Raw genomic sequence first — 44829 nt, 5'->3', positions numbered from 1 at the left:
ATCCGAACTGAGAACGGTTTTATCGGATTAGCTCCCCCTCGCGGGTTGGCAACCGTTTGTACCGTCCATTGTAGCACGTGTGTAGCCCAGGTCATAAGGGGCATGATGATTTGACGTCATCCCCACCTTCCTCCGGTTTGTCACCGGCAGTCTCCTTAGAGTGCCCAACTAAATGATGGCAACTAAGAATAAGGGTTGCGCTCGTTGCGGGACTTAACCCAACATCTCACGACACGAGCTGACGACAACCATGCACCACCTGTCACCGTTGTCCCCGAAGGGAAAACTGTATCTCTACAGTGGTCAATGGGATGTCAAGACCTGGTAAGGTTCTTCGCGTTGCTTCGAATTAAACCACATGCTCCACCGCTTGTGCGGGCCCCCGTCAATTCCTTTGAGTTTCAGTCTTGCGACCGTACTCCCCAGGCGGAGTGCTTAATGCGTTAGCTGCAGCACTGAGGGGCGGAAACCCCCCAACACTTAGCACTCATCGTTTACGGCGTGGACTACCAGGGTATCTAATCCTGTTTGCTCCCCACGCTTTCGCGCCTCAGTGTCAGTTACAGACCAGATAGTCGCCTTCGCCACTGGTGTTCCTCCAAATCTCTACGCATTTCACCGCTACACTTGGAATTCCACTATCCTCTTCTGCACTCAAGTTTCCCAGTTTCCAATGACCCTCCACGGTTGAGCCGTGGGCTTTCACATCAGACTTAAGAAACCACCTGCGCGCGCTTTACGCCCAATAATTCCGGACAACGCTTGCCACCTACGTATTACCGCGGCTGCTGGCACGTAGTTAGCCGTGGCTTTCTAACAAGGTACCGTCAAGGTAGCGCCAGTTACTACGCTACTTGTTCTTCCCTTGCAACAGAGTTTTACGAACCGAAATCCTTCTTCACTCACGCGGCGTTGCTCCATCAGACTTTCGTCCATTGTGGAAGATTCCCTACTGCTGCCTCCCGTAGGAGTCTGGGCCGTGTCTCAGTCCCAGTGTGGCCGATCACCCTCTCAGGTCGGCTACGCATCGTTGCCTTGGTGAGCCGTTACCTCACCAACTAGCTAATGCGCCGCGGGCCCATCCTGTAGTGATAGCCGAAACCATCTTTTAACTTTCGAACATGAGCTCAAAAGTGTTATTCGGTATTAGCCCCGGTTTCCCGGAGTTATCCCAATCTACAGGGTAGGTTACCCACGTGTTACTCACCCGTCCGCCGCTAACTTTCAAAGGATGCAAGCATCCAATGAAAGTCCGCTCGACTTGCATGTATTAGGCACGCCGCCAGCGTTCGTCCTGAGCCAGGATCAAACTCTCCATAAAAGTTAGTTTGAAAGCTCATTTGCTTTGCTAGCGTATCAACATAAAGTTGATATCTATGTTTTGTTTAAGTTCATCACTTAAACGTTTAAATCATTAACGTTTGCTTGTTCAGTTTTCAAGGTTCATTTCGTTATCTCTTTCAAAGTGACAACTTTTATATTTTAACATAACCTCTTATGTTATGTCAACAACTTTTTAAAAGTTGTTTTCACTGTTTTTCAACATCAACTTTTATATCTTACCATCTTCATTTTCAAATGTCAATTCTTTTTTGAAAGGTTTTTCATCTTACTTACCAGATGTTTGTCCGCCTTGTTTTGGCGACGTCTAATAATTTAACATGTAACAAATTTAAAAGCAATAGATTTTATGAGATTAAATTTAATTTTACAAGATATATATTTAAGTGAGTATATTGATGTATTTTCGAGTTCGATATTATTCCAATCTCCTTAAAGAATTATTATAACACGATAACTCTTACTTATTACATTAAAGCAAAGCCGCAATACCACTTTAGGTATTACGGCTTGTTCATTATTATAACTCTTGGCGAAGTGCTTGAATAACCTCTATTTTAGTTGCCTTACGTGCAGGGCGCCATCCAGATAAGATTGCAACAGCTAAGCTAATACTCCCTGCCATGAGCACTAGACTAATAGGAATCGCTGAAAACACAATATCCATTTCTGATAGATCCTCTTGCGACATCGCAAAGGCTAATATATGAGGTAACAATGCATTTGCTGTAAGACTGATAATATAGGATAGCGCAATTGCTAATACGGTACCAATCAACCCAATGAATGCACTTTCCATTAGAAATAAGCGTTGAATAATATTAGGTGAAGCACCAATTGCTTTTAAAACGCCAATTTCTCTCGTACGTTCTGTTACCGCCATCGTCATTGTATTAAAAATTCCAATCGAGGCGATTAACACGGCAATGGTTCCGACGAAAATTAAACCTAACTTTAAAACGGTAAAGAACATATTCATTTGTTCTAATTGCTCGACCACTGAAAAAACAGGATAATTCTTTTCCTTTAATTGTTCTAATACCGGAATTACATACTCTAATGAGTCTACATAAATCGTTGAATTGGGGTATACTAGCAATTCTTCATATAATGTCTTTACTTTTTCATTAAAATAGATGGTCGTATCTTGATACCATTCATAGGAAGGTTCTTTCCAAATACCCACAATTTTAAATGTGCGCTGTTCTGCTACTGTCCCATTTTCATCAATTGGCAATGTAAGCGAGATTTCTTTTCCAATAAGATCACCTTTATAACCTTCATCTGAACCATCATACCAAGAGTCATTTGCGGCCGCCTCTTGCGACTTTTCCTGGATGGCTTGCTTATCATCTTCATTTAGTAGATTTTGAGCGAAATGATATCCGACAACAATTTCTTCACCAGTTTTCGGCAACTTCCCCGCGCTTAATGTGTTTGGTAACTTTTGTTGTGCCTCCATATCGATTAACAATCCAGTTGAAATACTTTCACGCTCTTCAAATACCCCCTCTACAGAACCGGGTAGATCAGCTTTACTTAAAATTACATTTACATGATCTAAGCTTTGAATCCATTGCTCGTCCTCTTTTGTTAGCTCTTCTTCTCCCCATAGCTGGATTTCAGTAATTTCTTCACGATTTAATATTTCATTTTGCATTGTCGATTGAATTCCAAAACCAATAGAAGCAAGTACGATTAAAAAGGCACAGCCAATCATCGTTGCCAAAATTGTTGTGGTTACGCGTAATTTGTTTTTCTTCATATGTTGGAACACAAATTGGAGTTGGTCTTTAAATAGCATTCGCGTTAGCCTCCTTTAATACACCGTCGGACATACGTAAGGTGCGATTAGCAATAGAAGCGACTTCCTCATCATGTGTGATAATTATAAACGTAATCATATTCTCTGAATTGAGTTGCTGGATAAGTGACAAAATTTCCTGCTCCGTTTGCATATCTAAGCTTCCGGTTGGCTCGTCCGCTAAAATAACGGGTGGATCAGTTACCATCGCTCGCGCAATCGATACACGCTGTTGCTGTCCACCTGATAGTTCGTTCGGATAATGATCAGCTACTTCTGATAAACCGACACGCTCTAGCAATTGCTGGACTTTTTGCTTTCGAATACTAGGATTGATCCCTTTTAACTTTAAAGGCAATTCAACGTTTTCAAATACATTTTGCCCTGGAAGTAACTGAAAGTTTTGAAAAATAAACCCGAAATGTTTTAAGCGAAATGCCGCACTTTCTTTTTCCGAGAACTGCGCCATTTCTGTTCCTCGTATTAAAACAGAGCCACTATTAGGTTTTAAAAACCCTGCTAACACTTGCAGCAATGTTGATTTCCCTGAGCCACTTTTCCCTACAATTGAAACGATTTCGCCTTCCTCAACAGAAAACTCGATCCCTTTTAATACATATACCTTTTTCTCTTTATCCTTTTTTCCAATCGTAAAGGCATGAGTTAGGTTTTTGACTGTAATCATTTATACCATCCTTTATTTCAGTTTCTATTTATAAGTGTAACAAGTAATTCTGAAGATTAAGTGTAGGGAAATATGAAGATATTCTTAAGGAAGATTCGCTGGCAATTGAAGTAAGTACCGCTCACTTTATTTTGGTTACACCCTCCATGAATAAGTACATACAAAAAAACACACAAAACAAGTCTGTGTGTTTCACCAAAAAATTTTATAAAATTAATGAACTTCTTCGATAATGACACCATCACTCATTTTGACGATATTATCTGTATACATCAGCATCTCCTCATCATGTGTCACCATTAATGTCGTGATGTTCAGTTTTTTTGTCAGCTCTTGAATTAAACACATCACTTCTGCTGAGCGTTTTGAATCAAGGCTCGCTGTCGGTTCATCAGCAAATAGAATTTTTGGTTGATGAATGATTGCACGGGCAATCGCGACACGCTGCTTTTCCCCACCGGATAATGATGCCGGATAGGCTGATTTTCGATGATTCATTCCAACTAACTCTAGTACACGTGCTATCTCTTGTTGTTGCTCACGCTTTTTAAGCTTTGTTTCCGCTACCTCTAACATTAATCCCAATTGCTCTTCTACCGTTAAAAAAGGAACTAAATGTGCAAATTGAAATACAAACCCGAATTGCTTAGCTCGTAAAACACGTATTTGTTCTGCACTCATATCGGTTACAACCTGCCCGTTAAAAGCAATTTTTCCCTCTGTCGTTGGCTGTAGACCAGCGGCAATCGTTAACAACGTACTTTTTCCTGAACCCGATGCGCCGACAAGTGCCGTAATTTCTCCTTCTTGTAGTGTTAAATTAACACCCTTTAATATTTCTTCCTGCACTTCACCCGTTTTAAATGATTTACGAATTCCTTCTAATTGAAAAATCGTCATATTAAGCCTCTCCTTGTTGAATTGCTTGTAGTGGTTCAATATTTTTGATTTGTACACCTGATAATGTCGAGCCGATAAAGCCAATGACTAAAAATACACCTGAAAGTTGAAGTGTTGTCGCAAAAGTTAAAGTAAATGGCATACCGCTTGGAGCAAAGCTATTGAATAATTGGCTGAGCGTGATCGAAATAATTAATGCAATACTTGTAATCACAATCATTTGCGTCCAAATAAGCACGAACAGATTGCTCGTCTTCAAGCCGATTGCCTTTAAAATACCGTAAAGGCCGATTTTTTGTACATTCATCATATAGAAGAAAATGGCAAATAACATTCCGCTAATGACAACTAAAAACCACACAATCATATTTAATGAAAGTTGTTCTGCTTTATAGCTTGAAATCGTATTTAAAAATTGCTTGTTTGAAAATCCTTCTAAACCTGCATATTGCGCAGTATCGTCACCATTCGGAACATACAGTAATTGCAATTCATTAACGCGATAGATTTCTTTGAAGTTTTCTATATTAATATATGCCACTGGAGAATGGCTGAATTTTTTTAAATCAACAAAGCCAACCACTTTTAGTTCACCTGAAAATTGATTATTCGTTAAAACATCACCTAATTGAATCCCTTTATCTTGTAATGATTTGTCTAATACAACTTCTCCTGCTTTTACATTTTCAAAATAAGGGGACTCTGTCGAAGTGACGAATGCTACACCGTGCTGTTTGTCTGCTGCGTCATTGACAAAACCCATTTGAATCGAAAGCGCCACTGCATCCTCTTGCTCGTCGAGTACTTGCTGTTGGGACTTTTCATTAATTCGTGACATATTAAGCGTTTGGTCCGCGTCATCACTCATATAAAACTGTCCTTCTGGTAAATCTATAACTAAAGCCGCATTGTCTTGTGATAGACCATTTGCTAGTCCTGATATCATAAACGTTAATAAACTAACTAAAAAAACGATTGATCCTAAAATTACAAATTTAGCTTTATTTTTTTTAATTTCTTTTAATGCTAATTTCATTATTTTACCCCCCATTTATTTTCTACCCCCATCTTATAATAGCTATCTGAACTGAATATGAACTTACTTCATAATTAATCAGATAAAATGCCGGAACTTTTCCGTTCGCTATTACGTACAGAAAGATAATTACCATTTTGTTGTATAAATAGGAGGTTTTTTCATTGTCATTTTCTTTTATTAATCCTGAACAGTTTGGTCAGATATTTCAAAGTGAAGGTTTCGAGGAAATTTACCGTTGCACGTCGTCTGATTTCCAACAATTACTATCATTAGAACAATTCATTACAGTAGCTTCATCTTTTAATGAAGGCGTTCGACATTATCAAATTGAATTTACATCCTCATTGCAAAATTTAGATCGCTATATTTGGTTAGATGATCAAAAAGAAAGAGGAATTGCTGTTTCTTTTGATCAATTCAATCAAATTCAAAGTTTATTAATAAAGCCGTACATAACTTATCCTGACACCGACAATCGCTTGACTCAAAATGCGTATAGCATGCCAATATCGGGTGAATGGTTTGTTTTTTGGGGCGGTGCCAATGAATTCATCAACTACCATTATGCCTATGAACATATGCGCTATGCATACGACCTTGTGAAAGTTCATGAAGGCGTATCTTTTCAAAATACGCCCACTCGAAACGAAAACTTCTACGCATTTAATGAGGAAATTTTAGCCCCTGCAGATGGTAAGGTGATTAAATTGATGGATGGCTTTGTGGATTGTATTCCTGGTGAAATGGATGCTGAAAACGCTGCAGGAAACTATGTTGTCCTGGAACATGCTAATAAAGAATATAGTTTGTTAGCGCATTTAAAGAAAGACTCCATCCAAGTTGTAATAGGAGAGCTTGTAAAAGAAGGGCAATGCATTGGAAAGTGCGGGAATTCCGGAAACTCTTCCGAACCGCATTTACATTTTCACATTATGGATTCGCCTGATTTACAAAATGCAAATTCATTGAGGATTCAATTTAAAGACGGGATTGAACCAATTCAAGGGGACACGATTTCAAATACTTCACAACAGCAAGGTACGTTCAAGGAAAAATTTCAATAAGATGGAAACACCTTGACGCTTAGTGAGTTTCTTTTGTTAGTTCCAAGAGCGATCGCCCAATTTTTTAAGTAAAAAAACAGGAAAACCCGCGCGTCTCTCGCACAGGTTTTCCTGTTTTACTTTTTCTATAATTATTTCGCTGTATGACGCATTGTTGGGAATAATAGTACGTCACGGATTGATGGTGAGTTTGTTAATAGCATGATTAGGCGGTCAATTCCGATACCTAATCCACCAGTTGGCGGCATACCGTATTCTAATGCTTCGATGAAATCATTGTCCATTTCATGTGCTTCATCGTTACCCGCTGCTTTTTCAGCCATTTGAGCTTCAAAGCGTTCGCGTTGATCGATTGGGTCATTTAATTCTGTGAAGGCATTTGCATGCTCACGACGAACGATAAATAACTCAAAGCGGTCTGTGAAGCGCTCGTCTGCAGGGTTTTTCTTCGCAAGTGGTGAAATTTCCACTGGATGACCTGTAATGAATGTTGGCTGCACTAATGTTTCTTCTACTTTTTGCTCGAAGAATTCATTAATAATGTGACCTACTTCATGCGCGTCTTTAATTTCAACACCGTGTTCTTTTGCATGTGCACGCGCTTCTTCTACTGTCATTGGTGTCCAGAAATCTACACCTGTTGCTTCCTTAACTGCATCGACCATATGTTGACGTTTCCAACCTACCGCTAAATCGATTGTGTCTTCTCCGTACTGTACAGAAGTTGTACCTAATACTTCTTGTGCAACATGGGCAACTAAATTTTCAGTTAAATCCATAATGTCATTGTAATCCGCGTACGCTTCATATAATTCAATCATCGTGAATTCTGGATTATGACGAGTTGAAACACCTTCATTACGGAATACACGACCGATTTCGTATACTTTTTCTAAGCCACCAACGATTAAACGTTTTAAATGTAGCTCAATTGCGATACGCATGTATAATTCCATATCTAATGCGTTGTGATGTGTAATAAACGGACGTGCCGCTGCACCACCAGCAATTGTGTGAAGCATAGGTGTTTCCACTTCTAAAAAGCCTTGATTATCTAAGTAGTTACGAATCGCACGAATAATTTTTGAACGTGCAATGAATGTTTCCTTGCTGTCTGCGTTTGTCATTAAATCTAAATAACGTTGACGGTAGCGTTGTTCAATGTCTTGTAAACCATGGAACTTCTCCGGCATCGGACGCAATGCTTTTGTTAAGAAAATGAATTCTGTTGCTTTTACTGATAATTCGCCTACTTGTGTACGGAATACATTCCCTTTTACACCGACGATATCGCCAAGATCCGCTTTATTGAAAAGCTCGTATGCATCATCGCCCACAGCATCTTTACGCACGTAAATTTGAATTTGACCCGCTAAATCTTGAAGATGCGCAAATCCAGCTTTTCCTTTACCGCGCTTTGTCATAATACGTCCTGCGATTACAACTTCTTTTGGTTCTGCTTCTAATTGCTCTTTATCGAACTGATCGAACTCCACTGTTACCTCTGTTGATAAATGCGTACGTTCGAAACGTCCACCAAATGGATCTAAGCCGTTTTCACGAATATCTGTCATCTTTTGGCGACGAACCAAAAGTTGGTCGTTTAATTCTTCTATGTTTGACACGTTTGTCACTCCTTAATTAGTTGTTCGCAGTCCGCGCGACACTTTTACAATATTTCTATTGTACCGTATTTCTGTCGTGCGTTCACCCATTTCGAATTAATTCACATCGTTTTCGAAATATTGTATTTTTCTGAAAAAAGAAAAACACCACAATTGTGATGTTTTTGTCTTTCCATTATGCATTGGGCCAATAGGTTATTGGTCACTCAGGCGTTGCCGTAGGACGCGGTATTTTTAGCCTCTGTTCCACGATTTCAGACGATTTCTGTTTTTGCCACTTCCGCTACCATAGCTTCGAGTTCTTCTATTTCTGATACAACATTATTAATTAACGTCACTAATTCTAGCTTTGTTTCTGCTTGGTTAATGGCATTGCGGATTTTACCATTGCCACGAATTCCTTTTAAATACCACGATGCATGTTTACGCATTTCGCGCACTGCCACTGTTTCACCTTTTAATTGCATTAAGCGTTCAAAATGAAGTAAGCATACATCCATTTTTTCGCGTACACTTGGCTCTGGTTTTAACTCACCCGTCTCAAGATAGTGTACCGTTTGATAAATCATCCATGGGTTTCCCAGTGCTGCGCGACCGATCATAACACCATCTGCCCCTGTATGCTCTAAAATACGTTTCGCATCTTGCGGCGTTTCTACATCGCCATTTGCCATAAACGGGATATTAATATTTTCATTTACTTCTTTTAAAATATCCCAGTTTGCTTTTCCTTCATACATTTGAACACGTGTACGACCATGCATCGCAATAGCTGAAGCACCAGCACGTTCTGCAGCTTGCGCATTTTCTACTGCAAATACACGCTCGTCATCCCATCCGATTCGCATCTTCACTGAAACTGGTTTATCTACAGCATCTACTACCGCCGCTACCATTTCGTAAATTTTATTTGGATCTAATAAAAGCTTCGCACCCGCTTCGCATTTAATAATTTTATTAACAGGGCAACCCATATTAATATCAATAATGTCTGCAGGTGTGTTTTTATCTACATACTTGGCAGCTTGTACTAAATTTTCCTTATCGCCACCGAAAATTTGAAGAGAGAGTGGGTTTTCACGCTCGTCAATATACAGCATGCCCATTGTTTTTTCATTGCGGAAGTTAATCGCTTTGTCACTAATCATTTCCGCATAGACTAAACCTGCGCCAAATTCTTTTACTGTTAAGCGGAATGCCGAGTTACAAATACCTGCCATTGGGGCAAGTACAACACGGTTATCCATGACATGTTTACCAATTTGGAATGGCTTTTCTTGTACGCTTGGTACGCTTGTCATTGTTATTTCCTCCTGTATTGGTATTAACCTTTAATACACTACCTATTTAAATTCGTTTAAACTTTCGAAACGCATGAATTCATCGACCGAATCTACCTTTTTCCAAAGCTTTACGCCTTCTTGTTCTATATTGAATGCTTGCAAAGTGCGCGTAGATTTTTCATGAATCATCTCATCACTAGGCGCAATTTCCTGCAAGGGTACTAAAACAAATGCACGTTCATACATTCTTGGATGCGGAATAATTAAGCTTTCTGTTTCAATATTTTCGTGATTATAGAGCAAGATGTCAAGGTCAATGATTCGAGGACCCCAACGCATTTCTCGAACTCGCCCTAATTCATTTTCGATTGACTGACAAACCTCAAGTAATTCCTGGGCCATTAACGGTGATTCAACCGCTACTGCAATGTTCAAAAAATCCGCTTGTTCTGTATAGCCAACTGCTGCCGTTTCATAAATGGACGAGACACGCTTCACTTGAACAGCGGATTGTTCCATTAAAGCCTGAACTGCCTGCTGCAAGTTTTTTTCACGTTCTCCAATATTTGTTCCAATTGATAAATACACTTCATTCATGAAAATGTACCTCGCACAATTTCCACCGCAACTTCCTTATAATGTCCTGGAATTGGTGGATCTGGCTTAATCACTTCCACACGGCAACCGAAAATTTGCCCTTCATATTGTGTCAAAATGCGCGTAGCAATCGTTTCTGCTACCGCCTCAATTAGCTTGAATGGCTTTCCCTCCATGATCTCTTTGCATATATCATATACACCTACATAGCTAACTGTATCGGTTAACTCATCGGTTTCACCAGCTTGCTTCATGTTTACTGCTAACGATACATTGGCACGGAACCGTTGGCCTAGCACATTCTCTTCTGGTAGTACTCCATGATAGCCGAAAAATTGCATTTCTCTTAAATGAATATAATCCATGTTGTCACTCCTTAATGTCTTGGTTCCAATTCACCTTGGACAATATATTTCCCAACTAACGCATCCATCATTTTTACTGTACGTGCGACTTCCTTCACATCATGAACACGCATCATATGACAGCCCTTTTGTACACCAAATGCACAAGTAGCGGCTGTTCCTTCCACACGTTCCTCAACAGGCAAATCTAACACCGTTCCAATCATCCGCTTACGTGATGTTGCAAGAAGCACTGGATAACCAAGTGCTACTAATTCATCAAGACGTTGCATCGTTTCAATACTTTGGCTCAAATTTTTCACAAAACCGATACCCGGATCAAGTAAAATATGTTTATCTGGAACGCCTGCATTTTTAACGATCGCAATGCTTTCCTCCATATCAGCCATAAATTCTGACCAATAGTTTGTATACGTCGCTGTATTTCTATTGTGCATTAAAATAATTGGAACATTTAGCTCGGCAGCGACATTCGCCATTTGTGGATCTGCCTTTGCCCCCCAAATATCATTGATCATATGTGCCCCAGCTTCAATCGCCGCACGCGCCACTGTGGATTTATACGTATCCACTGAAATAATCGCGGATACTTCCTTCACAAGAGCTCGGATGACCGGTACAATGCGCGCAATTTCTTCTTCGTCTGAAATACGTGTGTAGCCTGGACGTGTTGATTCACCACCAACATCGATTATTTTTGCCCCATCCGCTACCATTTTCTTTGCCTGCTTTAAAGCAGTCTCAACGGAATCATAATGTCCCCCATCTGAAAATGAATCGGGTGTCACATTTAAAATACCCATCACAAATGTTTCCTTCGAATAATCCAGCGCAACGTTATTGATAAGTAAGGGTGTTTTATATTTTTCTAACATTTATTTTCTCCCTAATCGATCGACAATATTTTGTAAGTAGACGTTGTGTAATTTTCCATAAATTCGACCCTCATTGCCCGCAAAACAGATTTGGTCTATATTCGAAATCGGTACAAGCTCTTGTACCGCCGTCGTAATAAAGCATTCATCTGCCTGTTCAAGCTCCTGCTTAATAAAAGACCCTTCACGAACAGGGATTTTCATCTGCTGTGCTAATTCGAGTACGACTTTTCTCGTAATTCCCGGTAAGATACCCGTTTCTATAGATGGCGTAAACAGTATACCACCTTTCACCCAAAAAACATTTGATGTGATTCCCTCGGCTACAATACCTTGATTCGTTGTAAAAAAACCTTCAAATTCCGCCAAGCTCGGCAACTCCAGTCGAGCTCTCACGTTATTTCCATAATGGTGGCTTTTATAGCGGATTTCTTGCTCGGGGCTATTGCGCGGCGTTTTTAGCCATACCGCTTGTTTTTCCGTACCACGCTTTGCTACTTGCAATGGCTTACGGAAAACAATGACTGTCGGTGCCACATATTCCGTTGGTGCTAACCCGATACTATGTGGACCTGCCGAAACATTCAACCTAAAATAGCCATCCTGCCCATCTTGCGCATTTAATTGACGTATGATTTCTTCTAGCTCAGTTAGCGTATAAGGAAACGCAATTCGGTATTCTTTCAATGCCTCTAATAATCGATTCAAATGCTCTTGTAACAAAACAGCCTGTCCCTCGTACGTGCGAAACGTTTCGAAAAAACCAAGTCCATATAAAAAACCATGATCAAATGGTGAAATTCTCATCTCTTGCTCTTCAATATAGTGTCCATTCATCCAACAAAGCACAGTCGACTCCCCCTTAGCAGTACAGTTCGATAAACGTGCGCAACAATTGTTTGCCATCCTCCGTCATGATCGATTCTGGATGATATTGCACCCCTTCAATCGGCCATTCTTTATGACGGAGTCCCATTATTTCACCTTCTGCTGTCCACGCAGTTACCTCTAAACAAGATGGCAATGATTCACGCTCTACGATTAATGAATGATAACGTGTCGCCTGAAACGGATTGGCATTGTTTTTATGTAATCCAATACCGCTATGCATGACTGGTGACGTTTTGCCGTGCATTAAGCGTTCTGCTCGGATAACATTCCCCCCAAATACTTGCGCAATCGCTTGATGACCTAAACAAACGCCTAATATCGGGAGTTTGCCAGCAAACTGTTCAATAATGTTTAAGCTTTCTCCTGCTTCATTTGGTGTGCATGGTCCTGGTGAAATGACAATCATTTTTGGTGAAAGCGCGTTGATATCGTCCACTGTAATTTCATCATTACGTTTGACAACGATATCATAGCCAAACTCTCCTAAATATTGCACGATGTTATACGTAAACGAATCATAATTATCAATCATTAAAATCATTGTACTGCTCCTTCCGCCATCGCTTTTGCTTGCCACATTGCCTTCGCTTTATTCATCGACTCCAAGTATTCATTTCCCGGAATGGAATCAATTACAATTCCTGCACCCGCTTGAATATAAGCCATGCCATCTTGAATAAATGCTGTACGAATAACAATATTGAGCTCTAAATCTCCGTTATAGCCAAGCCAGCCAATCGAACCTGTATAAAGTCCTCGACGAACAGGCTCCAATTCTTCAATAATTTCCATCGTGCGAATTTTTGGCGCACCTGTAATCGTGCCTCCTGGGAACATTGCACGAATAACATCCGCATTGGATTTCCCTTGTGCCATCTGTCCGCGTACATTGGAAACGATGTGCATGACATGTGAATAACGTTCAATGACCATAAATTCATTTACTTCTACCGTTCCATATTGGCAGACGCGTCCTAAATCATTGCGCTCTAAATCAACAAGCATAACATGTTCTGCCCGTTCTTTTTCGTTGTCGATTAATTCATTTGCTAGTGCTACATCTTGCTCCTCTGAATTGCCGCGCGGACGTGTGCCAGCAATTGGTCTTGTCGATAATTCCGTGCCATCTCGTTTAATGAGTAATTCTGGAGAACCACTTACAACGGCAAAATCTGCACTTTCAATATACGCCATGTAAGGAGATGGGTTGAATGAACGTACCGCTTCATACATCACAATTGGTGCTGCATTTAATTGCTTCCCTTGTCGTACGGATAAATTCACTTGGAACACATCACCTTGTCCGATATAACCCTGAATCTTTTCAATTGCTCGTTCAAAATCCTGTGCATGGAATGATACTTTAAGCTCGCTTACATCCTCATTAATTTCAGTTGCATTTTCTTGTCCAAATAAGCGCGTAGCCAATCCTTGCTGTGCTCCTACTTGCCATTTTTGTTGCCATTGCTGTAAATTGACTTTGCTTTCTAATCGCTTCATAAGTGTCACTTCATTTGTTTTCACATTATGTACGGCCCAGTGATCAAATAAATAAAAGTACACATCTGGAATTTGTAAATCATCCTCTGCTAGCTCGGGTAAAACCTCAATTGTACGCGCATAATCATAGGAAATAAAACCGATAGCACCACCTTGGAAATCTGGCAAGTGCGGAATGCGTTCTAATTTGTAGTTATGCATCAATTGCTCAAGTTGTGCTAATGGCTCGCCTTGTAGTACTTCGACCGTCCCATCAAGCCATGCAATTTGCAAGCCATCCTCTACTGATTTTGCTGTTGCGGTTGGATGCCAGGCTGCTATGGAATATTGTCCTCCGCGTCCACTTTCTAAAAAAGCCTTTTCTTTGAGGGTCTTTGTTTGCTGTTGAAAGCTATAGAAAAATTCATCCTTTGTCATGGAAAATACTTGATACTCTAGCTGTTGCATCTACCCGTTCGCCTCTTTTCTTGTTGTTTTCTTTATTAAACTTGATAATACTGTGAAAATCCAATTATACGCGAAAATTTTTATATGGCATCTTTTTAAATAATACAATATTTGCTGATATCCCCTTAAACCGCTCCATTTTATTCATACAAAAAAGCACAGCGTCATTTCCGCCATGCTTTTGAATTGCATTTAATTAATCTTCAAATTGATATAAAGGAGTTGATAAGTAGCGCTCACCGTTTGATGGAATGACTGCTAATACATTTTTCCCTTTACCTAAACGTTTCGCCGTTTCAATCGCTGCATAAATCGCTGCACCTGAAGAAATCCCTGCTAAAATTCCTTCTTCACGCGCTACTTTACGTGCGTATTCAAATGCTACTTCATTTTCCACTGTGAATACTGACGTATAAACGTTTGTATCTAGTACATCTGGAATAAATCCGGCGCCAATGCCTTGAATTTTATGTGGACCTGGATTACCACCAGATAGTATTGGAGAATCTTTTGGCTCCACTGCAATAATTTCAATTTGTGGGAATTTCGATTTTAATACTTCACCTGCACCCGTGATTGTACCACCCGTACCGATACCTGCTACAAATGCATCTAATTGTAAACCGTCCGCTTCAAATGCTTCTGTAATTTCGGGGCCTGTTGTTAATCGATGGATTTCAGCATTGGCCGCATTTTTAAATTGCTGAGGTAAGAAATAGCCTTCTGATGCTGATAATTCTTCCGCCTTTGCAATGGCACCTTTCATTCCTTCTGGGCCCGGTGTTAAGACTAAATCTGCACCATATGCGCGTAATAAATTGCGTCGTTCAAGTGACATTGTTTCTGGCATTACTAAAATTGCCTTATAGCCTTTTGCTGCTGCAATCATCGCAAGACCGATCCCTGTATTACCTGATGTTGGCTCAATAATTGTGCCACCTGGTTTTAATGTACCATCCTTTTCAGCCGCTTCAATCATCGCTAGTGCAAGACGATCTTTAACTGAAGAACCTGGGTTAAAATATTCTAATTTCACATAAACCGTACCTTCATCTTCACCCGTAGCGTTATTTAATTTGACAATCGGTGTACGACCTACTAAATCCGCCACTGAATTTGCTAATTTGCCCATACTATCCATCCCCCTCTTAATCCCTACAAACTCTATAGGTTTTCCTTACTTCGTATTTTATCAATTTTTACTAGACATTGTCAATTACCTTTACCTATGTTTTTATAAAATTTTCAGATTATTTATTTTACCCACATTTTAACTTTGCGCAAAAAAAAAAACCGATTTACAATATAAAATATATCGTAAATCGCATTTTTTATTTATTTTTTGTTTCTCCATAAAACCAAGTTGCGTCAAATGCCCCCCAAAATGCTTCAGGTGTAATAGACGGTGATAATTGCTCCAATGCAATTTGGCGTTTTACATGATGTTCTACATCTTCATAAGAGAACGATTTCCCTTCTAGTACTTCTGCGACATACGCAATCGCATAGCGACCATCACTTAATACGAAGGGCTTTGACGTTTCTTTTGCTTTTAATTTTTGAACGGCTGAGGAAATCGCCTTCTCCGTTGTGGATTGACCTTCTGTAATAAAGCCTATATCCCCACCAAGACTGGCAGATGCTGCATCAATTGAATGCTCCCGCGCTAAAACAGAAAAATCTGACCCATTTTTTAATTCCTTTTCTACGCGCTCAGCATCTTCCTTTGCATTGACAATAATAATGCTCGTTCGATACGTCGTTGAAATATTATAAAGAGATTTATTATCCTCATAATATTTTTGTCCTGCTTGATCTTCTACAACAAGATCATGCGTTAAAACTTTTTCTAAAATAAGCTGTGCCCGTATTCTTTGACGTAGTTGCTCTGTCGACAAACTATGTATTGATGAATCATTTGCATCCTGTGCAGATCGTAGCAAAGCGATCTCTAAATCAATCTCTTGATCCGTTACATCAATTTTATACTTTTTAGCGGCCTTCTCCATAACAGCCTCATTTACTAAGTCCTGCAATGTCTCTTTTCCATATCGGCTTTCCATTGCTGCAAGCCACTGTTGGCGCGTAATGACCTCTCCATCAACAGTAGCCACTTGCTCGCTACCGCCTTTTGATGTTGAATCCTCAGATGGGAGTAACCATAACACAAACCAAAATAAATTCCCTATTAACAAAAATAATAATAAAAATAACGTTGGTTTCGTTTTTAAGCGTCGTTGTGTAAACGGTATATTTTGCGGTGTTTGTGGTGTAGTTTGGTGTAAATTACGATTGGATTTCATTCACGAATCCTTCAAGTTCTTCTCGGCTGAAGTGATACTTTTCTAAACAGAAATGACATTGCGCCTCTGCTTGACCATCTTCAACAATCATGTCTTCAATTTCTTGCACACCCAAACCAATTATAGCCGAACCAAAACGCTCTTTTGAACACTGACACTGGAACTGAACAGGCATTGACGATAAAATTTGAACATTTTCTTTCCCTAATACTGCTTCTAAAATTTGCTCTGGCGTATAACCTTTTTCAATCATTTTTGACACAGGCTCAATCGATGATAAACGCTTTTCAATCTCATCAATCGTTTCGCCTTCACAGCCTGGCATTAATTGAATGATAAAGCCACCTGATGCTAAAATCGTATTGTCTGGGTTCACTAATACACCTAAACCAACAGATGAAGGGACTTGCTCTGATTTTGCGAAATAGTAAGTAAAGTCCTCAGCAATTTCCCCTGAAACGATCGGTGTTTGACCTGAAAACATATCGCGTAAACCTAAATCCTTCACGATTGTTAATGTTCCCTCTGTCCCAACACCAGCACGCACATCTAATTTACCTTGCTCATTTAAATCAAAATGCACTTGTGGATTTGTTACGAAGCCACGAACATCCCCTTTTGCATCTGCATCGATAACGATTGGACCAATTGGACCGTTCCCCTCGATTTTTACGGTAATTTTATCTTCACCTTTTAACATAGCTCCCATCATAACAGCAGCTGTCATTGATCGACCTAGTGCTGCAGATACAATCGGCCATGTATTATGACGCTTTTGTGCCTCGTTCACCGTTTCTGTTGTCTTTGTTGCAAATGCCCGTACTTGTCCGTCAAATGCAATGGCTCTTACTAAGTAGTCCTTCATGTTGAAATTTCCTCTTTTCTATTGATTTCTTTTATAAATTATATGCAAACCTTTTAATGTTAAAAAAGTGTCAACTACATCAATCATTTGGCTTTCACTTGCAATTAATTTCGCTAATCCACCTGTTGCAATGACTAACGGCTCTTCCTTGCTTTGCATTTTCATCCGATTGACAATCCCCTCAACTTGCCCTATAAAACCATAATACACACCGGCTTGCATCGCAGCAATTGTATTTTTACCTACAATTTGCGGTGTTCGCGCAATTTCTATACGTGGAAGCTTGGATGCACGTGTATATAAAGCTTCTGTTGAAATGGCAATACCCGGTGCAATGGCGCCTCCCATATAATCACCGCGTTCATTTAAATAGCAATACGTAATGGCCGTACCAAAATCAACAATAATTAAAGATTTCCCTCCATATTCGGCTAATGCCGCGACCGCATTTACTATGCGATCTGCACCGACTTCACGTGGGTTTTCATATTTAATATTAAGTCCTGTTTTCACACCCGGTCCTACCACTAATGGTTGAATCGAAAAATATTTTTGGCACATTGCCTCCAGAGCAAACATAATAGGTGGTACAACTGAGGATATAATAATTCCATTAATTTGTTCAAACATAATGCCTTCATGCGAAAAAAAAGCTTTAATTTGCATCGCATACTCATCTTCTGTTTTCCTTGTGTCTGTTTCCATTCGCCAATGATAAATCAGTTTATCATTTTTATATACCCCTAAAATGATATTGGAATTGCCAGCATCCATTACTAAATGCACAACTGTCACCTACTTTTTTTCAACGTATTCTGTTTCAAAAATTCCTATAAGGCAGAAATTGAACCATTTTTTAGTTTCCTTTTCAATTAAAAATCACCATTTTGACAAAGGTCAAAATGATGATTTTTTGAATGTATCAATAAATTATTTTGGTTGGTCTTCATCGATGCCTTGTTTACGTTCTGTTGGGACATCTTTCTTTAAATCTGCGACCGTTGGATTTGTTGCTTGACCCACAACCTCTTCATTAATAGTAGCTGAACCCGCCGTTTCTACTGTTGGCATTGACTCTACTTTTATTACTTGAGGTGTTGATTCTTCCTCTACGATAACTTCCTCTGGTGGAAGTGTACCGTTGTCACGTAAATGCTCGATTTCTTGCGCGTTCAATGTTTCTTTTGTCATTAAAGTGTTCGCAATTAAATCCAGTAATTCACGTTTTTCTGTAAGGATTTGTTTTGTACGTTTATATTGTTTATCAACAATGTTTTGTACTTCTTTATCAATTTCATATGCAATTGAATCTGAATAGTTTTGATCTGAGTTAAAGTCGCGTCCTAAGAATGGGTTCGCTCCTTGGCTCGAGCCGTATTGAACAGCACCAAGATTATCACTCATACCATATTCCGTAACCATTGCACGTGCAATACTCGTTACTTTTTGGAAGTCGTTATGCGCACCTGTTGAAACTTCGCCAAGTACGATTTCTTCTGCTACGCGTCCACCAAGTAAACCCGCAATACGATCAAGTAATTCTTGCTTCGTCGTGAAGAAACGCTCTTCCTTTGGTAACATAATCGCATAACCACCAGCTTGACCACGTGGCACGATTGTTACTTTATGAACAGTATCTGCTTCGTCTAATTCTAAACCAACAACAACGTGACCTGCTTCGTGGAACGCCACCAGTTTTTTCTCTTTTTGAGAGTAAACGCGACTTGCCTTTGCAGGACCCGCAATGACACGGTCTGACGCTTCATCGATATCTGCCATGTTAATTGTTTTCTTATTTTTACGAGCAGCAACAAGTGCACCTTCGTTTAATAAGTTTTCTAAATCCGCACCTGAGAATCCTGGTGTACGTTGTGCTACCGCAGCAAGGTCAACCGAATCAGCAAGTGGTTTATTACGTGCGTGAACTTTAAGGATTGCTTCACGGCCTTTTACATCTGGATGTCCAACCGTAATTTGACGGTCAAAACGACCTGGGCGTAATAATGCTTTATCTAGGATGTCTGGACGGTTTGTCGCAGCGATAATAATAATCCCTTCGTTTGCACCGAAGCCATCCATTTCAACTAGTAACTGGTTTAATGTTTGTTCACGCTCATCGTGACCACCACCAAGACCGGCACCACGTTGACGACCAACTGCATCAATCTCATCAATGAAAATGATACATGGCGCATTTTTCTTCGCATTTTCGAATAAATCACGTACACGAGATGCACCGACACCGACGAACATTTCAACGAAGTCAGAACCTGAAATCGAGAAGAATGGAACGCCTGCTTCACCAGCTACTGCTCGTGCAAGTAATGTTTTACCCGTACCTGGAGGACCTACAAGTAGGATACCTTTAGGGATACGCGCACCAATTTCTGTGAATTTTCGATGATCCTTTAAGAAATCAACCACTTCTACTAGCTCAGCCTTTTCTTCATCAGCACCCGCTACGTCAGTGAAGCGCACTTTTTTCTTTTGGTCATCATACAGCTTGGCTTTTGATTTACCAAAGTTCATTACTTTATTACCGCCACCTTGAGATTGACTCAAGAGGAAGAAGAATAAAATAATAATGATTACAAATGGAATCATGCTCGTAATAAATGTTACAAAGCCGCTCGTTTGTGGTGCTTCTTTAACAATTACTTCTGGATAATCCTTTTCAATTTGCATGATGCTATCAATGGACTCTTTGTCATTTTCAAGGATGTTTACAGTGAATGTTTCACCCTCTTTAGCACCTTTTAATTGTCCGACTACTTTATATACTTTATTGTCCGGTTGCACCGTTATTGATTCAACCTTTTTACTATCTAAAGCCTCAAAGAATTCGTAAAAACTCATTTCTTCAGTTGTCTTTTTACCACCATTAAATGTGCCAAAAATCCCGATAATCACGAGAAATATTAGTAAATAAAATATGGTGTATCGAAATATTCGATTCATCCCCAGCCTCCTCACAACATTACAGAAAAACTATAAGTAAAATCTTAACATACGTTGAAAATTTCATACAATGAAAAGCATCGATTATTTTTAATGTTCGAACGAATTATGACGAATTTTGCTCAAATTCAAAATTAGAACGAGTACACTTCATGTTTTAAAATACCAATATACGGTAAGTTACGGTATTTTTCCGCGTAATCTAAACCATAGCCAACAACAAAGCCGTCTGGTACTTCAAAGCCAACAACATCCGCATTTAAAGGCACTTTACGACCTGAAGGCTTATCAAGTAATGTAATAATTTTAATTGATTTTGCTTTACGGTACTTAAATAGGTCCACTAAATAACTTAATGTTAAACCACTGTCGATAATGTCTTCAATAATTAGGACATCGCGACCTTCTACGCTCGTATTTAAGTCCTTCACAATTTTGACTTCACCAGAAGAAACTGTTGCATTTCCATAGCTCGTTACATCCATGAAATCTAATTCTACATAAGAATCAAAGCGCTTCATTAAATCGGTCATAAAAGGCATCGCCCCTTTTAAAACACCAACAGCAAGTGGGAATTTGTTTGCATATTCTTCTGTAAGTTGCGCACCAAGCTCCTTAATACGCTCTTGAATTTGTTCTTCTGTAATTACAATTTTCTCAATATCATTTTGAATCATAAGTAGATTCCTCCTTTAATTGTTTAAAGCTTTTAAATGTGAGCGACAAGTAACACTGAATCATGTGCTGCCAATCTCACATCTGAAAATTGATTGTTTACGCGTACTGCCATTACTGCTAAGAGTTCATTATTAGCATCCACTAACAATGGCCAATGAGCTCTTTTTACTAAAGGAATCTTCCCATCAATAAAAATACGTGCTACTTTTTTCTTCTGTTGCATGCCACTTAATGCAATGCGATCCCCATCCTCACGAATCCTCACAAAAAGCGGAAATTGAATCGCAGACGCCGTAAAATAATATGGCTGATACATCGCTAGTAAGGAGTCCTCACACTGCGTAAGCGCTCCAATATAAACGCGTAATTCCCCGACTGAATTCCACTCATTTAACGCGAGTTTTTGCTTCGTCAATTGACGCGGTTGCTGATTTTTTTCAAAGACAATTTCACCGTATTGCTGCCGTGCAATATAGTCCTCAGGTAAATTCACAGAGCTACTACCAACAGACGTGTCAAATAGCTTTAAAATCGATGTACATAGTGCATAGCTTTGAATCATTTTTGAATCATGATACAGATACTTTAATAGTATTAAAATGAATCTTCTTTGTAAAGCAAGTGGTTCTCTTTGGAAGTCGGATATTACAACTTTATAACAATTTTCCCTCATTTCTTTAAAAATCGTTGAAAAGCGGGTTTCAGCAAGTTGCATTAAATAACGATCATCTTCTGCTATTTGATCAGCTAGTTGCACGACATGGTGTGAAATTGAAGGGTTTTCTCGCTTTAAAAGGGGTACGACATGATGACGAAAACGATTTCGAGTATACGTGTCTTTCTCATTGCTGGCATCCTCACGATAAGTTTGCCCTTCTGTATGTAAATATTCCCCTATCTCGCTTTTTGTAACAGCTAAAAATGGTCGAATGACAAAATAATTTAAAAATGGTCGTTTTGGCACAATTCCTTTCAATCCATTTAAAGAACTTGCCTTTGTTATTGCCATTAACATGGATTCTAGCTGATCATCTGCATGGTGAGCAGTCACTAATTTATCGATTTTTTGCTCGGTCATTATTTTTTCAAAAAAACGATACCGCTCACGTCGGCAAATTGCTTGGGAATTTCCACCTTCTTTTTCTAAATACTCAGCAATTGGAATTGCACAGCTAAACACAGGAATTTCCCACTTAGCACATATTTGTTCGACAAAATTTCTGTCACCTTCTGAAGCTTCCCCACGCAACATATGGTCCACATGCGCTACAAATAATTTTATTTTGAAATAATGTTGAAATTTATACAAAAAAGAAAGAAGCGCCATTGAATCAACGCCTCCAGAACAAGCGACAAGCAATTTGTCCCCACTTGTAATTAATTGATGTTGTTTAATATAAGCCGAAACTTGATGCTCTAATAGGTGCATCCTCTCACCTCATTCTATATAGTACAAATCAATTACGCCTAGGCGTAATTGATTTGTACTTAATTAACTATACGCTGGACGGAAAACAGACCACGGTGCTGCAATATGGTGTAGTTGGAATAACATGACCGTGCAATCATCATTTGTTGGGTAACGTTGTTTAAACTGGGCCATTACATCATAGAGTACCACTTGAATCGATACGCCCTTTTTGATACCTTGACGGATTAGTTGTAAAAACAACTCTTCTTGCTTAATCCAGTTTTCTTGGCTTGCAAATAAGCCATCCGAAACCATAATAATGATATCTTCTGAAAGGACTGAAATCATTTCCGTATCTACAGAAAAGTCCGGTAAGAAACCAATAGGTGCCGCTTTACTTTCAATTTTAAATAAATCAGCCCCACGGAGTACATACGTTGTCATTCCGCCCGCTTTCCAACACCAAAGTGAACCTAATTGTAAATCAACTAACGCAAAGTCGATTGTTGCATACATATCTGAATCATTTTTGAGCGACAATACATAGTGCATCGTATGCATAGCTGTTTCAGGATCCATATTATAGGACAAGCATTCTTGCATCATTTGAATTAAACGACTACTTTCACGCTGTGCAGCATTGCTCGTCCCCATCCCATCTGACAGCATTATTGCCATTAAGCCTGTATGGATCGGGAAAACACTATAAGAATCACCTGAGACTTTTTGATGTCCTTTAGAATGTTTATATATATCATACTCCAATTGATAACGAATTGCTGAGCGAAACCTTATTTGCCGATAAAAAAGTGGTTTCTCCTCGACATGAATTTGTTGACCTTGTAAGGGCTCATGTAATAATTCGTATAATAATTGCTCCGCTTGCCGAATGACAGTATGTTCATCACGGTCATCTGCAATCGAGCAAATAAATTCTCTTGCGCCCACTTCAGTTTTTATCCACTCAATATGAATGCATTGCACTTGATGTTGCTTTAAAAATAGCTGTACATAATCATCCATTTCATCCGTACCTACCTCACTATGACGATCATCTAATAATTCTTCTAAATGATGACTTAAATCACGTAATTGTAGGGCAATCATTTTCTTGCCATGATAAAACTGCCTCTCCATGTGCTCTTTATGTGTAGCTGTTTCGAGTTCCTCTAATAATTTTGCCGATTTAATGCATTTTATCTTTAATTGTTCTTCCGCGCGAATTAATTCTATTGGTTTTGAGCCCCTTCTTGCCATTCGCCAATTTTCAATGGTGTTCTCCATTTCTCGCTGTGCTCCCCAGCATTGCTCGTAGCGGAAGCAACTCGAACAAATCATATAAGAGTCTTGGGGAATCGCGGTTGGATGCTCCTTTGTAAAGCGCTCAAACACAAGGCTTTTCATAAAAGAAACAAATTGCTGAAACTGTTTTAAATGTTCATTTGCCAAATTTGTACTTTTCACCTGTATCGGGTCAGTGCCTAATGTTTGCTGCTCATAGTATTGTTGAAGATTTCCCAAAGTCGCTTGAGGAAGCAACATAAAAAGAATCACTCCCACTAAGATTGAGAGGAAATAAACACTATCAACCGGTAAGGTCGCATCATAAAAAAAGAAAAACACACTTGGTATCATACTGAAAATGGCAATTCCGAAACGACCTGTGTCTTGCATTAATGCGGTAAATAAGCCTGTGCATGCATACAGAACAATCATGCCTGTAAACGACAAATTCCCTACCCCTAATAGCAAACCCATCGACAATGCAAAAATAACGGTCGTCCCAACTGTCGAAACAGCAGCGACAACACAAAGAATTAAGTGGAATGCTATAATCGGCAATGAAAAATAATAGACAGTAATACTTTGCATACCTATTAGAACAGCGGCAAGTACAACGAGCAGCGCGATAACCTTTTCCTTTGCCCACTGGTAATTTTTCATTTCACTTAGCGGCACAAATAATTGTGTCATTAATAACAGCATTACAAGGGCAAATAACCATTCATACAATACATACACTTGCGTTAATAAAGGTGGGATTCCCGCATACGTAACCACTTGCCAAACAGTTTGGATTACACCAATCGATAGTGTCACTGCTATATAAGGCGAAATACGGGTATATTTAAAACGCATAATGCCCTCAATTAGCAAAATTTCAAGTAATAAAATGACCACTTGTCCAACACCTAAAAATAATGTACCCGCAAGGCCCCCTATGAATGTTGAAATTTGAAATGATTTGTATTGTGTGCGAACAATAATCCAAAAGGGTAGAAAAAATGGGACCACCGCCTCAAAGAACGTGGCTTGTGCTAAACAAAAAGCGATGAATACAAAAGTGACATCTACTATTTTTCTAGTCTTTTTTGTATACGGTGGTGTAGAAAATGTAGGAAGGGGGAGATACTCCGAATATTCATTGACAACTGCCATAACAATCACCTTTTCCCTTTTTTCCAATTATTATACAAATGATAGAGTAGGAATTTTGTCTGTTTATAGAATAAGGTTCAATAAATCGTTCGACGGCTTTTATTGTGATTTTACGCTTTTATATGCCTTCATTCGTCATAAGCAGAAAATAATTTTTTGATTTACAATCAATTATGCCTTAGTTAATTATGTCCGGAATCAGCATTGTAATTAGTCTGCACGATGCAGATCAGTTAGCCGTAGTCACATAGCCTTTCCGGTTACGTTACATCCTCTGGAGGCTTAGGCCAACACGATGTTGGTCAAGAAGCGGCGTGCTTAGCCAGAGTTTCACTAGTTCAGCTGACGTCCCAACATCTACTGAAATAAATTAAAAAACTTGTTGACACTTTACATAAATCCTTGTATTATTAATTTTGTTGTTAATTTTGGCGGTGTAGCTCAGTTGGCTAGAGCACTCGGTTCATACCCGAAAGGTCGTGGGTTCGACTCCCTCTGCCGCCACCATTTTACGGCCCGTTGGTCAAGCGGTTAAGACACCGCCCTTTCACGGCGGTAACACGGGTTCGAATCCCGTACGGGTCATACTGGAAAGAGCTACCTTTTTATAAAAGGTGGCTCTTTTTTATCGTTAATTGGCAATCATAGTGCATTACCCTCTATAATAAGAGGTGTGAAAAGGAGGTATTTTATATGATTCAAAACTTTACATATCTTGCATTCCTTTGTGGTATTAGTATGCTGTTGATCGTCGGTGGCGTGTTGCTAACTAATTTGCCACTTCCATTTCAAATTATGATGATTATTTTTGGACTTATTGGAGGCATCATTTGCTTTATTACACTCATCCGCTTACTTGTTAAGCATAATCAAGACCCCAATGAAAAATAAAAAAGGACATCCTCTTGTACAAAGTAGCGGGCAAGGGGATGTCTTTTTTATACAAATTTTTAACTGCACTCTTTGTTAACCAAAAAAAGACAGTCTACTAAGTAGCCTGTCTACGTCTATTTAACACTTTTTCTACGTTTCAAACAGTCAGCAAATTACCCTCTACGAGCTCCTCGGCCACCGCGCTTTGATTCCGTTGCACGTTTTAGCGTAGATAATCGTTCATCACTATCTTTTAAGAAACGCGCCATTTTTTGCTCAAAATTTTCTTTTGGTTGACGATCATTACGATCGTTTGAACGATTATTATCGCGGCGAGGACGTTGTGAACGCTCTGGGCGATCTGGGCGATCCGGACGTTCTGGGCGTTCTGGACGCTCTGCTTGAGGTTTTGCCTTACGAATTGAAAGACCAATCTTCCCATCCGCTTCAACATTCATCACTTTTACTTCGACTTCATCGCCAACTTTAAGATGTTCATTGATATCTTTTACATAGTTGTCCGCCACTTCACTAATATGAACTAACCCCGTCTTACCATCTGGTAGCTCAACGAACGCGCCGAAATTTGTGATCCCTGTTACCTTACCTTGTACTTTGCTGCCTACTTCAATTGACATAAAAAAAATGCTCCTCCTTAAAATTTAAGCGACCTTTACATGAAAAGTCAGTTATCAATTGTTCTGAAACTTATATTGAATAGTTTCTTCTCTAATTATAGCTAACATAAAAAGAGTGTCAACAAGACACTCTATATAAAGGGAAATAATACCAACTTTTTTTGTGGCATTACGCTAGTATAACATCCGTTCACTGAAATGAATCGAGCGAATTTCAGTCAAAACTAATCCTGTTTGTCTGAGTCTTCTTCGTTATTTTTTTCTGTTGCTTTTGGAATTGTAAAGATGTATTCGCCTTCTTCAGAAAGGAAAAATTCTTTTCTGGCTAGCTTTGCAATATATTCATCATCTTCTAGCTTCATGATTTGTAAATTCAGCATCTCCTGCTGGGCGGTCACCTCATTAAGCGCTTCCGTTACAACATCTTTTTGCTCAATTTTTGCTAGTAGCTTTTCGTTTTGAGCCATATTCACATTCACTAAAAAACCGATAACCGCAACAGCTAAAACAAAAAAGACAGCCATTCTTCTTCGACGTAAAACTGCTTGCTTTGCTTTTGCCTTTACTTTAGCTTGTGGATTTGAGCGGACATAGTCATTGTTCAACGATTGAACATTCTGCTTATGTAATTGTTCTTTTGTTTTCCTCCCTAACATTCCGTCTCCCCCTCACGATAAAATTAATTATACTCATTATACGAGTTCATTTCTTCTTTTGAAAGGATTTCGCTAAATATTTCTTATAAAATTTATAAAATGGTCTAGCTAGTAGAGCAATTCCATTCAATAAAAGACGAATGAGACTACGAATAATCCGAACAATTAGATGCCCTATAAAGAAAATTGGTTTAATTAGTATATTTACAATAACCCGTCCTAAAAAACGTGCTATTTTTTGAAAGATAAATTCATAAGCAAAGATACCAGCAATTTGGGCAAGTGGATCCACGACACGCCATTGCCCACCCTTTACTAAAAACAAAAAGTAAAATGTACATATACCGAGGGAAATCCATATTATCCATTCCACTAAATATGTGAAGCGTCTCATTATTTTACTCGGTATTTCGTTTAATACTGTACGTGTACAATCAATCACTGCACCAACAGCGATTCCACTTATAAACATCACAAGGACGCTTACAAGCTGCGCACTCATCATCATCCAAACAATTTATGGAGGAAGCTTTTTGATAGTCCATTTTCGGAATCGTCATATGATAATTGCTTTACTTCACCCTCTAAAGTTAGTAAGCCTTTATCTACATCTAAATGGACAATACGTAGCTCCTCGCCACGAATTAATAGATGCCCTTGTGAGGTATTAACAAAAAATTCTTCTTGATCAAATCGTTCAATTGACTTTACAGATGTCATATCCATTCGTTTGCGATTGCGAACAGTAACTAAGTGATCGCCAGAAGAAATTGTATAACGGTTGCTTTCTTGATGGATTGTCATTTTAGTCCTCCTTTAGCTCATTGTTTTACACTATATGCTCGTACTTATTAAGACATGCCTCATGTAAAATATTTGATTGCTTGTCCGCTAGTAGAAGTTTCCCTTAAAAAGGATTACTCTTTAAACCAAAAAAAAGCATGACAACTTATTCGTTATCATGCTTAGAAGCTTATCAATTACGACTTGGCGTAATTACTTCAGGATTTGGAACGACCACTAGAAGAAACTTACTTGCATTCAATCCGCCACCTATAGAGGAAGGAGTCTTCTGCTGAATGAAGATAAATAGATGTTCTCTACGATGATTATATGTACTATACATACCATCAATTCAGGTCATCTACTATTCTTCATCATCAATAAATTCAGGTTCTACTTTTTCTAATCGCTCTTCTTTTAAAATGGTAAACATCTTTAAGGCATCTTCTTTTTTTACCATCTCACGTAACTCTTCTACGCGAGCCGTCACAATCTTTTGGCCAAATCGAATTGCTAGTTCATCGCCAACTTTCACTGCACTGCTTGCCTTTGCAATTTTTCCATTAATCGCAATACGGCCTTGTACCGCTACTTCTTTTGCCAATGTACGGCGCTTGATTAAACGAGACACTTTTAAAAATTTATCTAAACGCATGGAATTATTCCCCTCTTTCTATTCGTTTTGCCTCATCCCAAAAGGCATCTAATTGATCTAATGTAAAGCTTTCGAAAGTTTTCCCAATTTCTTTGACACGTTGTTCTACATAATTAAAACGGCGCGCAAATTTTTCGTTTGCATGAATCATCGCCTCTTCTGGTGAGATTTTATAAAAACGTGCGAGATTCACAAGTGTAAATAAAACATCACCAAATTCATCTAAACGTGTTGTCTGTGAACCGTTAGCAATCTCTTCACGGAACTCTTGCCATTCCTCAGCAAACTTCTCCCATGCATCTTCTACATTTGGCCAATCAAAACCAACTGTTGCTGCCTTTTTTTGATAATTATACGAGGTTTGTAGAGTGGAAGTCGGACGATATTCATTTTTTAATAATAGGACGTCGGCTTCAGGTCCCTTTTCTGCCTTTTTGATTGCTTCCCAATTCGCCACAACTGCTTCTGCATCTTCCACAGAAACATCTCCAAAGACATGTGGATGGCGGCGAATCATCTTTTCATTAATAGAAGCTAGAACTTCTTCTAATGTGAAATAGCCATTATCTTCTCCGATTTGAGCATGTAAAAATACTTGTAGTAGCACATCCCCAAGTTCTTCTACCATAGCGAAATCATCTTCAGCATCCACCGCAGCTAAAAATTCATGCGCTTCTTCTAATAAATACTTTTTTAATGATTCATGCGTCTGCTTTTGATCCCACGGACAGCCCTTTGGCCCGCGTAACGTGGCAATAATTTGACGGAATGTCACCCAATCACGTAACGCATCTTCATCATTTTGAACAGGTGGTACATAAACAGTCGTTAAATTATTGATTTCTGCTGCCTGGTCGAGCTCATATAATGGCACTGTTCTAAGTTGTTCTTGAGAGGATCCTGCTGCTGTCACAATCGTTATCGGATAATCATCTCGGTATTTTTCCATTAGTGTCAACTTCACTTCTGAAGCGCTAAAAGCATCGTATACTTGCGCAATTAAAATGTGCTGACGCATATTCACATCATGCATTGACATACTTGTACCATCTAATAATTGAAAGCCTTCAATTGGGTCAATTTTTAGCGCTCCGAAAATTGGATCTAAGAAACTTTGTCCACCTTCAATTACAAGCTGGATTTGTCCTTTTTTATGTGCCTCAATTAAATGTTGCACGGTTTGCTCTGCTACAAGGGGATGCCCTGGTACAGCATACATAATATCCTCATGTGCCACTGCTTCAATTAAACGCTGGGCAATTTCCTCATAAACAGGGCCAAATGAGCCGTGTTTCACATAAATTTCATCGAAGCTCGTAAAGTCAATCCCCTGTTCACGTAAGTCTTGTAACACTGGATGATCGTCTGTACGAACAAATAAATTTTTTGCTGCTTTAATTTTTTTATAAACGCCCATTTGCATTTGATCAAAATCTGCTGCACCTAGACCTATCACTGTTAATTGATTCAAAACTGCCACCTACTTCTTTCGATTTAACCATAATTGATATGCGGCCATGCGTCTACCAAGGGGTATTAAAAACCACTCTTTTTCTGCTAGCACACGTAGTCTCCCCACAACGGTCATAAATGTAAACGCGCCAACTCCTACAAGTAATAAACTATATAAAACGGCTGTTATGCGGCTGAATGACATGCCCTCTACAAGCTCATTCAACAGCCAAATCGTTCCTTCAACAGCGACAATCATCGCCACACTCGCCAACAATAAATGCCAATAAAATTGCCACTTTGCAAACGCTGCCTTCGTCCATTTTTTCAAATAAATAATGAGTGCAATCGCTGTAAGATAGAGCCCTATATTACTTGCAAGAGCAGCACCAACAATACCGAATTGTGCTATAAAAAGGGTATTCCCCAAGTATTTTACCGCAATACTCGTCACAAGAAAAATAGCCGGTAATTTTAATTTGCTATAGCCTTGTAAAATCGCTGTAAACGTTAAAATAATCGATAAAGGGATAATTTGCATGACATAAATGATTAACACATTCGATAGTGCATCCGTTGTAAACAGCATCTCATTCACATAGGGCATCACAACAATCAACCCAAGTGCCGCAGCTACACCAAATAACAGCGAACTGCGATACGTCAGCTGAATAAATGGCAATGCCCCGCGCCCACTCGTCTTTTTCGCTTTAAATGCTACAAGTGGAACAATCGCGAGCGAAAGTGATGAGGCAATGACAAGTCCAAGCTGGACAAGTGGTTGTCCTCTATCATAGATACCCTTTAACTCCATTGCCTGCTCTTTCCCCATACCCGATTCAATTAATAAAGGGTAAATCGTGAATGAGTCGACTAACTGGAAACATAATAATAAAAGGCCGCTCATACTAATGCTAATGCTATAAATTGTGACCTCTTTTATAATTGGCCACACCTTCATTTTTGTTTTCACATGCTCTTTCGGGGAGGGATTCCTCTTCACAAAAAATAACAATAATGAAATACCTGCAACTTCTCCGATCACCGTACCGAAAATCGCCATTTTCCCCGCTTCATAAACGGATTGCGTAAAGGACAGTAAAATAACCGTACCCATTAAAATAACCGCTACTCGAATCATTTGCTCAAAAACCTGTGCATACGCGACTGGTTTCATCATGCTATTTGCTTGAAAACATCCTTTTAAAACTGCCAATATCGGCATACATAGCGTCACAAAGGAACCGACTTGAAGGAGCGGCGCCAATTGTGGATCTTTCATTAATGCGGCTAAACTGTCTGCACCAAAAAATAAAAAACAAAAAAATATAATGGATAACACTAGTAAATAGTTGAAAATAACACGAGTCACCGCTCGTTTCTCGATTGGAGTGCCTCCTTGTGCCTCCAAATCCGCTAGTATCTTTGAAATGGCCACAGCAAATCCACTTGACGTCCATACAACAAAAAACGCGATAAATGGATACACTTGCTGGTACACATAAAAGCCTTGGTCACCAACTAAATTTTGATACGGTACACGATAAATGGCGCTAAGTATTTTTACGATGAGTGCAGCCACCGTAAGTAATAGTGCGCCTTTCATATAATTCTTCATTCCATAACTTTGAGAAGACATTCTAATTCCTTCCCCTTCTACATACAATAAGTTAAGTATAACACGAAAAGAGTGTCCGTCTTTTTTTAGAAATACGTTCCTATCCACAAAAAAACGCCCAACGAGTTGGACGTTCTTTTGCGTATTTAACTTTCCATTTGCTTTGCTAAAAAGTTAGCAGCCGTCTCAGCAGCTTTTTGTTCCACTTCTCCAATGAAATGCGCCTTTGATAATAAGTAAACAGCACCAATTGGATCACCATTTGAAATGATTGGCACCGCACAATAGGACTTCACTTGCTCATATTGTCCAGCGACTAGCTCTATCGTCATTTCAAGTTTTTCAACAACACTCGTCCTTGCTTTTATAATATCTTCGGCAAATGGTGTTAATCGTCTCGACAAATATTCTTTTTTAGATGCACCCGCGACCGCAATCATTTCATCACGATCACTTATAAAACTTGGTGTCCCTAATATTTCAAATAGTGACTGCACATATTCTTGCGCAAATTCACCTAAGTCGTTAATTGGAGAGTATTTTTTTAAAATAACTTCTCCTTCGCGGTCGGTATAGATCTCAAGTGGATCACCTTCACGAATCCGAAGCGTTCTACGTATTTCTTTCGGTATGACAACACGACCTAAATCATCAATACGACGTACTATTCCTGTTGCTTTCATCGTCTTCATTACCTCACCTTCACATCATTCAATAGCATGATGGTACTAGTATGGATTGAATTCGGGAATTATATGCAATTTCTTCATGAACTTTACGATAATTTCCACACATAAATTAGAGACTAAACACGATTTTTATGCAAGGCGTTTTCTGGTGGTCAAAAAGAAAAAGGACTATACAGCATAATTAAACACACGTATCACCAAACAGTTTCAACTCAATTAGAATAGGAGGCGTTTTTATGAAAGTAGACAGCACTTACGCTCGTTTCGATGCAAACCGGCAACAACAATATTATGCAGGTACCCATTTAGCCTACTATCCTAATGTGTTAAAAGAGCGTGCAATTGTTATTAATAAATTTGAAAACGGTATTTTTAAACGTTATTTAGAAAAAGCAAATGGACAGCGTGATTTAATTTCGACATCCACTACGCGTGAAAAACAGTTTTTAGCGCTTCGGCAAGAACATCGAAATCGCGAAGAATTATTGCAGCAATTAAATTATAAGAATGGAGTACATTATAGTGTGTCCAATGCACTTCATTTTTTACTTTAAAATCAAATAAAAAACGGATGAACATCTTTATTGATTTCATCCGTTTATTTTTTATGCCTTTTTTGCGTTCGAAATAATTTCCATCATCTTTTCAAGTACTTCCAACGGTGAATATTTTCCACATTTTTTATAATTCACTGTTACAATCAATTGAGTGCCTTCCATTCCGAAGCCAACTGCTTGCCCAAATTCCATCGACTGCTCCACAATTTTTGCACCATCTGACAGTGCTGTCCCTTGCTCAGATAATGTAATTGAAGCAACCTGTTGTTTTTCTTTAATGGATAAGACATCAGCCTGAGCTGCCCAAACCTTCATTCGAGCAATTCGCATTAAGCGCTCCGTTTCAGGCGGAATATCGCCAAAACGGTCTTGCATTTCATCGATAATTTCCAAGTAATCTTCCACACGTTCCATTGCTTTTATTCTCTTATACATTTGAATTTTTTGATATCCATCCGGAATATATGCATCTGGAATATACGCATCGACCTGGAGAATGATTTCAATATCAACTTTTTCTTCACGCTTCACACCACTACGACGTTCTTCCACAGCTTCTTCAAGCATTTGCGAATATAAATCAAAGCCGACCGAATCAATAAAGCCATGCTGTTGGGCACCGAGTAAATTTCCTGCTCCACGTATTGATAAGTCACGCATCGCAATTTTAAAGCCCGAACCAAGCTCCGTAAATTCTTTCACCGCCTGCAAACGCTGCTCTGCAACATCTGACAACACTTTATCACGCTCGTACATAAAATAGGCATACGCAATCCGACTTGAACGACCAACACGGCCGCGCAATTGGTATAGCTGTGATAATCCCATGCGATCGGCATCATGCACAATTAATGTATTTACATTTGGAATATCGACACCCGTTTCAATAATCGTCGTCGTCACAAGCACGTCATACTCCCCGTCAATAAAGGATAAAATAACAGACTCTAACTGTGCCTCTGTCATTCGACCATGCGCAAAAGCAACACGCGCATCCGGTACGAGCATTTGAATTTCCTCTACCCGTCTAGCCATATCTTCTACCCGATTGTATAAATAAAACGTTTGTCCGCCGCGCGCCATTTCACGTTCAATGGCTTCGCGGACAAGGGCCCCACTATGCTCCATCACATAGGTTTGTACAGGGAAACGGTTTTGAGGTGGCGTTTCAATGACCGATAAATCACGCACACCAACCATCGACATATGAAGTGTACGTGGAATTGGCGTTGCTGTCAGTGTCAGTACATCAATATTCGTTTTCAGCTGCTTAATTTTTTCCTTGTGCGTGACACCAAAACGTTGCTCTTCATCAACAATTAGTAAACCTAAATTTTGATACACAACGTCCTTGGACAAAACACGATGCGTGCCAATTACAATATCAACCGTTCCTTCACGTAACCCTTTTAATGTTTCTGTTTGCTGCTTTTTCGTACGGAAGCGACTTAACAAGCCAACATTCATCGCAAATTCCTCAAAACGCTTATGAATCGTTTCGTAATGTTGTTGCGCTAATATGGTTGTCGGTACTAAGAATGCTACTTGCTTACCATCAAGTATCGCTTTAAATGCTGCACGAATGGCCACTTCAGTTTTACCATACCCAACATCTCCACAAACAAGTCGGTCCATTGGTCGTTCACGTTCCATATCATGTTTCACTTCGATAATTGTACGTAACTGATCCTCTGTCTCTTCATATGGAAAAGCATCCTCAAAATTACGCTGCTCATCTGTATCCGGAGCAAAGGCAAAGCCTACTTCTGCCTCACGCTGGGCATAAAGCTTAATTAAATCATCCGCAATATCTTGTACCGCAGACGATACTTTTGCCTTTGTCTTTTTCCATTCCGGTCCGCCTAGCTTATGAAGTTTCGTTTCTTTATCTTCAGCTCCAACATAACGCTGAATTAAATCAATTTGATCAACGGGCACAAATAGTTTATCATCTGCACGATAGCGCACATGTAAATAATCTTGATGTATACCATCAATGACAAGCGTTTCAATTCCAATATACTTCCCGATACCATGATGCACATGGACAACATAGTCGCCTGGTTTAATTTCGGTATATGATTTAATACGCTCGGCATTCGTCATTTTTTGTGGACGTGCTTTTTTCTTTTGCTGTTGCTTGAACAATTCATCCTCTGTAATGACCGCAATTTTTTGTAAAGGTAGTTCAAAACCAGCTACCAACGTTGCATGAATAATATAAATGCCCGGTTCCTTATGAAATCCAATTGCTGTAGAAATTTGATAATCATCGAGCATCTTCTGCATGGATTTTAAGCGTTCATCACTTGTGACTGTAATAAGAACCGTATAATTTTCCTGCTGCCAGCGCGCAATTTCATTTTGTAATAAGGCAATTTGCCCGTGAAATTGTTGCATCGGCTTACATGAAAAATTCGTAGTTTTCTTAAATTTAATACCTGAAAAAGTACGTGTAAACAGAGCAAAATAAAGCGTTGGCTGCTCTAGCATCGCCAATACTTCCTTTAACGAATATGAAGGTTTTACCTCATGGAGCATTTTTCCCTCTTCAATTAAGGATAAAAACCATTCATTTTCCTCTCGTTCCCATGCATCCATCACTTCTTGAATACGACCCAATTCATCAAATAAAATGAGCCCATCTTTCGCGAAATAATCCCCTAAAAAAGCAGGGCGCTCAAATAATAAGGAGCCATATTTAGCAATATGGTCCGGTAATTGTCCTTGGCGTAATAATTCAATATCCTGCCCGATACTTTGTAAAAGGAGCTCTTGAGTTTCCTTCTTTTTCACCTTTTTTAAGCTATTCGCAAGTGCTGACTCTAGGCGCTCTGCAATCGTCAGTCGCTCACTTGCTGCCAGTAAAATTTCAGTTGCTGGTAAAATTTCAATGTGCTCTCGCTTTTCAATAGAACGCTGGTCATCTGCAGAAAAGGTACGAATTGAATCGACTTCTGTATCAAATAGTTCAATTCGGATTGGGGATTCTAAATAAGGTGGATAAATGTCCATTATGCCCCCACGCATCGCAAATTCCCCGGGTGTTGTCACCATTTGACTGCGTGTATATCCCATTTCAACAAGTTGGTGAAGCCATTGTTCAATGTCCAGTTCTTGACCAATGGCCGTTTGTAAATCATTGTTGACCCAATCCATTGGCCTATTTAATAATTTTCGCATCCCTGCTACTGGAATGACGTAAATTCCCAGTTCACCCTTCACCAGTCGACCAATCGTCGCGATACGCTGTGCTCGCAACTCTGGTGATGATGTCGTCATATTTGCTGCTATAAATTCCTCAGCAGGATAATAATGAATCCATTCCTCACCGATTAAAGAGCCTAGATCATCTACGAGTTTTTGTGCCTGCAATAAATTCGGTGAAATGATATAAATGGATTTCTTTGTTTCTTTAAAAATCGATTGAATAAGTGCTGGCCTTGCACTACCTGTTAGTCCAGTAATCAATTGCTCATTTGCTGAACCATCTTTTATTTGCTGGAGTAAATTATGAATCTGTTTATCTTGTAAAAATAACTGATGAAAAGTATCCACACAAAATCTCCTTTCTTATCTAAATGTAACTATATTCGAAACGGAAAAAGCCTTGGCGCAATATCTGCGACCAAAGCAACTCCTTTACTGTAACCATTTTTTCAATGCGTAGTAATCTGGAAATTGTCGTAAAGATTCTTCACAATGCTCACAAATACTGTGAACAGTTGTTTCTCCACGCTCATTCTTTTCAATGTAATCATCGACTTCTCCAATTTCAAACTGATGAAGCTTGCGAATGGTTTCATCTGCATCAAAAGGTAGCGTGCCCATCTCTACTTCACAATGCCTGCAACGGTAACGTACAGCCATTTTAAAGCCCCCTTTAAATACTTAATCTATTTAAAGTATAGCCTTCCAATTCCTTAATTATGCACCGTTAAATTGATTCATCACATCTAAAAATGGTTTTGTTAAGGCTACTTCTACCGCATCGCAGCACTTGCCAATGGCATCTTGTACGACGGGTTGATCTTCTTTAGAAAATTTTGATAGTACATAATCCGCTACTTTCATGCCCGCTTGTGGACGATCCACACCGACACGAATTCGGTTAAACTCCTGTGTGCCTAAATGTTGAATTAATGACTTAATCCCATTATGCCCACCAGCACTCCCTTTACCACGCAATCGTAATTTACCCGTTTCTAAATCTAAATCATCGTAAATGACAACAATATCTGCTACGTCAACATCATAATAGTCCATTAACGGACGAACGCATTCACCCGATAAATTCATATATGTTAATGGCTTCAATAAAATGACTTTTCCTTCAGGACGATGCACGGTTGCATACATGCCATTAAATTTGGATTGATTTAATGGCGTATTCCATTCTTTGGCTAGCGCATCAATTACGTCAAATCCGATATTATGACGCGTCTGCTCATACGGTTTGCCTGGATTTCCTAAGCCAATAATAAGTTTCATTCGTAATCGCATCCTTTTTCTCTAATCGTAGCCTATTTTATCATATATTCTAACTGAAGAACTGCCGATTGTGTTACTCGACACGCATTTCTTTATTGTGCTTGAGGGCATACATAAAGAAAAATCCAACAGCTGCTAGAAAACGAACTGCGGTAGACATATACATAGCTGTTTCCATCGAGAAAGCTTCAAGTATCCATATACCGATTTGTGGTGAGGCAAATGCAATGATTGCAAGCAAAACATTATAAGTAGTAATACAATATGTTCGAATTTCCGACGGCGAGTTTTCTAATAATAAATTAAATAAAATTAATGTCGTACCGGCTACAAAAAAACCCGCTAGCATATTCATCGCCACTAAATAATAGTGATTTGTCGATAGAACCGTCAATAATGGCGCAGAGGACATCCCGAACGCTACCCACACAAAGACACGCATATTGCCGTATTTTAGAGACCACTTCCGCCATAATGAAAACGAAAAAATTTGGGCAATCATGCTGCCGACGTTGAACATACTTACCCAAAAAATTGTCGCCTCTGCATAGCGTACGTTGTAAATATTAAAAAGCCCCCATGCCATTTGCCAGCCAACATTAAAGCCAAGTGCTACGACTAAAAAGAGCACATATCGATTGTTTTTAAATATAGACCAATCCATTGCACGTTTCTTTTCAATCGACACCTCACGAATAGGCTCGTCATGCTTCAATAAAAAATAGAGTTCTATAATACCGATTAAAAATGTCAGCATAAATAAAATTTGATAGGCTATTTTACTCGTCGTTGCATCTTTCATCACAATCCCAATTGTCAGTGTGACAACTAGCCCCACAATTGTTAACAAACGATTGCGGTCACTAAAAAAATGGGCCCTTCGATGATCTTCAATAATATTGCCTATGAATGATTGCCAACCCATATTAGCGAGCGTATTTGGAATGCTCATTATGGCAATTAACAGAAGCAATATCCATGACGCAATACTTTCCGGAACATAGCTAACAAAAGCAATGAGCAATAATACAAAACGGGCAGCTAAAATCGAAAATGCAACGAGCTTTTTCTGTTTAATCGCTTTGTTCAACAATATCGCAGCCGGTAACGTCATAAACAACGTAACTAATGGAGGCAGCGAACTAATTAATCCCACTTGATAATTGGTTGCACCTAATATCGTCATTGCAAAAATAGGTATATAGCTATTCGACATATTGGCCGCAACAGCAGATGCCATACCATGATAAATACTCATTTTTTCATTATGTGTTCTCATGATTACCTCGAATATTCATAATATTTACTAATTATATCTCATTATACTGAATTCCTTTCGTAAGTCGAAGTTTTTTTGAAATAACTAATTGTCGCTTTTAAAAAATGAATTAAAAACAGAAAAACCAGTTTAGGGACGCGAAATCCCTAAACTGGTTTTTATCTACTGAAATACGTTCAAATATACCTCGGCTAACTCTACTCTTGTCCAGATTTTTTCGAGCACTCTCGAAAAACTACCCTAAAAAATCTGTGATATCCGCCGGGGCATGAAATTGCTTCAGCCGGGGTTGAACCATGGCTGAAGTAATTTCGATTAGTCAAATAATGTACTTACAGATTTATTTTCATATACGCGTGAAATAGCTTCTGCCATTAATTTCGCTACAGAAATTTGCTTAATTTTTGGTGATAATTTTTCTTCACCTAATTGAATTGTATTCGTTACGACTAATTCTTTAATTGAAGAGTTTTCGATGCGATCAATTGCAGGACCTGAAAGCACTGGGTGTGAACAACAAGCATACACTTCTTTTGCACCGCTCTTAATTAATGCTTCTGCACCAATTGTGATTGTGCCTGCCGTATCAATAATATCATCAATTAAAATACAAATTTTACCATCGACGTTACCAACGATATTCATAACTTCTGCTACGTTCGGTTTTGGACGGCGTTTGTCGATTATGGCGATTGGTGCTTTTAAACGTTCCGCCATTTTACGAGCACGTGTAACTCCACCATGGTCAGGAGATACGATTACGACATCCTCTGAATTTAAACCTTTTGAACTGAAGTAGTCTGCTAATAACGGAACTGCTACTAAATGATCAATTAAAATATCAAAGAAACCTTGAATTTGAGGTGCGTGTAAGTCTAGTACGATTACACGAGTTGCACCAGCCGTTTCTAATAAGTTTGCTACTAACTTAGCAGTAATTGGTTCACGTGCTTTTGCTTTACGATCTTGACGTGCATAGCCGTAGTAAGGCATTACAACGTTAACCGTGCGAGCAGATGCACGTTTTACAGCATCAACCATAATTAAAAGTTCCATTAAATGCTCATTTACAGGAGCAGAAGTAGATTGAACGATGAATACGTCACATCCACGAATACTTTCTTCAATGCTAATTTGGACTTCTCCATCACTGAAGTGTTTTACAGATGATTTTCCTAGTTCTACGCCCATTTCATCAGCAATCTCTTTAGCTAAAGGATTGTTTGAGTTTAATGAGAAGATTTTTAATTTTGAGTCAGCGTATTGATACGGCATGATGGCCTCCTGTATTTTGAATAATTTTATTTTGAATTTAATTTACTAACATAGTTTTGCTTATTTTCCTGACGCGCACGCGCAATTGCTAATGCATCTCCTGGCACTTCTTTTGTAATTGTAGAACCGGCAGCAATGAACGAACCCTTACCAAGCTTCACTGGCGCTACTAAGTTAGAATTGCACCCTACAAATACATCATCTTCAATAATTGTTTTAAACTTGTTTTTTCCGTCATAGTTCACAGTAATCGAACCACAACCGACATTAACATTGTTACCAATTTCAGCATCGCCAATATAGCTTAAGTGGGAAACTTTCGTGTCATCCCCTAAAGTACTTTTCTTCACTTCAACAAAGTTACCAATTTTTACATGGTTTCCTAGTGAAGAATCTGGACGAAGATGTGCAAATGGCCCAACGGATGTTTCATCACCTACACGGCTATTTAACACAACCGAGCTATGAATTTTTGTACTGTTTCCAATTATACTTTGTACAATATGACTGTTTGGACCAATATGGCAATCCTCACCAATCACAGTTTTTCCTTCAATGATGACGCCAGGTAAAATTACAGAATCGCTGCCGATGATTGCATCCGCGCTAATATGTGTCGTAGCAGGATTAATAATCGTTACCCCATTACGCATATGACGTTCATTAATACGAGCTCGCATTAATTCTTCTGCTTGCGATAACGCAAAACGATCATTTACACCTAATGTTTCATCGAAATTATCCGTCACATAAGCCGATACAATTTCACCTTGCTTTTGTAAAATTTCAATGACATCTGGTAAATAATATTCACCTTGCGCATTATCATTATTCACTTGCTTTAATGCAGCAAATAATGCTTGATTGTCAAAGCAATACGTACCTGTGTTAATCTCTTTCACAAGCTGTTGTTCCGGTGTTGCATCCTTCTGTTCAACAATTTGCGAAACTTGACCTTGAGCATCGCGTAAAATTCGGCCATATCCAGTTGGATTTTCTGCAACTGCTGTCAAAATAGTCGCTTTTGCCTGTTGTTTCTCATGATGCGCAAATAAAGCTTGCATTGTTTCCGGTCGAATTAATGGCGTATCTCCACAAACAACAAGAGTTGTACCTTCTAACTCACATAAAATGGGCTCTGCTTGTAAAACTGCATGGGCCGTACCAAGTTGCTCTGCCTGTATAACATACTCACTTTTTTCACCAAGTGTTTCTTTTACAAGCTCTGCACCATGTCCGACAACCGTTACAATTTGTTGTACATCAAGCAATCCAATATGGTCAACCACATGCTCTACCATTGGCTTTCCACATACCGGATGTAACACTTTATATAATTTGGACTTCATTCGTGTACCCTGACCAGCAGCCAAAATAACTGCATAAATATTTGTCATTTACAAGTCCTCCAATTTAGCTCATTTTCTCTTATGACTATATAGTAAATTCACTTCATTTTCAAGGTATTCAGACTTGACAAAACTTTGAATGAAAAACTTTTTCATCTGTTCGACACTTTTTAATTTCTCAGTTGAGCGAGGGAATATCGCACACGGAAACAACGAATGATCATCTATTCTATACTTTCACGGAAATACCTTATTTTAAACAAACTTTTCTTCATCCGTAATTATTCAAACACTTACTAACCAGAAGTTAATCTAGAAAATGACCATACAAAAAAGGACCTTCTCAAAAATGAGGGGTCCCCCGTTGATTACGTTAAGGCGTAATTGATTAAGTAGTTACTTCTTCAAATTCTAATACGGCTTCTGTGTCTCCATCAGAATTTGCGTGGTATGCTTCAAGTACAATATCTTGAATTTTATTGCGCGTATTTGAATTAATCGGATGTGCAATGTCGCGGAATTCTCCATCCGGTGTTCTCTTACTAGGCATAGCAACAAATAAACCCGTATTTCCATCAATTACGCGAATATCATGAACGACAAATTCATCATCTAGTGTAATTGAGGCGATTGCTCGCATGCGTCCCTCTGTTTGAACTCGGCGTAATCTTACAGCAGTTACTTCCATTCTCTAATTCCTCCCCTTCTTGGATGCTCTTCTTCGATAAATAGTAGTATTCTATAAAAATAGAGAAACACCTTCTAATTTTTAAGAACTTTCTCAAAAATTAGAATCGTTCATCAATAGGATACAATAAATTGTCATTTTATTCTATTATATATTTCAAAAAAGTAGGGGAGTTCATTGCAATCTTCTATTTTCCGTCATCTTTTTGCTTGTATCTATATTTTATATTTCCCCGAAAAAAAGCTACACCACTTTTAAAAGGGTATAGCTTGGACAAATTATTTTTGATTATTTGACTAATGCAATGACTTCAATTTCTACTTTTACGTCTTTTGGTAAACGCGCCACTTCAACAGCAGAGCGTGCTGGTTTATGTGCTCCAAAATGTGATGCATACACTTCATTCATTGCCACAAAGTCGTTCATATCTTTCATAAAGACCGTCGTTTTCACAACTTGATCTAACGATGAGCCCGCTGCTGTAAGTACCGCTTTTAAATTTTCAAATACTTGGTTTGTTTGGACTTCAATGTCCCCATCTACTAGTTCCCCAGATGCCGTTAACGGAATTTGTCCTGACGAGTAAAACACGTTATTAACGATCATTCCTTGTGCATATGGTCCGATAGCTGCTGGCGCGTTTGTTGTTGAAACTGCTTTCATATCTACTCTCTCCCCTTTGAAAAATAGTTTCCTTCACTTAATGCAATTGTTCGGTCTTTCTCGTTTACTTCATGTAATTTTACTAGTGAATAATAATCATCAACTAATGTTTCATCCGCATGCTCTGCTTCTACTAAAACAGCAATGCCTGCTAGCTCACAATCAAATTCCTCTAGTAAATTCTTCATACCATTCATCGTACCGCCAACTTTCATAAAGTCGTCGGTAATGAGAACACGTTGCCCACTCTTCATGCTACGTTTAGATAAAACCATCGTTTGAATACGACGGGAAGACCCTGAAACATAATTAATACTGACCGTTGAACCTTCCGTAACTTTACTATCACGGCGTACAACAACTACTGGAACATTTAAATGTCTTGCAATAGCATGTGCAATCGAAATCCCTTTTGTTGCTACCGTCATTATAACATCGATTTTTTGCTCAGCAAATACGCTTGCAAAAACCTTGCCTACGCGGTTCATTAAACTTGGATTTCCCAATAAATCTGTCATAAACAAATAACCACCCGGAAGTAGGCGATCTGATTGACCTAATTCAATAATTAATTCCCCGGCGATTTCATGAACTTCTTGCTCCGCCATTTTTGGTATATATTTTACGCCACCCGCTGCCCCCGGTACGGTTATTAGCAGCCCGATTCCTTTTTCTTCAAATGTTTCTTTTACAATTGTTAAATCCTCACTTATGGAAGATTTTGCAGAATTGTAGAGATCCGAAAAATAAGTTAGCGGGATCAGCTGATGTGGATGCTCAAGCAAATAATATGTCATATCTACAAGGCGTTCACTACGCTTCCATTTCATGCGACCCTCTCCTAAACATTAATTTTTTTAAAAATACGAATATTACTAGTCAAACTAACATAATTATACGCGTTTAAGCAAGTGGATTTCGATCCCCTAGCATTCGAACTACATATACTTCCTCACAAAAACCGCGTAATCCGTTATAAATTCGGCTGACACGCGCTTCATTATCTACCAGTCCAAATACTGTTGGACCACTCCCACTCATTAGTACAGCATCTGCACCAAATCGTTGCATTTGCTCTTTTATCGTCACCACTTCTGGATATAATTCAAATGTTACAGATTCTAAAACATTCCCTAAAGATGCACAAAGTAACGAATAATCATTGGTTTCAATTGCCTCCATCATTTGTGCAGTGTTAGGATGATTAATCTGATCTACTTTCAATCCACCATAAATATCTGCAGTTGAAACGCCAATTTTCGGCTTGGCTAAAATAACCCAACACGTTGGCGGCACAGGTAGTTCTTTTATTTTTTCACCACGTCCTGTTGCTAAAGCAGTACCTCCATAAACGCAAAACGATACGTCCGAACCAATTTTTGCGCCGTGTTCAGCGAGCTCGTCTAATGATAAGTTTAAATTCCAAAGCTCATTTAAACCGCGTAATGTGGCCGCCGCATCACTACTTCCGCCAGCTAAACCAGCTGCAATTGGGATTTGCTTTTCGATCGTAATTGTTACCCCTTCACTTAGGCCATATGTATTTTTCAACAATTCCGCTGCTTGATAGGCAAAATTTCGATTATCATCTGGTACAAAACGATCGGCTGATACAATTTTTATTTGCCCGTCTTTACGTGTTTCTAGCCCAATACGATCGGCTAAATCCACTGTTGTCATAATCATTTCTACTTCGTGGTAATTATCCGGACGTTTATATAGTACATCTAAAGTTAAATTAATTTTTGCGGGTGCTTTTACATAAAGCATCGAATATTCCTCCTCGTGTAAGGCACGCATGTAATTTATACGTTATCAATTTATTAATGTACTTATTTTACCACACGAAGGAGGAGAACATTGAACTTTAAACGTTAACAATTTTAGTGACTTTCAATTTATCTTAATTCTAATGGAAAAGAGCGGAAAAATCCCTTTTAAGGATTTCACCGCCCAATGTGTCAACTTACTTTTGTGTATTTTGCATCGATTGACTGGCCAATTGTTTTTGACCCATTTCAACCGCGTACTTTACCATGTTACCTGCATCACGGGCCCTAATACCGCCCCAACCTTCACGTTCGACGACATCA

Annotated in this window: 42 protein-coding genes, 2 tRNA genes and 1 rRNA gene (2 of these 45 running past the window's edge); 5 read left to right on the top strand and 40 right to left on the bottom strand. The window is 39.0% G+C overall.

All coding sequences use genetic code 11. The features are described from left to right. The 5 genes from CSE16_RS00485 to CSE16_RS00465 form a co-directional block, all read right to left on the bottom strand. Positions 1-1321 (bottom strand): 16S ribosomal RNA (locus tag CSE16_RS00485); it reaches 236 nt to the left of the window's first position. Positions 1322-1861: 540 nt separating this feature from the next. Next, positions 1862-3145 (bottom strand): ABC transporter permease, encoded by a 1284-nt coding sequence (locus CSE16_RS00480; RefSeq protein ID WP_099422078.1) that lies wholly within the window; start codon positions 3143-3145, stop codon positions 1862-1864. After that, positions 3135-3830: an ABC transporter ATP-binding protein gene (locus tag CSE16_RS00475; protein ID WP_099422077.1), complete on the bottom strand. Its 696-nt coding sequence runs from the start codon at positions 3828-3830 to the stop codon at positions 3135-3137. Before CSE16_RS00475 ends, CSE16_RS00480 begins: the two co-directional genes overlap by 11 nt. 213 nt (positions 3831-4043) lie before the next feature. Beyond that, entirely contained in the window at positions 4044-4730 is a 687-nt protein-coding gene (locus tag CSE16_RS00470; RefSeq protein ID WP_099422076.1) for an ABC transporter ATP-binding protein, read from the bottom strand. A 1-nt stretch (position 4731) separates the two neighbouring features. Then, on the bottom strand, positions 4732-5766 hold the full coding sequence (locus CSE16_RS00465) for an ABC transporter permease (protein ID WP_099425706.1): 1035 nt from the start codon (positions 5764-5766) through the stop codon (positions 4732-4734). Positions 5767-5930: 164 nt separating this feature from the next. Here CSE16_RS00465 and CSE16_RS00460 point away from each other — a divergent pair, with 164 nt between their 5' ends. Then, positions 5931-6833 carry a M23 family metallopeptidase gene (locus tag CSE16_RS00460; RefSeq protein ID WP_253896135.1) on the top strand — a complete coding sequence of 301 codons (903 nt, stop codon included), beginning with the start codon at positions 5931-5933 and terminating at the stop codon, positions 6831-6833. A 131-nt stretch (positions 6834-6964) separates the two neighbouring features. Here the strand turns inward: CSE16_RS00460 and lysS are convergent, their stop codons facing one another. The 16 genes from lysS to CSE16_RS00380 form a co-directional block, all read right to left on the bottom strand. After that, positions 6965-8467, bottom strand: coding sequence for a lysine--tRNA ligase (gene lysS / locus CSE16_RS00455; protein ID WP_172954339.1), 1503 nt, complete (start codon positions 8465-8467; stop codon positions 6965-6967). A gap of 245 nt (positions 8468-8712) precedes the next feature. Then, complete coding sequence (dusB, locus tag CSE16_RS00450; RefSeq protein WP_099422074.1) at positions 8713-9759, bottom strand: tRNA dihydrouridine synthase DusB; 1047 nt, start codon at positions 9757-9759, stop codon at positions 8713-8715. Positions 9760-9801: 42 nt separating this feature from the next. Beyond that, positions 9802-10338, bottom strand: a complete 537-nt coding sequence (gene folK / locus CSE16_RS00445; protein ID WP_099422073.1) for a 2-amino-4-hydroxy-6-hydroxymethyldihydropteridine diphosphokinase — start codon at positions 10336-10338, stop codon at positions 9802-9804. Next, positions 10335-10703 (bottom strand): dihydroneopterin aldolase, encoded by a 369-nt coding sequence (gene folB, locus CSE16_RS00440; protein ID WP_099422072.1) that lies wholly within the window; start codon positions 10701-10703, stop codon positions 10335-10337. The genes folK and folB overlap by 4 nt, the downstream gene beginning before the upstream one ends. Positions 10704-10714: 11 nt before the next feature. Beyond that, positions 10715-11578, bottom strand: coding sequence for a dihydropteroate synthase (gene folP, locus CSE16_RS00435; protein WP_099422071.1), 864 nt, complete (start codon positions 11576-11578; stop codon positions 10715-10717). Beyond that, positions 11579-12427 (bottom strand): aminodeoxychorismate lyase, encoded by an 849-nt coding sequence (gene pabC, locus CSE16_RS00430; RefSeq protein WP_099422070.1) that lies wholly within the window; start codon positions 12425-12427, stop codon positions 11579-11581. It lies immediately after the preceding gene. A 13-nt stretch (positions 12428-12440) separates the two neighbouring features. Further along, the gene (gene pabA / locus CSE16_RS00425; RefSeq protein ID WP_099422069.1) at positions 12441-13010 is read right to left on the bottom strand and encodes an aminodeoxychorismate/anthranilate synthase component II; all 570 of its coding nucleotides are present in this window, start codon (positions 13008-13010) and stop codon (positions 12441-12443) included. Then, on the bottom strand, positions 13007-14416 hold the full coding sequence (locus CSE16_RS00420) for an anthranilate synthase component I family protein (RefSeq protein ID WP_099422068.1): 1410 nt from the start codon (positions 14414-14416) through the stop codon (positions 13007-13009). The genes pabA and CSE16_RS00420 overlap by 4 nt, the downstream gene beginning before the upstream one ends. Before the next feature lie 196 nt (positions 14417-14612). Further along, positions 14613-15548 carry a cysteine synthase A gene (cysK, locus tag CSE16_RS00415; RefSeq protein WP_099422067.1) on the bottom strand — a complete coding sequence of 312 codons (936 nt, stop codon included), beginning with the start codon at positions 15546-15548 and terminating at the stop codon, positions 14613-14615. 199 nt (positions 15549-15747) lie between these two features. Continuing rightward, positions 15748-16719, bottom strand: coding sequence for a peptidyl-prolyl cis-trans isomerase (locus CSE16_RS00410; protein ID WP_099422066.1), 972 nt, complete (start codon positions 16717-16719; stop codon positions 15748-15750). Beyond that, the gene (gene hslO / locus CSE16_RS00405; RefSeq protein ID WP_099422065.1) at positions 16703-17584 is read right to left on the bottom strand and encodes an Hsp33 family molecular chaperone HslO; all 882 of its coding nucleotides are present in this window, start codon (positions 17582-17584) and stop codon (positions 16703-16705) included. The genes CSE16_RS00410 and hslO overlap by 17 nt, the downstream gene beginning before the upstream one ends. Positions 17585-17602: 18 nt before the next feature. Further along, entirely contained in the window at positions 17603-18370 is a 768-nt protein-coding gene (locus tag CSE16_RS00400) for a type III pantothenate kinase (RefSeq protein ID WP_099422064.1), read from the bottom strand. A 144-nt stretch (positions 18371-18514) separates the two neighbouring features. Continuing rightward, on the bottom strand, positions 18515-20542 hold the full coding sequence (ftsH, locus tag CSE16_RS00395; RefSeq protein WP_099422063.1) for an ATP-dependent zinc metalloprotease FtsH: 2028 nt from the start codon (positions 20540-20542) through the stop codon (positions 18515-18517). A gap of 134 nt (positions 20543-20676) precedes the next feature. Then, positions 20677-21219 carry a hypoxanthine phosphoribosyltransferase gene (gene hpt, locus CSE16_RS00390; protein WP_099422062.1) on the bottom strand — a complete coding sequence of 181 codons (543 nt, stop codon included), beginning with the start codon at positions 21217-21219 and terminating at the stop codon, positions 20677-20679. 32 nt (positions 21220-21251) lie between these two features. Continuing rightward, entirely contained in the window at positions 21252-22649 is a 1398-nt protein-coding gene (tilS, locus tag CSE16_RS00385; RefSeq protein ID WP_099422061.1) for a tRNA lysidine(34) synthetase TilS, read from the bottom strand. Between the two features lie 63 nt (positions 22650-22712). Continuing rightward, the gene (locus tag CSE16_RS00380) at positions 22713-25070 is read right to left on the bottom strand and encodes a SpoIIE family protein phosphatase (protein ID WP_099422060.1); all 2358 of its coding nucleotides are present in this window, start codon (positions 25068-25070) and stop codon (positions 22713-22715) included. Positions 25071-25500: 430 nt separating this feature from the next. Here CSE16_RS00380 and CSE16_RS00375 point away from each other — a divergent pair. From CSE16_RS00375 to CSE16_RS00365, 3 genes are all read left to right on the top strand, one after another. Further along, a tRNA-Met gene (locus tag CSE16_RS00375) sits at positions 25501-25577 on the top strand. A gap of 6 nt (positions 25578-25583) precedes the next feature. Further along, a tRNA-Glu gene (locus tag CSE16_RS00370) sits at positions 25584-25655 on the top strand. Positions 25656-25763: 108 nt separating this feature from the next. Then, the gene (locus CSE16_RS00365) at positions 25764-25961 is read left to right on the top strand and encodes a sodium:potassium antiporter (RefSeq protein ID WP_099422059.1); all 198 of its coding nucleotides are present in this window, start codon (positions 25764-25766) and stop codon (positions 25959-25961) included. A 155-nt stretch (positions 25962-26116) separates the two neighbouring features. Here CSE16_RS00365 and CSE16_RS00360 read toward each other — a convergent pair whose 3' ends face one another. From CSE16_RS00360 to spoVT, 8 genes are all read right to left on the bottom strand, one after another. After that, complete coding sequence (locus CSE16_RS00360; protein WP_099422058.1) at positions 26117-26581, bottom strand: S1 domain-containing RNA-binding protein; 465 nt, start codon at positions 26579-26581, stop codon at positions 26117-26119. 224 nt (positions 26582-26805) lie between these two features. Then, complete coding sequence (locus CSE16_RS00355) at positions 26806-27237, bottom strand: FtsB family cell division protein (RefSeq protein WP_099422057.1); 432 nt, start codon at positions 27235-27237, stop codon at positions 26806-26808. A gap of 46 nt (positions 27238-27283) precedes the next feature. Further along, positions 27284-27742 (bottom strand): spore cortex biosynthesis protein YabQ, encoded by a 459-nt coding sequence (gene yabQ, locus CSE16_RS00350; protein WP_157764732.1) that lies wholly within the window; start codon positions 27740-27742, stop codon positions 27284-27286. Further along, entirely contained in the window at positions 27742-28041 is a 300-nt protein-coding gene (gene yabP, locus CSE16_RS00345) for a sporulation protein YabP (RefSeq protein WP_099422055.1), read from the bottom strand. The genes yabQ and yabP overlap by 1 nt, the downstream gene beginning before the upstream one ends. A 343-nt stretch (positions 28042-28384) precedes the next feature. Beyond that, positions 28385-28675 carry an RNA-binding S4 domain-containing protein gene (locus CSE16_RS00340; protein ID WP_099422054.1) on the bottom strand — a complete coding sequence of 97 codons (291 nt, stop codon included), beginning with the start codon at positions 28673-28675 and terminating at the stop codon, positions 28385-28387. 4 nt (positions 28676-28679) lie between these two features. Next, entirely contained in the window at positions 28680-30146 is a 1467-nt protein-coding gene (mazG, locus tag CSE16_RS00335; protein WP_099422053.1) for a bifunctional methyltransferase/pyrophosphohydrolase YabN, read from the bottom strand. Positions 30147-30155: 9 nt separating this feature from the next. Further along, on the bottom strand, positions 30156-31766 hold the full coding sequence (locus CSE16_RS00330) for a putative polysaccharide biosynthesis protein (RefSeq protein ID WP_099422052.1): 1611 nt from the start codon (positions 31764-31766) through the stop codon (positions 30156-30158). 125 nt (positions 31767-31891) lie between these two features. Next, positions 31892-32428, bottom strand: a complete 537-nt coding sequence (gene spoVT / locus CSE16_RS00325) for a stage V sporulation protein T (RefSeq protein WP_099425704.1) — start codon at positions 32426-32428, stop codon at positions 31892-31894. 242 nt (positions 32429-32670) lie between these two features. Between spoVT and CSE16_RS00320 the strand changes: the two genes are divergently transcribed. Then, a complete protein-coding gene (locus CSE16_RS00320) occupies positions 32671-32988 on the top strand; it encodes a hypothetical protein (protein ID WP_099422051.1) in 318 nt (105 codons plus the stop codon). Between the two features lie 51 nt (positions 32989-33039). Here the strand turns inward: CSE16_RS00320 and mfd are convergent, their stop codons facing one another. From mfd to CSE16_RS00265, 11 genes are all read right to left on the bottom strand, one after another. After that, positions 33040-36549 (bottom strand): transcription-repair coupling factor, encoded by a 3510-nt coding sequence (mfd, locus tag CSE16_RS00315; protein WP_099422050.1) that lies wholly within the window; start codon positions 36547-36549, stop codon positions 33040-33042. Positions 36550-36633: 84 nt separating this feature from the next. Continuing rightward, positions 36634-36861 carry an anti-sigma-F factor Fin family protein gene (locus tag CSE16_RS00310; protein ID WP_099422049.1) on the bottom strand — a complete coding sequence of 76 codons (228 nt, stop codon included), beginning with the start codon at positions 36859-36861 and terminating at the stop codon, positions 36634-36636. A gap of 57 nt (positions 36862-36918) precedes the next feature. Beyond that, positions 36919-37482, bottom strand: coding sequence for an aminoacyl-tRNA hydrolase (gene pth, locus CSE16_RS00305; RefSeq protein WP_099422048.1), 564 nt, complete (start codon positions 37480-37482; stop codon positions 36919-36921). Positions 37483-37555: 73 nt separating this feature from the next. Next, complete coding sequence (locus CSE16_RS00300) at positions 37556-38761, bottom strand: MFS transporter (protein ID WP_099422047.1); 1206 nt, start codon at positions 38759-38761, stop codon at positions 37556-37558. A gap of 315 nt (positions 38762-39076) precedes the next feature. Further along, entirely contained in the window at positions 39077-40036 is a 960-nt protein-coding gene (locus tag CSE16_RS00295; RefSeq protein WP_099422046.1) for a ribose-phosphate diphosphokinase, read from the bottom strand. 26 nt (positions 40037-40062) lie between these two features. Continuing rightward, complete coding sequence (glmU, locus tag CSE16_RS00290; RefSeq protein ID WP_099422045.1) at positions 40063-41433, bottom strand: bifunctional UDP-N-acetylglucosamine diphosphorylase/glucosamine-1-phosphate N-acetyltransferase GlmU; 1371 nt, start codon at positions 41431-41433, stop codon at positions 40063-40065. Positions 41434-41773: 340 nt separating this feature from the next. Beyond that, positions 41774-42073, bottom strand: coding sequence for a septation regulator SpoVG (gene spoVG / locus CSE16_RS00285; RefSeq protein WP_099422044.1), 300 nt, complete (start codon positions 42071-42073; stop codon positions 41774-41776). Between the two features lie 288 nt (positions 42074-42361). After that, positions 42362-42736 (bottom strand): RidA family protein, encoded by a 375-nt coding sequence (locus CSE16_RS00280; protein WP_099422043.1) that lies wholly within the window; start codon positions 42734-42736, stop codon positions 42362-42364. A 2-nt stretch (positions 42737-42738) separates the two neighbouring features. After that, positions 42739-43566, bottom strand: coding sequence for a pur operon repressor (gene purR / locus CSE16_RS00275; RefSeq protein ID WP_099422042.1), 828 nt, complete (start codon positions 43564-43566; stop codon positions 42739-42741). A gap of 73 nt (positions 43567-43639) precedes the next feature. Beyond that, complete coding sequence (ispE, locus tag CSE16_RS00270; RefSeq protein WP_099422041.1) at positions 43640-44506, bottom strand: 4-(cytidine 5'-diphospho)-2-C-methyl-D-erythritol kinase; 867 nt, start codon at positions 44504-44506, stop codon at positions 43640-43642. 196 nt (positions 44507-44702) lie between these two features. Continuing rightward, a protein-coding gene (locus CSE16_RS00265) for a small, acid-soluble spore protein, alpha/beta type (RefSeq protein ID WP_099422040.1) crosses the window boundary here: on the bottom strand, positions 44703-44829 show its 3' portion. The gene runs 65 nt beyond the window's last position; the window shows 127 of its 192 coding nt (coding positions 66-192); its start codon lies beyond the right edge, outside the window — the gene reads right to left on this strand; its stop codon occupies positions 44703-44705.

The sequence above is a fragment of the Solibacillus sp. R5-41 genome (assembly GCF_002736105.1).
Classification (GTDB): domain Bacteria; phylum Bacillota; class Bacilli; order Bacillales_A; family Planococcaceae; genus Solibacillus.
The sequence above is the reverse complement of the archived record's forward strand: the minus strand, read 5'-3'. Positions and strand labels throughout refer to the sequence as shown.

Bases quoted from the DNA above. Each gene is read 5' to 3' on its own strand.
- CSE16_RS00480 (WP_099422078.1), bottom strand. From the start codon at position 3,145: ATGCTATTTAAAGACCAACTCCAATTTGTGTTCCAACATATGAAGAAA.
- CSE16_RS00475 (WP_099422077.1), bottom strand. From the start codon at position 3,830: ATGATTACAGTCAAAAACCTAACTCATGCCTTTACGATTGGAAAAAAG.
- CSE16_RS00470 (WP_099422076.1), bottom strand. From the start codon at position 4,730: ATGACGATTTTTCAATTAGAAGGAATTCGTAAATCATTTAAAACGGGT.
- CSE16_RS00465 (WP_099425706.1), bottom strand. From the start codon at position 5,766: ATGAAATTAGCATTAAAAGAAATTAAAAAAAATAAAGCTAAATTTGTA.
- dusB (WP_099422074.1), bottom strand. From the start codon at position 9,759: ATGACAAGCGTACCAAGCGTACAAGAAAAGCCATTCCAAATTGGTAAA.
- folK (WP_099422073.1), bottom strand. From the start codon at position 10,338: ATGAATGAAGTGTATTTATCAATTGGAACAAATATTGGAGAACGTGAA.
- folB (WP_099422072.1), bottom strand. From the start codon at position 10,703: ATGGATTATATTCATTTAAGAGAAATGCAATTTTTCGGCTATCATGGA.
- folP (WP_099422071.1), bottom strand. From the start codon at position 11,578: ATGTTAGAAAAATATAAAACACCCTTACTTATCAATAACGTTGCGCTG.
- pabA (WP_099422069.1), bottom strand. From the start codon at position 13,010: ATGATTTTAATGATTGATAATTATGATTCGTTTACGTATAACATCGTG.
- CSE16_RS00420 (WP_099422068.1), bottom strand. From the start codon at position 14,416: ATGCAACAGCTAGAGTATCAAGTATTTTCCATGACAAAGGATGAATTT.
- cysK (WP_099422067.1), bottom strand. From the start codon at position 15,548: ATGGGCAAATTAGCAAATTCAGTGGCGGATTTAGTAGGTCGTACACCG.
- CSE16_RS00410 (WP_099422066.1), bottom strand. From the start codon at position 16,719: ATGAAATCCAATCGTAATTTACACCAAACTACACCACAAACACCGCAA.
- hslO (WP_099422065.1), bottom strand. From the start codon at position 17,584: ATGAAGGACTACTTAGTAAGAGCCATTGCATTTGACGGACAAGTACGG.
- ftsH (WP_099422063.1), bottom strand. From the start codon at position 20,542: ATGAATCGAATATTTCGATACACCATATTTTATTTACTAATATTTCTC.
- hpt (WP_099422062.1), bottom strand. From the start codon at position 21,219: ATGATTCAAAATGATATTGAGAAAATTGTAATTACAGAAGAACAAATT.
- tilS (WP_099422061.1), bottom strand. From the start codon at position 22,649: ATGCACCTATTAGAGCATCAAGTTTCGGCTTATATTAAACAACATCAA.
- CSE16_RS00380 (WP_099422060.1), bottom strand. From the start codon at position 25,070: ATGGCAGTTGTCAATGAATATTCGGAGTATCTCCCCCTTCCTACATTT.
- CSE16_RS00365 (WP_099422059.1), top strand. From the start codon at position 25,764: ATGATTCAAAACTTTACATATCTTGCATTCCTTTGTGGTATTAGTATG.
- CSE16_RS00360 (WP_099422058.1), bottom strand. From the start codon at position 26,581: ATGTCAATTGAAGTAGGCAGCAAAGTACAAGGTAAGGTAACAGGGATC.
- CSE16_RS00355 (WP_099422057.1), bottom strand. From the start codon at position 27,237: ATGTTAGGGAGGAAAACAAAAGAACAATTACATAAGCAGAATGTTCAA.
- yabQ (WP_157764732.1), bottom strand. From the start codon at position 27,742: ATGATGAGTGCGCAGCTTGTAAGCGTCCTTGTGATGTTTATAAGTGGA.
- yabP (WP_099422055.1), bottom strand. From the start codon at position 28,041: ATGACAATCCATCAAGAAAGCAACCGTTATACAATTTCTTCTGGCGAT.
- CSE16_RS00340 (WP_099422054.1), bottom strand. From the start codon at position 28,675: ATGCGTTTAGATAAATTTTTAAAAGTGTCTCGTTTAATCAAGCGCCGT.
- CSE16_RS00330 (WP_099422052.1), bottom strand. From the start codon at position 31,766: ATGTCTTCTCAAAGTTATGGAATGAAGAATTATATGAAAGGCGCACTA.
- spoVT (WP_099425704.1), bottom strand. From the start codon at position 32,428: ATGAAAGCAACAGGAATAGTACGTCGTATTGATGATTTAGGTCGTGTT.
- CSE16_RS00320 (WP_099422051.1), top strand. From the start codon at position 32,671: ATGAAAGTAGACAGCACTTACGCTCGTTTCGATGCAAACCGGCAACAA.
- CSE16_RS00310 (WP_099422049.1), bottom strand. From the start codon at position 36,861: ATGGCTGTACGTTACCGTTGCAGGCATTGTGAAGTAGAGATGGGCACG.
- pth (WP_099422048.1), bottom strand. From the start codon at position 37,482: ATGAAACTTATTATTGGCTTAGGAAATCCAGGCAAACCGTATGAGCAG.
- CSE16_RS00300 (WP_099422047.1), bottom strand. From the start codon at position 38,761: ATGAGAACACATAATGAAAAAATGAGTATTTATCATGGTATGGCATCT.
- CSE16_RS00295 (WP_099422046.1), bottom strand. From the start codon at position 40,036: ATGCCGTATCAATACGCTGACTCAAAATTAAAAATCTTCTCATTAAAC.
- glmU (WP_099422045.1), bottom strand. From the start codon at position 41,433: ATGACAAATATTTATGCAGTTATTTTGGCTGCTGGTCAGGGTACACGA.
- spoVG (WP_099422044.1), bottom strand. From the start codon at position 42,073: ATGGAAGTAACTGCTGTAAGATTACGCCGAGTTCAAACAGAGGGACGC.
- CSE16_RS00280 (WP_099422043.1), bottom strand. From the start codon at position 42,736: ATGAAAGCAGTTTCAACAACAAACGCGCCAGCAGCTATCGGACCATAT.
- purR (WP_099422042.1), bottom strand. From the start codon at position 43,566: ATGAAATGGAAGCGTAGTGAACGCCTTGTAGATATGACATATTATTTG.
- ispE (WP_099422041.1), bottom strand. From the start codon at position 44,506: ATGCTTTATGTAAAAGCACCCGCAAAAATTAATTTAACTTTAGATGTA.